A 57671-nucleotide genomic window follows, 5' to 3' on the forward strand; every position below is an offset into this window, starting at 1 on the left:
ATCAGGGGGCGGGCGAGGAGCTCTTCGAGGGTGTACGTGCGGGGGCGGGTGACGCCGCGGCCGCGGATCCGCAGCCGCCAGGTGCCCGCGTCGACCCGGGGGACGACGAGCGCGGTGTCGACCCGGTAGAAGTCCCGGTTGGGCGTGGTGAACGGGCTGATCCCCGGCACCCGCAGCTGCGCACCTGCCGGGACGGGCGGGGCGGGTGAGGCGGGGGCGGGCAGGACGAGCGCTGCGCGGGAGGCGAACGCCCCCTCGGCGCGCTGCCCGGTGAGCACCCGCCCCAGCGCCCCCGCGGTGGCGGCCGCCGCGGCGGTCACGGAGGCCGCGTTGAGGAACCGGCGCCTGCTCAGGCCGGCGGCCCGCGCGGATCCCCGTCCGCCGTCCCCCGCCCTGCTGCCCTCGGGCCCGGGGGCAGGGACGGCGACCGGAGCGGCCCGGCCGGCCAGCACGTACAGCGCCGCGGCCCCCGCCACCGCCCCGGCCAGCGAGGGCAGTACGTCGCCCGCCCCCGCGCTGTCGGGCCGCCCCAGCGCCGCGGCGGCGCCGACGGCCCCGAACAGCAGCACCCCGGCCGCCGCCGTCCGCCGCAGCCTCAGCGCCAGTACGCCCAGCAGGACCGAGAACAGCCCGAGGAGGACGAGGATCCCGACCTGGAGCGCGAGCTTGTCCTGCTCCCCGAACGTACGGATCGCGAAGTCCTTCACGGCGGCGGGCGTACGGTCGACCACCGCGCCCCCGACCACCGTCACGGGACCCGCGGCGGGCCGGACCACGGCGGCGGCCAGCTCGGCCGCGGCCAGCGCGGCGAACCCGGCCAGCAGGCCGGACAGGGCGCCGGGCCAGAGGCGGGAGCTCGTAGTGCGGAAGCTGCTCACACCCGCCATTCGGCGGCGCCCGCCCGGCGGATGGGTCCTTCACCCGTACGAGTGAAGGCGGCCGATCCGCGGGCGGCTTGCGGAGCCGGTACGCAACCGGTCCAGACAGGTAGGGAGGGGGTACGGGGGCGGTACGGGGGCACCCGCCGCCGCACCAGCACCTCCGCAGTCCCCGCGTCACCCGTTCGAGACAAGCCGCACGCATCCGCCGGTGCGTCCGCTACGAAGACCTGTATGGAAGGACACACGTACGACACCGCACCCGCCCCGACTGCGACACCCCGCCCCACTGCCCTGCCCCGCCCGCCCGACGAAGGACCCGTATGCGATGGACGCCCCGCTCCCGGCCGGACGCCCCGGACCGCCCCTCCGACTGGTCTCCCGGGCGGGGGACGGCCCGGTGAACCGCCACGGCCGCCTTCCCTCCGACGCCCCGGGGCCCGCGCAGGGCCCCGGCGCCGGTCCCGTTACGGGCCGTCCGGACCTGGCCCCGCTCGTGGAGCAGGTCGCGCAGGGGGACAAGGAGTCCTTCTCCGCCCTCTACGACGCGCTGTCCCCGATGGTCTTCGGGATCGCCCTGAAGGTCGTGCGCGACCGGGCGCAGTCCGAGGAGGTGGCGCAGGAGGTGATGGTCGACCTGTGGCGGCAGGCCGCCCGCTACCGGCCCGAGGCCGGTTCCGTCCGTACCTGGGCGGCCACCATCGCGCACCGGCGGGCCGTGGACCGCGTACGGTCCGCGCAGGCCGCCGCCGACCGTGAGCAGGCGCAGGCGGCCCGCGAGCACACCACCGCCTTCGACGAGGTGGCCGAACAGGTCGAGACGCGTCTGGAGTCCGAGCAGGTGCGCCGGTGCCTGCGCGGGCTGACCGAGCTCCAGCGCCAGGCCGTGACCCTGGCCTACTACCGCGGACTCACCTACCGTGAAGTCGCCGAGGCCCTGCGCACACCGCTTCCCACCATCAAGACACGCATGAGCGACGGGCTCATCCGGCTCCGCGACTGCATGGGGGTGACCACGTGACACACCGCGGATCCGACGACCGCGACGCCGCCGCCGGCCCGTACGCGAGCGAAGACCTGCACGCCCTCGCGGCCGGGTACGCCCTCCACGCCCTGGAACCCGCCGAGGAGGAGGCCTTCGCCGCGCACCTGGACCGGTGCGCGAGCTGCCCGGCCGAGCTGGCCGGGTTCCGGGCCGCCGCGGCCCGGCTGGCCGCCGCCGAGGCGCAGGCGCCGCCCGCGGCGCTCAAGGCGCGGACGATGGCGGCCGTCGACGGGGTGCGCCAGCTCCCGCCCGCGGTGCCGCCGCCCGCACCGGGGCCGCCGCCCGCGCGGGAACCGGAGCGCGGGTCGAGGTCCGGGCCGGGGACCTCCGCCGTACGGGCAGCCGTGCCGCACGTACGGCCCGCCGGGGTGCTGCGCCGCAAGGCCGTCCCGCTCGCCCTAGCCGCCTGCCTGGCCGCCGCGGCGGGTTTCGCGGGCCTGGCCGCCTGGCAGCGGGGAGAGAGCGAGGACCTGCGGCAGCAGGCCCGGCAGGCCGAGCAGCGCCTCGACGCCATCAGCTCCGTCCTGGCCGCGCCCGATGCCCGCACCGTCCACGGCAGGACCGCGAACGGCGCCCTCACCACGGTCGTCGCCTCCGGGGCCCGCGACCGGGCCGTCTTCACCGCGGCCGGTCTCCCGGCCCCGGGCGCGGGCCGGACGTACCAGCTGTGGCTGGACCACGACGGCACCATGCGGCCGGCCGGGTTCATCGACGCCGACGGGACGGTGCTCGTCGAGGGCTCGCCCGCCGACGCCACCGCAATCGGCCTCACCGTCGAACCCCGCGGCGGCTCCCCGGCCCCGACCTCGGCCCCGCTCCTCCTCCTGCCCCTGCAAGCCTGATCTGTCCCCGCGGGCCCCGTCCTGTCCCCGCGGGCCTGATCCTGCCCCTGCGGGCCTGGTCCGGCCGCACCCCGGCCGCCGCGGCTACCCGGGCGGCTCTCACACGTGTGGAGCGGGGCCGACGGGGCAGGAGCGCGCAGAGCTGCTGCCGGGGCCGGCTGCCGTCCCGGCAGCCGGCTCGCGGCGGCCCGCAGGAGACAGGGGAGCGCCCGCGATGGACGACAACGACCTCACCCGGCACCGGATAGTGGCGAACGGCCTGGTGGTGACGGTGCACAGCCCGGTCGGGCCGGACCGGCGCGCCGCGCTGACCCGCGAGATCGACATGCTGCTCGCCGCGCACCGGCCCGAGCACCTGGTCATCGAGCTGAGCCGGCCCGCGGCCACGGCGGCCGCCGTCTCGGCCGTCCTGCGCCTGCACCGCCACTGCGCCGAGCTGGGCGTTCCCCTCTCTGTCGCCACCCCCTCGGCCGGGGCCCGCCACCTCCTGCGCGCCGACACCACCGCCCCCGGCGGCCGCCCCGGCCTTCCCCGGCTGCCCGTCCACGAGCGGGTCGCCGACGCCCTGCGGGCGACGGCCCGAGCAGGTCGGCAGGGCGGCGTCCGCAGGGTCCCGGAGTCCGCGGGCGCTGCCGGATGAACGGGCGCAGGCGGCTGAACGGGCGCGGGTAGGCCGCCCCGGGGTTCAGTCCCGCGGTCCGGTCAGGGCGCCCGCCAGGACGGAGGCGGTCAGGGCGACGAGCTCGTTGTCCGCCGGGGCGTCCCGGGCCGGTTTGGTGGTCATGACGGCCAGGACCAGCGGGGCGCGCTGCGGGGGCCAGGCGATCCCGGCGTCGTTGTTCGTCCCGTACGAGCCGCCGCCGGTCTTGTCCCCGATCCGCCAGTGCGGCGGCAGGCCCTTGCGGAAGCGGTCGCCGCTGGTGGTGTTGGCCAGCAGCCAGCCGGTGAGCAGGGCCCGGTCGCGCTGGTCGAGGGCGTTGCCGAGGACGAGCCGGGCGTAGGTGTGGGCGATGGCGCGCGGGGTGGTGGTGTCGCCGACCCGGTCCGGCTCGGCACTGTTGAGCTCGGGCTCCCAGCGGTCCAGGCGGGTGGTGCGGTCACCGAGGGAGCGGGCGAAGGCGGTGACGGCCCGGGGGCCGCCGAGCTCGTGCAGCAGGAGGTTCGCGGCGGTGTTGTCGCTGTGGGTGAGGGAGACCTCGCAGAGCTCGGCGACCGTCATGCCCGTGGCCACGTGGTCCCTGGTCACCGGGGCGTGGCCGGAGCGCTCCACGTCCGCCTGCGTGTAGCGGATGCGGCGGGCGAGGAAGGAGCCGTCGTGGTCGAGGTCCCGCAGGACGGCCGCGGAGGCCAGCGTCTTGAACAACGAGCACATCGGGAAGCGCTCGTCCGCGCGGTGGGCGAAGGCGCGCCCGGTCGCCGGGTCGTAGCCGAAGGCGCCGATGCGGGCACCGTGCTCGCGCTCCAGGGCGGTGAGGGCACGGCGGATGCCGCCCCGCGGCTCCGCGGGACCCGGTGGGGCCGCCGTGGCTGCTGTGGCTGCTGTGGCTGCTGAGGAGGACAGGACGAGGCCGGTTCCGGCGGCGAGGCCGGCGGCGAGCAGGGTGCGGCGGCGGGCGGGGCTGTCGTGGTCCACGGGTGCGCTCTCTCGTTCGCCGGGTTCGTTATCGATCATGACGATGGGGGGCGGTGCGCCGGTTCCACCGGGTTTGGCGATCTTTCATGGACTGTGGTCGGAGATGATCTCCGGCCCCCCCCGGGAATACGTCGTACGGGCCACCCGTTCACCGGTATAGTTGAAACATCAACAATCTTGGTGGCGTCGCCCGCGCCCCAAGGGGAATGGGAGAGGGAGCCATGCAGTTCGGGATCTTCACCGTCGGTGACGTCACGGCCGACCCGACGACCGGCCGGACGCCCGGCGAGCACGAGCGCATCAAGGCCATGGTCGCCATCGCGCAGAAGGCCGAGGAGGTCGGCCTCGACGTCTTCGCCACCGGCGAGCACCACAACCCGCCCTTCGTCCCCTCCTCGCCGACCACCATGCTCGGATACATCGCCGCCCGCACCGAGAAGCTGGTCCTGTCCACCTCCACGACGCTCATCACCACCAACGACCCGGTGAAGATCGCCGAGGACTTCGCGATGCTCCAGCACCTCGCCGACGGCCGCGTCGACCTGATGCTGGGCCGGGGCAACACCGGCCCCGTCTACCCCTGGTTCGGCAAGGACATCCGCGACGGCATCGACCTCGCCATCGAGAACTACGCCCTGCTGCGCCGCCTCTGGGACGAGGAAACCGTCACCTGGAAGGGCAAGTTCCGCACCCCCCTCCAGTCCTTCACCGCCACCCCCCGCCCCCTCGACGGGGTCGCCCCCTTCGTCTGGCACGGCTCCATCCGCTCCCCCGAGATCGCCGAGCAGGCCGCGTACTACGGCGACGGCTTCTTCCACAACAACATCTTCTGGCCCGCCACCCACACCCGGCAGATGGTCGAGCTCTACCGGCAGCGCTACGCCCACTACGGCCACGGCACCCCCGAACAGGCCATCGTCGGCCTCGGCGGCCAGGTCTTCATGCGGAAGAACTCGCAGGACGCCGTACGGGAGTTCCGCCCCTACTTCGACAACGCCCCCGTCTACGGCCACGGCCCCTCCCTGGAGGAGTTCACCCGCGAGACCCCGCTCACCGTCGGCTCCCCGCAGCAGGTCATCGAACGGACCCTGTCCTTCCGCGACTACGCCGGCGACTACCAGCGCCAGCTGTTCCTGATGGACCACGCGGGACTGCCCCTCAAGACCGTCCTCGAACAGCTCGACATCCTCGGCGAGGAGGTCGTCCCGGTCCTGCGCAAGGAGTTCGCCGCCCTGCGCCCGGCCGGAGTCCCGGACGCCCCCACCCACCCCGCCCGCGTCGCCGCCGCCCGTGCCACCTCGAAGGAGACGACCACCGCATGAAACTCGTCGTCGTGTCCGCCGGACTGAGCACCCCCTCCTCCACCCGCCTGCTCGCCGACCGCCTCACGGCCGCGACCCTCCGGCACACGGAGGCCGGACCCGGGGCGGCCGGGGCGGCCGAGGTGATCGAGCTGCGCGAACTCGCCACCGACATCGCCCGGCACTTCACCACCGGCTTCCCGCCCCCGCGGCTGGCCGCAGCCCTCGACGCGGTGGCGGCCGCGGACGGCCTGATCGCGGTGACCCCGGTCTTCGCGGGCTCGTACAGCGGACTGTTCAAATCCTTCTTCGACCTCATCGACAAGGACGCCCTCACCGGCACACCGGTGCTCCTCGGCGCCACGGGCGGCACCGCCCGCCACTCCCTGGTCACCGAACACGCCCTGCGCCCCCTCTTCTCCTACCTGCGCGCCCTCACCCTGCCCACCGCGGTGTACGCCGCCTCGGAGGACTGGGGCGGGGACGGCCTGTCCCACCGCATCACCCGCGCAGGCACCGAACTCGCCCGCGCGATGCAACCGGCCGCCCCGGACCACGCCCGGGAGCCGGGGACCCCGGACGTGGACACCGCCGCGGCCATCGCCCCCCGCTCCCTCACCGGCGCGATCACCTCGGTCGACCCGGCGGACGGCTTCGGGTTCGTCCCCTTCGCGGAGCGGCTGGCGGCACTGAGCGCCGAGTAGCCCGCACCGGCGCACCAGCGGCGACGGGCCGCCGTACCGGGATCCGGTACGGCGGCCCTGGCGTGCGTGGTGCGGGGCTGCGGCGGGCTCAGAACCCGCAGTGCGAGGTGGAGCCGTTGCCCGGCAGCAGGTGGTCGCTCACCCAGCCGTACTTGCCGTCCGTGGAGTTGTAGAGGTACGTCCAGCTCGCCGTGGGGGTGGCCCAGGTGTAGCAGTAGTAGACGAGGGTGTCCTGGTTGTCGGCCCAGCCCTTCACCGCGCAGCCGGTGTTGGAACCGCTGCGGATGTTCGCGGCCACGCCGGCCGTCATCCGCACCGTCCGCCCGTCCTTGTACACCCCCTCCTTCCCGCAGGGCGCGGCCGCGGCCGCCGTCCCGGCCGTGCCGACCAGGGCCGCCGGGACGGCGAGTGCGGTCAGGGCCGCGGTCACGAGCCCGTACTTCGCCAGGGTGGTCTTGAGGTTGCTGATCACGATTCCTCCTGTGTTGAGGGGGGTCGGAACTGCCACGGCGAAGCTCGCAGCGGGCCCCGCCGTCTAGCAAGGAATCCGCCCCCGGTGGGATGCTGGGACGCCGCAACGCCCGCTTCCAGGAGCTCAGTTGACCTGCTGGGACACCGCTGGGACGGGCGTCGGCGCACCGTCTCGGCAGGGGAGCCGGGGCACTGGGGGAGCAGGGGAGGCCATGGCTTCGCAGCCGAGGGAGTTCGAGGAGTTCGCCGCGTGCCTGCGGGCGCTCAAGGAGCGGTCGGGGCTCAGTTACGGGGCGCTGGCCCGCAGGTCCGGGATCAGCAGCTCCAGCCTGCACCGGTACTGCTCGGGTTCGTACGTCCCCCAGGACTACGGGTCCGCGCACCGGTTCGCCGCCGCCTGCGGGGCATCGCCCGAGGAACTGCGCCGCCTGCACCGGCTCTGGGCCCTGGCGGACACGTGCCGGGACCCGGGCCGGGAACAGCTCCGGGACCCCGGCGGCGAGCGCGCGCCCGAGCCCGCATCCGGGCCGGGCCCGGCCCCCGGTCCCGCGCCTGCGCCCGCGCATGCTTCCGGCCCCCCGCCCCAGCCGGGCCCGTTACCGGCACCCGAGTTGCGTGCCGAGGCCCCGCCCACCCGCCCCGGCACGGGAACCGGCCCCGGCACCGAACCCGGCCGTGACCCCCGTACCTCCCCCCGGCACCGCCGAAGAGCCGTGGCCGTCGGCGCCGCCGTCCTCGCGCTCGTGATGGGTGCCACGGCGTGGATGGTGGCCGCCTCCGACGCGGAGACCGCCTCCGGCGGCGCCCGCGGCAGCGGTTCGCCCGGGTCGGGGGCGGGCGGCCGCCTGCTGTTCACGGCCGCCTGCACCGAGCCCGTGAACATGGGCCAGCACGACGCCTGCGTGAGCGAGGTCCAGCGGCTCCTGGTCCGGGCCGGCGGGAAACTCGACGTGGACGGGGACTTCGGCCCGCAGACCCTGCGCCGCGTGACGGCCTTCCAGGTGCTGTCCGGCATCGTCCCCAACGGGGTCGTCGCCGACGAGACGAAGAAGGCCCTCCACGGGCCCGCGACCCGCGGGCGGATGGTCACCTGGACCCCGGAGAAGGTACGGCACCGCGTCCGCGAGGTGTTCCACGAGGCCCCGGACCGGGCCGCCGCCATCGCGGACTGCCAGTCCTTCCTCGACCCGCTGCACATCCTGCCGAACACCAACGGCAGCCGGAACTGGGGCGTCTTCCAGATCTCCGACGGCCGGCTGCGCGAACTGGGCGGCACACCGCGCCAGGCCCTGGACCCGGAGTGGAACATCCGCGCCGCCCACCGGCTGTGGAGCCGGACCCGCACCTTCGCCGACTGGCCGAACTGCGACCGCGGCTACGGCAGTCCCCAGCCGGTCCCGACCCCCGCCCCGCCCACCCCTTAGCCCGTCCAGGAGGCGGCCCGGGGTTCGGCCAGGGGGTGAACCAGGGGTTTGTCAGGGGCGGGGCTGGTAGTGGTCCGGGCCGTCGGCCGCGAGGCTGGGGGCATGGTCGCCGCCCCGCCCCGCCGCCCCCTCCGGTCCGCCCGCGCCCTCCTGGCCCCCGCGGTCTGGGCCGTGGCGGGGCTGGCCGCGTTCGCCGCGCTGTGGTCCCCGACCGACACCGATCCGGGGCTCAGCCCCTACTCCCTGACCGTCAGCGATTTCGCCGCGCTGGACCGAGGCGGGCCGATCGAGACGGGCATGGCCCTGCTGGGCGCGGTCTCGCTGGTGCTGCTGGTCGCGGCGGCGCGGGCGAGACCCGCCCTGGTCCGGGGTCTGCCCGCCGTCCTGCTGTCGGTCTGGGGGCTGGGGCTGCTCACGGCCGCCGCCGTACCCACGGACCCGCTGGTCAGCGAGGGCCTGAGCGCGGGCGCGTACGTGCACCGCTACGCCTCCGTCGCGGCCTTCGCCGCGCTCCCCGCCGCCGGGCTCCTCCTGTCCCGCCGCATCCGCCGCCCGGGCGCCGACCCCGGCGGGGGCGCCGCGGCCCGTCGGCTCCGGCTCCTCGCCTGGGCCTCCCTGGCCGCGGCCGCGGCCATGGCCTGTGCGGCGGGGCCGGGCGGCCGCGATCTGATCGGCCTGGCCGAAAGGCTCCTCCTCGGGTTCGAAGTGGCGCTCGTCTGCGTCCTCGGCGGCTACGTCCACCGCCTGGGCCCGCCGTCCGTCAGTGGTGGCCGGCCGGGACCGGGGTGAGGGCGGCCGCCGGTTCGCCGAGGCGGGCCGCCGCCGTGCGCCAGGCCGCCGTCACGGCCTCGTGGGCGCGGGCCGTGCGGTCCGCGTGAGCGCCCGTCAGGACCACCGGGGTGCCTGCGTGGACGTGCAGGCCGGGGCGGCGGAGGGGAGCGGTGGCCGCGCCCGCGATCTGCTTGGCGCGGCTGCCGGAGGTGATGCGGCGCGCGCCCGCCTGGCCCAGCGGGACCACCGGGGCGCCGGTGCGTTCCACGAGCCGGGACAGGCCGCTGCGGAAGGCCTCCGGGGGCGCCTCGCCGGGGCAGCGGCGCAGCGGCAGGCGGCCCTCGCCGTAGATCAGGACGAGCCGGCCGCGCGCCAGGGCCTCCGCCGCGTGGTCCAGGGCCTCGGCGGCCCGGCGGTCGCCGCGGTGCACGGGGATGTGGCCCTCCCGGGCGAGCGCCCGGCCCAGCACGGGTACGCGCCACAGCCCGGCCGTGGCCATGACCACCGGCTCGACACCGAGCCGGCGCAGGCCCGCGAGCACCACCAGCGGATCGGCCAGCGAGGTGTGGTTGGCGGCGATGACGCTGCCCGGGGCGAACTCCGCGCCGGGGTCGGCGGTGACCGTGAGGCGCCCCAGGGCGGGTACGGCGGCGTGGGCGAGTCGGCTGAGCATGAGCGGGTCCCCCGGTCCGGTGCGGTGGCGATGGTGGCTGCGGCGGTGCCTGCTGCTGCGGCGGGCAGCGCCGTGATGATCCTCATCGTGGCCTGAAGACGACGACCGGGCTTGAGTAGCGGTACTCAGCCGGGGCGCGCGGACGTACCTGCGCACGTGCGTACCTGCGCGCACCGGCTGCGCCTGTACCCGCCCTCCCCGCCCGACCGCCGGGCCGCGGAGGGGAGTCCGCTCGAACGGGTGATGCGGGGGACGATCCGGCAACAGCCCCCGGCGATTGCCGCCGACACTGGCCCGGACCGGCGGCCGAACGCGGCGCACGGGACGACCGAAGGAGGAGCATCGTGGTTGCGCACGGCGGCGACCGGGGCCGCGGGGCGGGGAACCCGGCCGAGGAGGCGGCGGTCCTGGTGGCCGGCCTCGCCGACCTCGCGCTCAGCGGACTCGGCAGGGCGCTGAACGGCGCCTCCGGCCTGCTGCGCCGGGCCGACCTCGGCGAACTCCTGGCCGACGGGCACGAGGAGGTCATGGCCCGCGGGCGGCTGCTCCTCGACCGGCACGGGACCACGGCACCCGCCCACCTCGAAGTCCTCGCCCGCGCCGCGGCCGCCGCCCGCGCCGGAGCCGGTGGCGGGGCCGCTGGCGAAGGGGGGAGCGGCGGCCGTGCGTGAGGTGCAGGGAGAGGGCGGGGCGCCGGGGCAGGGGCAGGGGGAGGACCCGGGGGAGGAGGAGCGGGAAGGGCACCGCGCCCTCAAGGAGCGGATCGACCTCGTCCTCGGGGAGTTCGTCGCCGCCGAGGCCCGGGAACTGGCCGCTCTGGACCCCGCCCTCGGGCCGGTGGCGGACCGGCTGCCCGCCGCCACCGGGCACGGCAAGCGGCTGCGCGCGGCCTTCTGCTACTGGGGCTGGCGGGGCAGCGGCCAGCCCGACAGCGAAGCGCTCGTACGGGCCGCCGCCGCGATCGAGCTCGTCCACGCGGCCGCGGTCGTCCACGACGACCTGATCGACCGCAGCGAGCTCCGGCACGGCCGCCCCACCGCCCACGCGGCCCTGCGCGACTGCCGCCCCGGCCCCACCGGCCCCACCGGCCCCTCCAGTCCTGCCACCCCGACCACCCCGGCCACCCCCTTCCCCGAGGAATCGGCCCGCGCCCTCGCCCTCCTGGTCGGGAACCTCCTCATGTCCATGGCCGGCCAGCTGTTCACCACCTCCGGGCTCCCCACCGCCTTCCTCGGCCGCGCCCGCCCCCTGTGGGCCGTCCTCGCCCGGGAACTGGTCGCCGGGGAGTGCCTGGAGATCCTGCGCACCGGCTCCGAGCCGGACGCCGGGGCCTCGGTGAAGGTGATCCGGTACAAGACGGCCAAGTACACCGTGGAGCACCCGTTGCGCATCGGCGGGCTCCTCGCCGGGGCGCCGGCCCGGCTCCTCGACGCGTACACCGGGTACGGACTGCCGCTCGGCGAGGCCTTCCAGCTGCGCGACGACCTGCTGGGCCTGTTCGGTGATCCCGCGCGCACCGGCAAGGACCCCGCCGACGACCTGGCCGGCAACCGCCCCACCGTGCTCATGGCCCACGCCCTCGGCGCCGCGGCCCCCGCCGAACGCGCCGAGCTGCGCCGCATCCTGGGCCTCGGCCGCGCGGGCCTCGGGGCCGAACAGGTCGAACGGGCCAGGGAGATCGTCCGCGGCACCGGGGCCCCGGCCCGGGTCGAGGACATGATCGCCGTACGGCAGCGCGAGGCGCACGAGGCGCTGGCCGCCGCGGACCTCACGGGCGGGGCCCGCCGCGCCCTGACCGCGCTCGCCACGTACGCGGCCGACCGCACCCACTGAACCCTGCCGCACCCGCCGCATCCGCCACCCACGGCATACGGAACCCGCCGTACCCACTGCATGTGGACCCCACCGTCCCGCCCCCTCCCGCAGGAGCAGCACGATGACGACCTACACCCCGGCAGCCCTGGACGCCCTGCGCACCCAGGGCGACGCCCTCGCCGACGCAACCGTCGCGACCCTTTTCGAGCGCGGGGAAATCGGGAAGTTCAACTCCCTGATGCGCTACGTCTCCACGGTCGGACAGGAACTCCCGGAAGGCCTCCCGGAAGTGGCGCGCGAATACCTGCACGCCACCGGGAGCCCGCCCGACTGGGTGGACTGGGACGAAATGGAGAAGGCCCGGCTCTTCTTCATCGACAACAACGTGCACATCTCCACGGCGCTGTCCTTCGCCTCGATGCCGGCCTGTTACGTCGTACCCCACGTGGCCCGGCTGCTTTCCGCGACCCATTCGCTGAAATACCCTGCCAAACGCATGGCCGAGACGGGTCAGTTCACCGTCTACCTGATGCAGCCCGATGCCTTCGAGGCCGGCAGCCGGTTCATCCCGGCGGCCCAGAAGGTCCGGCTCCTGCACGCCTCGATCCGCCACCACCTCCGGCGCGAGGACCGCTGGGACACCGCGGCCCTCGGCCTGCCGATCTGCCAGGAGGACATGATCGGCGGCCAGATGATGTTCTCCATCCAGGTGCTGGACGCCCTCCACCGCCTCGGCATCCACATGAGCAACGAGGGCGCGGACGCGTACTTCTACGCCTGGCGGGTGGTCGGGGCCATCCTCGGGATCGACCAGGAGCACGCCCCGCGCGACCTCCGGCAGGCCCGCGCCTTCTCGGACCTCTACATGACCCGGCACATGGGCCCCAGCGAGGAGGGCGCGCACCTCACCCGGCAGCTCATCGACCTGTACGAGGAGGTCGTGCCCGGCACCCTGCTCGACCCCGTGGTCCCCGCCCTGATCCGCTACCTGATCGGCGACACCTGCGCCGACTGGCTCGGCGTCCCCCGCAGCGCCTCCTGGGACACCCTGGTCAAGGCGGCCCCCGCGCTGCTCGGGGTGCTGGAGGGCATGGAGGACCGCTCGCCGCTGGCCGCCTGGGCCCTGGACCGGCTCGGACACCTCACCACGGTCCTCGAACTGTCCTCGCTCACCCGGGGCCGCGTCATGCACTACGCCGTCCCCGACCGCCTCAAGGCCGACTTCGGTGTCAGTACTGCCATCCGGCCCACGGCCCGCTGGACCCCGCCGCCGGCCACCGTCAACCACCGCCCTTGAGTCACGTCCCCGCGGATACCTGCCGGTAGTTGTGGCTTCAACGCCTTTGGCGCGGTGCAGCTCAGCACGCTGATCCCCGTTCCGCCCGCCGCGCGGATCACATTCCGTCACTGGTCGGCGACGTGGCGCAATCGGATTCTTTACTGCGGGCCGTGCGGAAGGAAGGCTGTACCCCGTACGGCGGGGCCGGGTAGCGTCCGGTCCGGCATCGGGAGCGAGGTCCGATTCCGTACGGCCGGATATTGGGAGTTCCGAATATCCGATCTCCGATATCCGCATACCCGGGCGTCCGTAAGACCATTGCGCCGGGTGGTCCGCAGCGCATTCCCCCGGGAATGTGGACCGCCCGTTCCGGCGGCCCGGAATTCCCGGCCGCTCCAGCACCGGAAGCCCCGCGCGCCTCCCTTCACCACCCCGCGCTTCCCCGCCGCGCCGGTGGAAGTCATCAGGCGGCGCAACGACACCGTGCGCCCGTTCCGGCAACTGACGGCTGCCGGGGGCACGTTGTAAGTTCTTCATACCGAAGGCATATTCCACCAGCGGCTTCCACCGTTGAGAGGAACGCGCATGACGAGCCATGCAACCGAAGCCGATCGCGAAGGCGATCCCGAAGGCGGATCCGGGGCAGCGCCCGGTGCCGGCCCCCAGGCCGGCGCCGCAGCCGCCCCGGGCACCGCATCCGGCACCGACCTCGAAGGGCAGCTCCGCCGGGCCCTGGACGCCACGGGCACCGGCAAGCGCTGGACCTCCGGCGCGGACGGGATGTGGCGCCACCTCACCCCCGTCTCCGCCGTCCGGCGCGAGCAGGGCTGGAAGCTCCACGTGTCGGCGACGGCCGCCTCCGCGCCCGCCGTCCTCGCCAGAGCCCTCGACGTACTGCTGCGGGAGGACTCCGCCTTCAAGTTCGCCCGCTCCCTCGACCAGGTGAGCGCGCTCAACTCCCGCGCCACACCCCGGGGCAGCTCCGGCAAGTTCCTCACCGTGTACCCCCGCTCCGACGAGGCCGCGGCCCGCCTCGCGGGGGCACTGCACCGGGCCACCGCCGGACTCCCCGGCCCGCGCATCCTCTCCGACCAGCCCTACGCCGCCCAGAGCCTGGTCCACTACCGCTACGGCGCCTTCGTCGGCCGCCGGCGGCTGTCGGACGAGGGCCTGCTCGTGTGGACCATCAAGGACCCCGACGGCAACCCCGTCGAGGACAAGCGCACCGGCCGGTACGAGCCCCCGCCCTGGGCCGTCAGCCCCTTCCCCGCCTCCGTCCCCGCGCCCCCGCCCCCGGAGCGCGCGGCGGCCCGCCCCGTCCTGCTCGGCGGCCGCTTCGCGGTCCGCGAGGCGATCCGGCACACCAACAAGGGCGGCGTCTACCGCGGTACGGACACCACCACCGGCGCCCCCGTGGTCATCAAGGAGGCCCGGCCGCACGTCGAGGCGGACACCTCCGGGAACGACGTACGCGACTGGCTGCGCGCCGAGGCCCGCACCCTGGAGAGACTGTCCGGCACCGGCCTGGCACCCGAGCCGCTCGCCGTCTTCGAGCACGGCGGGCACCTCTTCCTCGCCCAGGAGGAGATACCCGGCGTCCCCCTGCGCACCTGGGTCGCCGAGCAGTTCCGCGACGCAGGCTGCGAGGACTACCGCGCCGACGCCCTCGCCCAGGCCGCCCGCCTGGTGGAGCTGATGGCGGCGGCCCACGACCGCGGCTGCGTCCTGCGGGACTTCACCCCCGCCAACGTGATGGTCCGCCCCGACGGCGGGCTGCGCCTGATCGACCTGGAACTCGCCGCCTTCGAGGACGGGGAGGCCCTGCCCACCCGCGTCGGCACCCCCGGCTTCAGCGCCCCCGAACGCCTCGCGGACGCCCCCGTCTCCCGGACCGGCGACTACTACAGCCTCGGCGCGGGCCTGTGCTTCGTCCTCACGGGCAAGGTCCCCCAACTCCTGTCCGAGGAAGCGGCCGGGGAAGGGGAGAGGGCGGGGGAGGGGGCCGGCGGGAGGACCGGGGACCCGGCAGGGCAGCCGCCCAGGCCCGACGAGCAGCGGCTCGCCGAGTGGATGGCCGCCTGCACCGCCGTCCTGCCCCTCCCGGAGGGCCTGCCCGAGACCATCCTCGGCCTGATGAGGGACGACCCGGCCGCACGCCTCGACCCGGCAGCGGCGCGCGCCGCGCTCCGCCGGACCGGACCCGCCGTGCCCGCCGCACCCGCCGTGCGTCCGGGCCCCGCCCCGGCCGCGTACGTCCCCGCGCAGGACGCGGTCGAGACCGCCGCCGCCGGGATCGTGGACCACCTCCTCGACGAGATGACCCCCGGGGACGAGCGGCGCCTGTGGCCCGTCTCCACCCGGGCGGGGGAGACCGACCCCTGTACGGTCCAGCAGGGCGCGGCCGGGGTCCTGGCCGCCCTGACCCGGTACTACGAGCTCACCGGAGACCCCCGCCTGCCGGCGGCCCTGTCCGCCGCGGGCCACTGGATCAGGGCCCGTACGGACCTCCGGTCGGCCCGCCCCGGCCTGCACTTCGGCGCCGGGGGCACCGCCTGGGCCCTGTACGAGGCCGGGGCCGTCCTGGACGATCCGGTGCTCACGGGACACGCCGTGAGCCTCGCCCTCGCCCCCCAGGAGCCGACGGCCTGCCACGACATCACCCACGGGCACGCCGGCAGCGGCCTGGCCGCCGCCCACCTGTGGCACCGCACGGGCGACGAGCGCTTCGCCGACCGGGTCGCCGAGGCCGCCGACCGGCTGGCGGCCGCCGCCCGGCCGGAGGAGCACGGACTCAGCTGGCCCGTCCCCGCCGAGACCCTCGCCGCCGAGGCGGCCGCCCCCGGGGCGGACCCCCCGGGAGAGGCCGGGAAACGGTACCTGGGCTTCGCCCACGGCACCGCCGGCGTCGGCTGCTTCCTCCTGGCCGCCGCCGGGGTCACGAAACGCACCGACCACCTCGACCTCGCCCTCGGGGCCGGGGAGCTGCTGGCGGCCCAGGCCGTCACCGTCGGCGGGGCGGCCCAGTGGCCCTCCCAGGCCGGGGACGTGCCCACGGCGCCGTACTGGTGCCACGGTTCGGCGGGCATCGGCTCCTTCCTCGTGCGGCTGTGGCAGGAGACCGGCGACGAGCGCTTCGGCGCGCTCGCCCGGGCAGCCGTCCCGGCCGTCGTCGAGCGGGCCTCCCGCGCCCCCCTGACCCAGTGCCACGGCCTGGCGGGCAACGGGGACTTCCTCCTCGACATGGCCGAGGCCACCGGGGACCCCCGCCACCGCGCCGCCGCCGAGGACCTGGCCCGCCTCCTCGTCGCCGAACGCGCCCACCGCAACGGCCACGTCGTCTTCCCCAACGAGTACGGGGAGGTCTCGACGGGCTGGAGCGACGGATCCGCAGGAATCCTCGCCTTCCTCCTGCGGACCCGACACACGGACTCCCGGCTCTGGACCATCCGGCAGCCGGGCTGAGCGGCAGGGAAACCTGCCGCCGAACCCAAGAAGAGCACCTCGCAGAGAAGGAGAAAGTCATGGAGAACCGCGACCTCGAACTGCTGGCTCACCTGCACGCCCTTCCGGAGACCGACCCGGTCGGCATCGACGCCCCCTTCGGCGGCACGTGCGAGTGCGTCGGCCTGCTGACGCTCCTCAACACCGTCTGTATCGGCATCAGCTGCGCCTGATCGCCGACCGACCAGGCCCTCCCGCCCCGACCCCGGCGGTGAGGGGGCAACCGGGCGCCCCCTCGCCGGCCCGGCCGGGACGGTGCCGGAGGGCCGTATGACCTCCGGCCGGCGGCTGCCCCCGCGGCGCCGCCGGCCGGAGCAGTCCCGACCGGGGTCCGGATCCGTCCGGGCCCCGGTTCTCCGGTTTCCGGTCCCGGGTCTCCGCGCCACGGCGGGCGGCGAGCGTCGCCAGCCCGTACGTCCGTGGACCCGTAGACCCGTACGCCGACAGGTACGCAGCACCCGCGCACCGCGCACCACCCCGCCCGCCCCGCGAGATGAGGACCCGCCCATGCAGCCACCCGCCGGTCCGGCGTACGCCATCAGCACCCGCGGCCTGGTCAAGAGCTACCCCGGCCCGGACGGCACGGCCACCCACGCCATCCAGGGCCTGGACCTGGACGTCCGCCAGGGCGAGGCCTTCGCCTTCCTCGGCCCCAACGGGGCCGGCAAGTCCACCACCATCTCCCTGCTCTGCGCCCTGGCCCGCCCCACCGCCGGACACGCCACCGTCGCCGGAGCCGACGTACTCGCCCAGCCCGACCGGGTGCGCCGCAGCGTCGGGATGCTCTTCCAGCACAGCTCGCTCGACGCGGACCTGACGGTCGAACAGAACCTGGCCATCCACGCCCGCCTCTACGGCATGAGCCGCCGCGACGCCCGCCGCCGCACCGGCGAGACCCTGGAGGCCGTGGACCTGGCCGACCGGCGCCGCTCCCCGGTGCGCGCCCTGTCCGGCGGGATGCGGCGGCGCCTCGAACTGGCCCGCGGCCTGCTGCACGAGCCCCGCATCCTCTTCCTCGACGAGCCGACCACCGGACTCGACCCCCACGCCCGCGCCCAGGTCTGGGGGCACCTGCGCGAACTGCGCGAACGGCACGGCTGCACCCTCTTCGTCACCACCCACTACCTGGAGGAGGCGGAGCACTGCGACCGCCTCGCCGTCATCGACCGCGGCCGGCTCGTGGCCCGCGGCACCCCCACCGCCCTCAAGGCCGCCATCGGCGACGACCGCGTGGTGCTGAGCACCGGCGACGACGAGGCCGCCCACCGGGTCGTACGGGAGAGCACCCCGCCGGGCACCCGGACCGCCCGCGACGGCGAGGGAATCAGCCTGCGCCTGCCCGACGGCAGCTCCTGGATCCCCCGGCTGTGCGCGGAGCTCCAGGCCCACGGCATCCCCGTGCACGCCGCCTCCGCCACCCCGCCCACCCTCGACGACGTCTTCTTCCACCACACCGGCCGCAGCATCCACGCCGCAGCGGCCCGCCCGCCGGCCGCGGCGCAGGCCGCCGAGGAGGACGCATGACCGCGCCAGCAGACCAGGCCGCGGCCGCGGCGGCAGCGGACCCCGGTGCCGGCACCGGCCCAGGGGGCGGGCAGCCTGCGGGCCGCCGCCTCGTCCGCGAACTGCGCGCGGTGCACGCCCTCATCCACCGCGACCTGCTGAGGCTGTCCGCGCAGCCCGCCCACACGGCCCTGATGCTGCTCCAGCCGGTGCTGTACCTCTTCGTGCTCGGCGGCGGCCTGGCCGCCCTGATCCCACGGTCCACGCTCGGCACCGGCTACCAGACGTACCTGTTCCCCGGCATGCTGATGATGACCGTCCAGACCCCCGCCGTCATGGTCGGCATCCGGCTGATCACCGACCGGCAGAGCGGTTACCTGCGCGAACTGCTCATGGCCCCGGTCAGCCGCTCCTCGCTGCTGCTGGGCAGCTGCGCGGGCGGCACGGCCGTCGCCGCGGTCCAGGGCACCCTGCTGCTCGCCCTCGCCGGTACGGTCGGCCTGCCCTACGACCCGCTGCTCATGCTGATGCTCCTCGGCGGCATGGTCCTGGCCTCCTTCACCCTCACCGCCCTCTCCCTCGCCCTGGCCGTGACGCTCAGCCGGCCCGAGCTCTTCCACATGCTGCTCGGCCTGGTGATGATGCCGCTGCTGTTCCTCTCCGGCGGCTTCTTCCCCACCTCAGGCCTCCCCGGCTGGGCCGCGGCCGCAGCCGCCGCCAACCCCCTCGCCCACGCCGTGGACCTGCTGCGCCGCTGCATCTCGCTGCGCGTACCGGACCAGGCGGCCGCCCCGGGCATCGAGTGGTTCGGCAGCCCGCCCCCGCTGCTCCTCGAAGCGGGCATCCTCCTGGCCACCGGCACCGCGGCCCTGCTGTGGGCCGCCCACCGCTTCGGCCGCCCCGAGTAGCGGCCGGACGAGCGGCCCCGGGCCAGCCGCAGCGGGGGCTGCCGGAGCTGCGCGGAGGAGGGGTCCGGGGCGCACGGCGTCAACCGGGCTCCCTCCCGTCATCCCATGCCGCGCGCACTCCCCGTCCCCGCCCTCCCGGGGCCGGGAATCCGTGTCCCGGCAGGCGCACGGCGACCGGCGGGCCCGCCGAATGCGCCGGAGCGGGCGCCCCGGCGCACCGGCGGGGCCGCCGCGCGATGCCACGATGCGTCGCGGACGACCGGCCACACGACGGAAGGGCGAAACGTGACGCCTCAGGCGACCGGCGGGAACGCCGCGCGGCAACTCCCCCAGCGGCAGCGGAAGAACGCCCCCGAGGACCCGGAAGCGGGTGCGGCGGGCACCGGCGCCGCCACGGCCGTGGCGGACCTGCCGGGCGGGGACCCCGCCGGAGCGGAGGCGGGGGAGGGTACGGCGGCCAGGGATGCCGGTGCCGTTCCCACGGTGGCCCGTACGGCCGCTGCCGGTTCCGCTGACTGCGCCGCGGGAGCGCCCGTTCGCGCCGCGCGAGCCTCCGTACCCGCCGCCGGTCCGGAATCCGCCGCGCGCACCCTCCCGCCGCGGGCCGCACCCGTCCCCGTACCGGCGCCCGCACCCCCGCCGCCGTCCGCAGCCACCAGCCTCACCCCCGCCGGGGCCCCGGCACCCGGGCCCGCCGGACCCGCCCCCGGGCGGCCGGAGGCCGAACTGCTCGTCGCCGCCTCCGTCCTGCTCGCCGACGCCGCCCTCGCCGCCAAGCAGGCCGGCGCCGGACTCACCGGGGCCCTGACCGAGCGGTCCTTCGCGCTGCGCGCCCTGCGCCGGCCCGCCTGGGCTATCGGCGCCGCCCTGTCCTGCGCCCGCGCCCTGACCGGCAGCGGCGGACTCGGCTTCGGGGCCAACGGCGGCGCCCTCGGCGAACTCGCCCGCGTCGCCGGCAACCTCACCTACCGGCGCCCCGCCGCGGTCGCCATGGCCGTGGACGCCTTCGCCCTGCGCATCGAGGCGGCCGCCGTCACCCACCCCAACCTGGACTCCCCCCACGCCCGCCGGCTCACCGCAGCCCTCGTCGCCGGAAACCGCTGGGCGGCCCTGCGCGCCCTGCACGCCCTCGTCGAGCTGCTCGGCGTCACCCGCGCCCTCACCACCATCAGCCCCGTGCTGATGGAACTCCTCGCGCTCACCGGCCTGCTGGACGAGAACCCCGTCAACGACGGCTTCTCCTGGGTGACCCTCGCGGGCGGAGTGCCCACCACGGACCCCTTCCTGGGCCTGCCGAGCTCCGTGCTCAAGTACCTCAACCCCGGACCCGGCCGCGCCGAGCGCGCCGAACCCGACCCGATCCTCGCCAAGATCCTGCGCACCTCCCGCAACGACATCGTCAGCTACATCAACGACATCGCCGCCCTCGGCAACCACGGCCTGGTCCTCTTACGCCGTATCGCCTGCGCCGACGGAGCAGAACGGCACGTCCTCCTCCTCCCCGGCACCAGCTTCGGCCTCCTCAGCAACAGCACCCCGCAGGATCTGGTCGGCGCCTTCGACGGCTGCCTGCGCACCGACACCACCTACACCCGCGCGGCCCGCAAACTCCTCCAGCGGGCGGGCGTACCCGCCGGATCGGAGCTGATGCTCGTCGGGCACAGCCTCGGCGGCCTCACCGCCATGAACCTGGCCGCGGACGCGGACCTGTCCTCCGACTACCGCGTCACCCACGTCATCACCCTCGGCTCCCCGATCGACAACAAGCGGCCCGCCGACCACACCACGAGCGTCGTCAGCCTCGTCAACGAGCACGACGTCATCCCCACCCTCGACGGCCGCGGCCCGGCCTCGCCCCACGACCTCCCCGGCCACTGGGTGGAGCTCTCCTGGCTGGACGAGACGTACGACTACCCGCTCTCGCACGCCCCGCAGGCCTACTCCGACAGCCTGCGCGGCGAACTGGCGGCACACCGCGACCGGGTCAACGCGCTGATCACCCGCTACGACGGCGAGATCACCGGCAACCAGCCGTACATGCTCCGCGACAGGTAGCCGGGCGGCGGGGGCCCGGAGCCGGATTCCCCCCGACCGCCACGGCCCGGCTCCGGGAAACCGGCTCCGGGCCGCCGCGGTCCGGTGCGCGTCCCGGTCTGGACTGGTCTGGTCGGGTCTGGTCCGCGTCCCGGTCCGGTGCGGTCTGGTCCGCGTCCCGGTCCGGTCCCGGTGCGTGGTGATGCCGGCCCGTCCGGTCCGGTTCGTGATGGGCCCGTCGGGGCGATCCGTCGCCCCGTCCCGCGCCGGCCGGTCCCGCGCCGGGTGGTCCCGTGCCAGCCGGTCCCGTTCCGGGCGCGCCCTGCCTGCCTCGGGCGCCCTGCGCGTCCCGCCCGCTCCGTGTGTCCCGCCCGCCCCGCGCGTCCTGTGTCGCCCCGCCCCGCCCCGTACCGCTCCGTCCCAGGAGGACTGCCCGTATGACCACCCCCGCCCCCGCCCGGCCGCTGGAGAACGCCGTGTTCGGCGCGGCCCTGCTCGCCCGCCGGCTCGGCTGGGCCGACGCCCCCGCCCGCGCCCTCGGCATCGAAGCCCTCACCGCCGAGGGGGCCGCGCGCAGCGTCCTCGCCCACCTGCGCGGGCGCCGCGGCGGACCGGTCCGGCTGCGCACGCCCTTCGGGTCCTTCCTCGTCCCCCTCACCCCGTCCGACACCGCCGGGCTGCTCGGCGCGGGCAGCGCGGCAGGGGCGCTCGCACCGGCGGTACGACTGGACACGGCCGGCCGTCGGCACGGCCTTCACCCCCACGCCCCCCTCGGCCCGGCCGGCCCGGCCAGCCCGAGCCGTACGACCGGCCCGACCGGCTCCTCGGCGGCGGACGGCGACCCCTACCCGGTGCCCTCCGCCGCCGCGCTCGCCGCCCCGCTCGCGGAGGAGCTGCGCGCGCTGGCCGCGGAATGCCGGGAGGAGCGCGCCCTCACCTGGGAGCTCTGGCAGCCCGCCCTGCTGCGCGCGGCCCGCCGGGTGGTGCTGGGCGCGGCGGCCGCCGACGACACCCTGCTGACCGAGGTGCTGCACCGGACGGCCGCCCGGGCCGGGACCCCTGACGGCGAGTCCCGCGCGGCGGCGCTGGAGCGCAGGATCACCCCCTACCTCACCGACCCCGATCCCGGTTCGGCGCTCGCGGCCCTGCCCGGGCCGGTGTCCGCAGCCGCGGCCGCCCACCTCCTCGCCGTGACCGGCGAGGCGGCCGCCGCCACGGTCTTCCAGGCGCTGGCCCTGGCCGCCGCCCGGGTGCCGGGGGCGTGCGGGGGACCCGGTGGCGCGGTGGCCGAGGCCCTCGACCGGTTCCCGCCCGTGGCCGCGGCCGTGCACACGGTGCGCACCCCCTTCGCGTGGGGCGCCGTCTCCGTGGGCGCCGGTACGGAGATCCTGGCCGCCCCCGGCTGGCTCCGGGAGCCCGACCACTTCCGGGACCCCGAGGACCTCCGGGACTCCGCGGCCGGCGGCCCGGACGGGGGGCGGACCGGCGGCCCCTCACCCCTGTGCGGGTCACCGACCGGCTGCCCTGCCGCCGCCTTCGCCGTCGGGTTCGCCGAGGAGGTCTTCCGCTTCTTCACGAGCACCGCCCGCCCGGCCCTGCTCGCCCCGGTCCTCGCCCCCGACCGGCCGCCGCTCGCCCTCGACCCGCGCACCGTGCTGCTCGCCCTGCCCGCCCCGGGCCTTGCGCCGCCGCCCGCTCGGGCGGCAACCCCCGGCTCGTACGCGGCGGCCGCGCGGGCCGACGCCGACCGGCTCGACGGGCACGCCCGCGCCCTCGCGGACTGCGCCGCAGACCCCGGCTGGAACGGCAGCGAGACCGGCGAACGCTTCCGGATGCAGCTCCTCCAGCACGCCGACCGGTGCACGCGCGCAGCCACCGAAGTCCGCTCCGCGGCCCGCCGCCTGGGCGACTGACCCGCCCGGCCGCCACCGCTACCGAGCCGGCCCGGTCCGGTCCGGGCCGAGGCGGTCCGGCCGGGCCCGGCCTGGCTCCCGCCGAGCCCGGCTGCCGCCGACACCCCTGCGCCCGGCCGCCGCCGACCCCCGTCCACACCGGGCCCGCGCCCGGCGGCGGGCAGCCGGTCCGTACAAGGGCAGCCTTCGGCGCCCCCGCTCACCCCACCAGCGCGTCCCGCCGCTCCCTTTCCCGCTCGACCAGCCCCTGCATCCGCTCCTGCACCGCGCCGCACAGTTCCCGGGCGGCCGCCGAGCGGGCGCCGTAGCCCGCCGGGCGGGCGGGTGGGAGGACCGGTTCGCCGATGGTGATCAGCCATTTGCCGGGCAGCGGGAAGGGCGAGGTCAGCGGGAAGTACGGGAGGTCCAGTACCTTCGCCAGCGCCGGCACCTCGCCCATCTTCGGCGAGGCCTCCTCCGCCCCGATCACGGCCACCGGCACGACCGGCGCCCCCGTCTGCACGGCGGCCACCGCGAAACCCGGGTTGAACGGGCGCAGCCGGTACCGCTCGCGGAACGGCTTCTCCAGCCCCGAGACCCCCTCCGGGAAGATCGCGACCAGCCCCCCGTCGTCCAGCCGCTCCATCGCCGCCCGCGGCCCGATCGGCAGCGCGCCCTTCCGTGCCGCGTACGGGCCCAGGACGGGCATCCGGAACACGAACGGCGCGGCGAGGATCGGCAGCGGGCGCCGCAGGGACCGGCTCATGGCCTTCTGCAGGACGAACGCGTCCAGCCCCCAGGCCCCGGAATGGTTGGCCACGAGCACCGCCGGACCCTCGGCGGGAATGTTCTCCCAGCCCGTCACGTCCAGTTGGAACCACTCGTCGACCAGCCATTCCAGCAGCCGCTCCCACGCGTTCTCCCCGGCGTCGCCGAGGAGCCGGCGCAGGACGCGCAGCTCGCCCCCCGCCAACGAGAGGACCTCCGCCAAGCTCTGGGTCACGAACGTTTCCCCTTCCGCCGTCCGGATGCGCCGTCAGGTCACAGGCGCCACACGCTTCACTCGGACAACGCCCGTACCCCCGGTCGGATCACGAGAGCCGCCCCGATCCCGCAATCGGCTCTTCGTTCGCCCCTTCCCCGCGGTCCGGGCGGGAAGGCGGCGGGGGTGGCTGGCCGGTGGCCGCGGAGGGCCGAGGGGCTGAATTCGATCACCCATTAGTCATAAATGATCACTATTCAGGAGCGGCCCCGGGCGCCCGCGTGCAGAACTGATCCCATGCATCCCCATCGGCGAGCGAGGTCGGCCGCGGTCCGCACGGCCGCCCGTGCGGCGGCCTGCGCGATCGCGGCGTCCGCGGTCCTCTGCACGGCCCCTGCCGCGGCCCGGGGCCCCGGGGCCCCGGACCCCGTCGGCACCGCGTCCGGCACCCCGTCCGGCCCGGCCGCCCCCTCCGCCTCCGGCGCCCCCTCGCCCGGGCGGGCCCCGCAGCCGTCCGCGAGCCTCCTCCCCGCCCCGGCGGACTCCGGCCCGGCGGAGCAGGCCCCGGCGGAGCCCGCCGCGCCGCAGGACCGTACCGCCCGCGCCGACCTGGCCCTCGCCTCCTCGGTACGCCCCGCCGCGCCCGAGCGCGGGGCCGCGCCGCTGGCGGCACCGGAGACGTACGAGTACGTCCTCACCGCGAAGAACCACGGACCCTCGACGGCCCGTCAGGTCACGGTCACCGACCGGCTCCCGGCCGCCCTGGAGTTCGTCTCCTCGCGCGACGGGTGCGCGCTGAGCGCCGGGCAGGTGGTGTGCGGCCCGCTCGCCGAGCTCGCGGTGGGGCGCACCCACACCTGGGTGATCACCGTACGGCTGGCCCCCGGCTACCGGGGCGAGGGCCACGACATCGTCAACGAGGCCGTGGTCGGCGCCGAGACGGCCGATCCGGACCCGGCCAACAACACCGACACCCAGACCGGCCTGGTGATCCCGCCGAGCGCCCGGCTCGCGGACCTGGCCCTGCGCAAGACGGCCCTCCTCCCGGCCACCGGCGCGCAAGGCGGCACAACGGGCGGCAGGGACGGGTCGCAGAGCGGGAAGGGCGAGGGCAAGGACGGGAAGGACGGCGGAAGCGGCGGCGGCAAGGAGCGGGGCAAGGGCGGCATCGCGGGGGTGCGCCCCGGCGACAAGTTCACGTACGTCATCTCGGTGCTCAACCGGGGTCCCGCCACCGCCCGCGGGATCGTCGTCACCGACCCCCTCCCCGACTCCCTCACCCTCCTCTCCTCGCCCGACGACTGCACCCTGTCCAAGGACCCCGGCCACCCGGTCGTCTGCCCCGCCCGCGACCGGCTGGCCCCGGGGGAGACGGCCGAGTACCGGCTCACGGTCCGCGTGGCCCCCCGCCAGCGCACGGGCACCACCCCGCACGGCACCTGCACCCCGCTGGAGAACATCGCCCGCGTGACCTCCGCGAGCGAGGACCCCGACCTCTCCGACAACGCCAACCCGCCCGGCACCACCGGCCCCGGCGGCGGCCGCCTGTGCCTGCTGCCCGACGCGGGCAGGGAAGGCGACGGCAGCCACGGCGGAGAGAAGGACCAGCACGGTCAAGGCGGGCAGCACGGCCAGGGCGGCCACCACGGCCGCGGCGACCTCGCCGAGAGCGGGGCGGGCGTACCCGGCTGGCTGCCCTGGACCGCGGGTTCGCTGTTCGCGGCGGGCGGCGCCGCCCTCCTGCTCGCCGCGCGAACCCGTTCCCGGGCCAGGGCCCGCTCGCACGGCTGACGGCCCGGCCGCCACCCCCGTACGCACCCGACGAGACGACGACGAGGACCGCACGCCCCATGACTTCGCGCCGGAGCACCCGCTGGTGGCGGGCCGCCCTCCCCCTGCTGTGCACCGCCCTCCTGACGGCCCCGCTCGCCGCCCCGTCCCAGGCCTCCCCGGACCCCTCCCCGGCCCGCCTCGCCGCCCCCCGCGCCCTGGCCTTCCCCGTCAAGGAGCCCTTCGACAGCTCCACCAACCTCGGCACCGCCTACGGCAACGCGAGCTACCCCACCGGCGGCGGCTGGCTGCGCCTGACCTCCGCGAGCGCGAACCAGGCCGGCACCTGGAAGATGAAGGACTCCTTCTCCTCCAGCCTCGGGATCATCGCCGAGTTCGGGTACGCGGCCTACGGGGGCACTGCTTTCGAGGGCAAGCGCGGCGACGGCCTGTCCTTCTACCTCACCGACGGCAGCGCCGCCGACTCCGTCGGCCCCTCCGGCGGCAGCCTCGGCTACGCCTGCTCCGGCGCCGCCTCCCGCTGCCTGACCAGCGGCGTACCGGGCGCCTACCTCGGCGTGGGCCTCGACACCTTCGGCAACTTCTCCTCCGCCGGCGTGGGCAACGGCGGCCCCGGCGCCCAGCCCCAGAAGATCGTGGTCCGCGGCGGCGGCAGCGGGACGACCGGCTACCGCTACGCCACCGCGGCCGACGGGCCCGGCTCGACCGTCGAGACCGGCAGCCGCGACAAGACCCGCCGGATCCGGATCTCCCTGCTGCCGAGCGGCACCAGGATGCTGCTGTCGGTCTGGTCGGACAGCGGCCCCGGCACCACCATGAACCAGCTGGTCACCGACTACGACGTCAAGACCATCACCGGCCAGCCCGCGCTGCCCGCCACCCTCAAGGTCGGCTTCTCCGCCGGTACCGGCGGGGCCACCAACATCCACGAGATCGACGACCTCCAGATCAACGTGCCCGCCGACCTCAGCATCACCAAGTCCGGCTCCCCGACGACCGTCCCCGCGGGCGGCGGACCCGTGACGTACACCCTCACCGTCTCCAACAGCGAGGCCAACGAGGTCACGGGAGCCACCGTCCGCGACACCGTCCCCGGGCTCACCGGGGTGACCTGGACCTGCACGGCGAACACCGGCGGCACCTGCGGCAAGAGCTCCGGCAGCGGCAGCACCATCGAGACCACCGCCGACTTCAAACGCGGCGGCTCCGTCACCTACACCGTCACCGGCACCGCCCCCGCCCAGCCCACCTCCCTGCGCAACACCGCGACCGTCACCGCCCCGGCCGACCGCACGGACACCAACCCGGCCGACAACTCCGCCACCGCCGCGGACATCACGGTCACCGCCCGCGCCGACATCGCCGCCGAGAAGACGGCCCTGGGCACCGGACCCGTCGCCCCCGGCGAGGAGTTCGACTACCGGATCACCGCCCGCAACCTGGGCCCCTCCCACACCAGCATCGTGCTGATGTCGGACACCCTGCCCGCCCCGCTGGCCTTCGTGTCCTCGCCCGACGGCTGCACGGCCACCGACCAGAAGCTGTCCTGCCCCGCCCGGGGCCCCCTCAACGCCGGTACGAGCACCTCGTGGACGGTACGGGTGCGGCTGGACCCCGGATACCAGGGCGACGGCACGGACCTGGGCAACACGGCCTCCGTACGCAATCCCGTCCCCGACCCGCAGCCGGACAACAACACCGCCGGGCCCGCCGGACCGCCCGGCGGACTCGCGCCGGCGCGCGCCGACCTCGCCCTGACCAAAACGGCCCAGGACCGCGCGCCCGTCGTGCCCGGCCAGAGCTTCACGTACACGGTGACCGTCCGCAACGCCGGACCGTCCACGGCCCGGCAGGTCTCGGTCACCGACCCGCTGCCCCCCGAACTGTCCTTCGTGTCCGGCGCCGAGGGCTGCACCGCCGCCGGGCGGGACGGGCGGGAGGTCACCTGCGGCACCGAGGCGGCCCTCGCCGTCGGGGCGAGCCGCTCGTGGACCTTCACCGTCCTGCTCGACCCCGCGTACGCCGCCGACGGCACCGCCCTGCGCAACACCGCCACCGCCCGCGCTGCCACCGCCGACCCGAAGCCCGCCGACAACACCGCCACGGCGGGCCCCCCGGGCGGCCGGGTCGGCCCCCCGACAGCCGATGTGGAACTCGCCAAGCAGGCCTCGGCCGGCTGACGGCACCCGGTCCCGACACCCCGAAACCCGCACCCACCCCCTCCCCACCGCACGAAACGGAACGATGCGCGATGAGAACGACTCCAGGCCGGTGGCCGGCGGTCGGGGCCCTGGCCCCGCTGCTGTGCACGGCTGCCCTGTGGGCCTCCCCGGCGCAGGCGGCCGCCGTCCCCGCCGCGGCCCCCGCGGCCGTCTCCCGGACCGGCGGCACGGTGGAGGTGACGCTCGCGCCGGACGCGGCCCGGGCCCCGGGTGAGCCGATCACGTACACCCTCACCGCCCGCAACAAGGGCCCGTCGGTGGCCCGGAACGTCACCGCCACCGACAAGCTGCCGGCCGGCATGACCTTCGTACGCTCCTCCGACGGCTGCACCGCCGTCGAGCAGACCGTCACCTGCGGGCCCGAGCCGCAGCTCGCGGTCGGCCAGAGCAAGAGCTGGCACTTCCAGGCCCTGCTGAGCCCCTCCTACCAGGGCGACGGCTCCGACCTGGGCAACAGCGCCACCGGCACCTCGGACGCCACCGACCCCGACCCCGGCAACAACAAGCCGGACCCGGTGCTGCCCCCCGGCCCCTTCGACCCGGTGTCCGACCTGGCCACCGTCAAGACCCCGCTCGGGTCCGGGCCCACCGTCCCCGGCCAGGAGTACGAGTACGAGGTCCGCACGGTCAACAAGGGCCCGTCCGACGCGCGCAACGTCACCGTCACCGACACCCTGCCCGACCCGCTGACCTTCGTCTCCTCCGCCGACCCGTGCACCGCGTCCGGCCGCAAGGTCACCTGCGGCCCGCAGGCCCGCCTCGTACCCGGCGGCGAGGTCGTGTGGACCTTCAAGGTCAAGCTGGACCCGGCCTACTCCGGCGACGGCTCCGACCTGCGCAACACGGCCACCTCCAGCTCCGCCTCCAAGGACCCCGAGCCCGCCGACAACACCTCGCAGCCGGTGCTCCCGCCGGGCGGGGTGACGGTCCCGCAGGCCGACGTGTGGGCCGCGAAGCGCACCGCCGACGACACGGTGATCGCCCCCGGCCAGACCTTCGAGTACGTGGTCACCGCCACCAACGACGGCCCCTCCCGGGCCGTGGACACCACCGTCACGGACAAGCTCCCCGCCCAGCTCGCCTTCGTGTCCTCGCGCGACGGCTGCACCGCCGCCGACGGCACGGTCAGCTGCGGGCCGGTGGCCGTGCTCGACCCGGGCGCCTCCCGGACCTGGCGGTTCACCGTACGGCTGGACAGCAACTACACCGGCGACGGCTCCGACATCCGCAACACCGCCACCGCCACCTCGACGACCAAGGACCCCAGGCCCGAGAACAACACCAGCAGCCCCGCGGGCCTGCCGGGCAGCAAGGTCAACAAGCCGACCGCGGACCTCGCCGTCACCAAGGAGGCCGTGGGCACCACCCCGCCGGTGCCGGGCCAGAACTTCGACTACCGCATCCGCATCACCAACAACGGCCCCTCCGCGGACGCCTTCAACGTCAAGCTCACCGACAACCTCCCCGAGGGCCTGTCGTACGTGGCCTCCTCGCCCGCCGGCTGCACCGTCGCCGGACACCTGGTGTCCTGCCGCCGCACCGCGCCCCTCAAGGTCGGCGAGACCGTCGAGTACCTGCTGACCGTCAAGGTCGACCCGGCGTACAAGGGGGACGGCAGCGACCTCAAGAACACCGCCGAGGTCACGGCCGACAACATCGACCCCGCGAGCGAGAACGACAAGAACACCGCGACCGTCCCCGGCGGGCACGTCGCCGAACCGGCCGCCGACCTCGCCCTCACGAAGAAGCCCGTGCAGACCGCGCCCGTGGCCCCCGGCGAGACCTTCGACTACTCCCTCACCGTGGTCAACAACGGCCCCTCCCAGGCCGACCAGGTCACCGTCACCGACACCCTGCCGACCGCGCTGACCTTCGTATCCGGCGACCCGACCTGCACCTCGGGCCGCACGGTCACCTGCGGCCCGCTGCCCCGCCTGGCCCCCGGCGCCTCCATGACCTGGGTCATCAAGGTCAAACTGGACCCGGCCTACACCGGCGACGGCTCCGACATCCGCAACACCGCCACCGTGTCCTCGCTGACCGCCGACCCGCGCCCCGCCAACAACACGAGCGCGGCCGCCGGCCCGCCGGGAGGCACGGTCAAGGACCCGACGGCGGACTTGGAGGTCGGCAAGACCACCCCGTAGCCGCCCACGCGGGCGGGACCGCCCCCGACCAGGCCGGCCGCCGGAGCCCGAGCTCCGGCGGCCGGCCGCTTCACCACCGCCCGTACGCCGCGAAGGCGCTGGAGCCGCCCGATCCGGCGAACAGGAGCCGCCCCCAAGTACCCTGTGCCGGGCCGTACTTGTGCGGGGCCTCCCGGTGCCCGTGCAGGCGGGTGGTGGGGAACTCGGGGGAGTGGGGGAGCAGGCATGTGGGGACGGGGCACGGTGCTCGGGGACCGGTACGCGCTCGGTGAGCGGGTCGGCGGCGGGGGGATGGGCGAGGTCTGGAGCGCCGACGACCGGGTGCTCGGGCGCCGGGTCGCGGTGAAGGTCCTGCTGCCCGCCCTCCTCGACGCCCCGGGATTCGCCGCCCGCTTCCGCCGCGAGGCCACCGTCCTCGCCTCGCTCAGCCACCCCGGCATCGTGGACGTCCACGACTACGGCGAGACCGTGCTGCCCTCCGGCGAACGGGTCGCGTACATCGTCATGGAGTTCGTCGAGGGCCGCACCCTCGGCGAGCTGCGCACCCGTACCGGCCCGCTGCCGCCCGCGCAGGCCCTCGACATCGCGGCCCAGGCCCTCGACGCCCTGCACACCGCGCACCTGGGCGGGGTCACCCACCGCGACATCAAGCCCTCGAACCTGATGGTGGCCGAGGACGGCCGGGTGACCGTCACCGACTTCGGCATCGCCCGCTCCAGCGCGGCCGCCACCAGCATCACCGACTCCCGCGCCATCCTCGGCACGGCCCTGTACATGGCCCCCGAGCAGGCGGAGGGCCACGGCGCCGTCACCGCCTCCGACCTCTACGCCATGGGCGTGGTCTGCTACGAACTCCTCACCGGGGAGCCGCCGTTCACCGGCGACTCGGTGATCGAGATCGCGCTGAAGCACGTACGGGACCCCGCCCCCGCCCTCCCCGCCGGATTCCCCGGACCGGTACGGGAGTTCGTCGCCCGCGCCCTGGCGAAGGACCCCGGGGAGCGGTACGCCGACGCCTCGGTCATGGCCGCCGCGGCCCGCCGGGCGGCGTCCGGCCGCGACCTGCTGGACGAGCCCGGGGCGGGGGCACAGGCACGGGGCGGTGCGGGTGCGGGGGTGGAGGCGGATGCAGGTGGCGCGGGTGGTGCCGGGGGAGCCGCGGCCGGTCCGGTCGTGGTCATGAGCCCGGGACAGGTGCCGGGGGAGGGGCAGGGGCTGCCCGGGTCGGGTGGCTCCGGGCCCGCTGCCGTACCCGCACCTGAGCCCGCCGCCGTCCCCGTCGCTGAGCCCGCCGCCGTCCCCGCCGCGCCGGGCCGGTGGCGGCGGCTGCGGGGGCGGATACCGAAGGGGGCCCTCGTCCCCGTCGCCGTGTCCGTCTCCGTCACGGTGTCGGTGACCGTCACGGTCACCGTCCTCCAGGTCGCGCCCTGGGCCAAGGACGCCGACGCACAGGGGGCGGGGGCGCAGCCGCCGGCCTCGGTGGCTCCGCTGACCCCCGGCGGCGCGGCGCCCCCCGCCACCGCCCCGACCGGCGGCACCGCAGCCGTTTCCCCCGGCTCGTCCACCTCACCCGGCTCTTCCGTCCCGCCCGCCGCGCAGAACCCCGCCGGCGGCCAGGACGGGGGTACGGGCTCCGCCCCCGGCGGCCCCGGGGGCGGAGCCGGCAGTTCCGGCGCCTCGGGCGGAGCGACCGCCGGCCCGGCGCCGAGCAGCTCACCCGCCGAACCCCCGGGCGACGGCGGCAGCCCCTCCGGCGGCGCGGGCGGCGGCTCCGGACCCGCCGCCGGGCCGCCGAAGGGCTGCGGCGGAGCCGTCTGGGGCGCGATCACGAACGTGGGGGACGGCCTCAAGGTCGGCCTCGGCTCCACGAGCCGGGACCCGGGCACCAAGGTGGTCATGGGCGGCACCACCGCCTTCGGCTGGGTGTACGAGCGCGGCAGCTACGAGTCCTTCCGCGTCTGCTCGGCGGGCGGCGAACCCCTCGCCCGCGCCCTCACGCACTTCGGCGACACGACGCGCGTCGAACTCGGCGGCGCGGGCGGCGGCCTGTGGTGGAACCTGGAGCGGGTCGCGTCCTCGAAGGCGTACTACATCAAGGACATCGCCTTCCAGGGCGGCTGCCTCACCGCCAACGGCGCCGGCCGCCAACTGACCGTCGTGCCCTGCGAGTCCGGCAACAGGGCCCAGCAGTGGCGGATCCCGTAGCCGGGGCCGCAGCGCCGGGCAGCCGCCGCCCGCGGGGCCGGGCGGCGATCGTTTTCCGTCTTCTTTCGGTATTCCGCACCCATCCGTGGCTGCGCTCAATAGCTTGGGCCCACAGCACAGAACAGCGGAACAAGGGAGTGGACAGCATGGCGAACGTGGAAGTCTCCTTGAAGGAGGCCATGACCTCGATCGAGGGCACCCTGGGGGTCGCGCTGGTGGACTACACCAGCGGGATGGCCCTCGGCACCCTCGGCGGCGGCAAGGACCTCGACTTGTCCGTGGCCGCGGCCGGCAACACCGACGTGATCAGGGCCAAGGTCCGCACGATGGAGATGCTCGGCATGCGGGACGACATCGAGGACCTGCTGATCACCCTCGGCACCCAGTACCACCTGATCCGGCTGCTGCGCGGCAGCACCGGAGCGGGCCTGTTCCTGTACCTCGTCCTGGACAAGGAGCGGTCCAACCTGGCCATGGCCCGCCACCAGCTGCGGCGCATCGAGTCCTCGCTGGAGGTCTGACGGCGGTTCGCACGGGGCCGCGCATGCCCATGAATTGAAGAATTCTTCAATTCGGCAGATCCAAATCTGGCCAACTGCGGGCATGCGTGGTCCGGCGGGACGCGACGATGGGGGAAAGACCGAGGACCGGCCCGGCGTACGCCCGGTCCCGGTCGCGACCCGGCAGACAGCAGGAGCACACGTGGGCATGCAGGTACCGCTGTACCAGGCCAAGGCGGAGTTCTTCCGCATGCTCGGGCACCCGGTCCGCATCCGGGTCCTGGAGCTGCTGCAGGCCGGTCCCATGCCCGTGCGCGACCTCCTCGCCGAGATCGACGTCGAGGCCTCGAACCTCTCCCAGCAGCTCGCCGTCCTCCGCCGCTCGGGCATCGTGGTCTCCACCCGCGAGGGCTCCACGGTCAGCTACGCCCTCGCCGGCGGCGACGTGGCCGACCTGCTGCGCGCGGCCCGCCGCATCCTGACCGAGATGCTGGCCGGCCGCACCGAGCTGCTCGCCGAGCTCCGGCAGTCCGACGCCCCCGAGGACCACCACCACCCGTACCCGGTGGACCCCCCGGCCCCGGCGGCCGGAGCCGCCCCGGTCCCGGCCAGAGCCGCCGCGGTCCCGGCGCACAGGATCCCCTGAGGCCGCGCCGCGTACGCGCCGGGTCAGGCCCGGCCGGCCACCTCCGCCAGCGCGTCCCTGACCTCCTGGACCACGCGGGCCGCGTCCTCGGGGTTGTTCACGACGTCGGTGTTGTTCATGTCCACGACCAGGACCTCGCTGGCCGAGTAGTGCTTGTGCACCCAGTCGTCGTAGCCGGACCACAGGGTCCGGTAGTACTCGACCAGGCCCTCGTCCTGCTCGAAGTCCCGGCCGCGCAGGCCGATGCGGTGCAGCACCGTCTCGAAGTCCGCCTTCAGGTAGACCATCAGGTCGGGCGCCTTGCGGTACGGAAGGCCGTCGATCTCGCGCATCATCTCGTCGAGCAGGCCCTCGTACACCTGCATCTCCAGGGAGCTGATGCGGCCCAGGTCGTGGTTGACCTTGGCGAAGTACCAGTCCTCGTAGATGGAGCGGTCGAGGACGTTGTCGCCCTTCTTGTACGCCTCCTTGATCGAGGCGAACCGCGTCTGCAGGAAGTACAGCTGGAGCAGGAAGGGGTAGCGCTTGGCCTGGATCTCCTCGGGGCTCGCCGTGTAGAAGAGCGGGAGGATGGGGTTGTCGTCCACGCTCTCGTAGAAGACCTCGCTGCCCAGCTCCGCGGCGATCAGCTCGGCCACGCTCGTCTTGCCGATGCCGATCATGCCTCCGACGCAGATCACTGGCATACCTCTCTTCTCCCTGGGGGTCTTCTGTTCGTGTGCGGGTCTGCCGGGCATCCCGCACACGAAGACGCACGCCGGTGGTCGGGCGACTCCCCGGGATCTCCATGATCAGCGTCCTGCGGTCGCGGCCGGACCGGGGTCCCCGCACGCGCCGCTCTTCTCCCGAGCGGCGGCCCGTGCGGCCGGTGGCCGGCCGTTGCGCAGTCTCGGCCGGGAGCGGTGCTCCGCTGCTCGTCACAGCGTCCGCAGCCCCTCCGGCCGACAAGAATCCTAAATGACGATGCACCCTCCGCCGCCCGGGCCGGGCGGCGCACACCCGCCCGGCCCGGACCGCACCTCAGCGGCGTTTCGCGCGCAGCAGCTCCAGGGCCTCCGCCGTCCGCGCGAAGAAGGCCGCGCAGGCCGCCGCACTGCACGGCACCTCCGGGTTCCAGGCCTCGACGGGTGCCCGGTCCGCGAGGGCGCGCCAGCCCGCCGCCCCCGCGAGATCGTGCGGCTGCGCGGCACTGGCCCGGCAGTCGGCCAGGACGAGATCGGGGCCGAGCGCGGCCGCCTCCTCCCAGCCCGCCGAGGCCCAGTTCACCCCGCCGCCCGCGGGCGGCTCGACGAACCGCACCCCGAGCTCCGCCAGCCGGTGCAGGTCCGGCCAGGTGGCGGGCCGGGCCAGGTACGCCAGGTCCGGCCCGGCCGGGGACAGCGCCAGCACCCGCAGCGGCTCCGCCCCGGCCGCCGCCGCCCGCACGGCGGCCTCGGCCCCGGCCAGCACACCGGAGCGGGAGCCGGTACCGGTACGGGGGCCCGCATCCGCATCCGGATCCCCACCCGTACCCGTACGGACACCAGGGTCCGCGTCCCCACCCGCGCCCGGCTCCCCGGCGCCCAGTGCGGCGGCGAGCCCCGCGAACCGGTCGAGGATCGAGGCGAGCGGCTGCCCGCCGCCGACGGACAGCGCCACCACCGGTACGCCGAGCCGCTCCGCCGCGCCCTCCGGCAGCGCGTACGGCCGCGCGCCGTCGTACGTCACGTCCACGACCAGATCCGGCCGCGCACCGCGCAGCACCTCCTCCGCCAGGGCCTCCCCGGCCCCGGCGTACGGGATCCCGGCGGCGGCGAGCCCGCCCGCCTTGGCCGGGTCCAGCCCGGCCCCGTCGTGCCCCGACCCGTAGACCGCGACCGGGCGCACGCCCAGGTCCCACAGTGCGGCCCCCGCCCTCACATAGGCCGCCACCCGCAGCGGCCCGCGGCCCGCCACCGTCGCGCCGACACCCCGGTCGTCCGTGAACCGCCATGCTCCAGCAGCTGTCATAAGACCCGCCCCCTCGCCAGGCTCCAGGCTCTCCGGACCCCGTCCGGATTTCCGCCCCCACCTTGAATCCGCGGCGCGGCCCGCGCAAGGGCCCCTCCCCCTCCCCGTCTTCGGCGCGGAGGCACGCGGCGAAGACGATCTCGCCGAGCTCCAGGCCCCCGGCCAGCCGCCCGGCACCGAGGCACGGCACGCGGCCTCGTACAGGTCGACCAGGTCAGCCGCATCCCGGGCCCGGAGAACGTGCCGGCGTCGGCCAGGGCGACGAGCGCCGTACCCATCCATCCCCCGGACCAGGTCCTCGAAGTGCAGCCCCTACCCATAGCTCTCTTCGCAGCTCACGATAGGTTTACGGTCGTTAGCCGAGCCGCCGGCCAGGGCGGAGCGGCCCGTTCACGGGGGTGTGCGTTGTTTCCTGGGGGAGAGACGTTCGGGGTGGTCTTCGGTTCGCTGGGGGCCCTCTTCGCGTGCGTCGGCGTCGTGATGATCGTCGTCATGGGACTCAGGCTGGCCGAGCGCCGGCGGACCCTGCGGGAGGGGCTGCTCGCCGAGGGCCGCTGCCTGGAGACCTTCATGGTCCACCGCAGTTCCTCGGACGGTCGCAGCGAGAGCAGCCGCTACCAGATCGTGGGCTTCGAGACCGCCGACGGCCGCGAGGTCCGGGCCCGCATGGCCGCGGGGCGGCTCAGCGTGGTGGGGGACTTCGTACCGGTGCGCTACCTGCCGGGGCGCCCCGAGCGGGCCGTGCCGGCGGACGCCTCGCCCGGCCCGGCGCCGGCGGACGGCCTGGCCGTCGTGGCGCTGGTGGTCTTCACCTGCGTCGGAGTCTTCTTCGCCGCCTCGGGATTCGGAGCGGCCGGCTCCGTCACCCCGGACTTCCCGGACGAGCCGGGCTGGACCGTCCCCGCCGGGGAGTTTCCCGCCGGGGAGTTTCCCACCGGACCGTAGCCCGCCCGGGGCCGGGCGGGCTCACGCGTCCCGGTGGGCCGCGGGGCCACCGGCGCCGCGGCCCCGCTCCCCGCCTCCCGGCCCGGCCGCGACGGCCCGGTGCACCCACCACGCGACGGTGTACAGCGCCACCGCCGCGAGGGCGGCCGCGCCCGCGCCCTTGGCCGCGTCCGACAGCAGGCCCTCCGCGACCTGCCCGCCGGACAGCCCCTCGGCGGCGCCGTACCAGCGCAGGGCGTTGGCCGTACCGCCGGCCGCGACGAGGAGCGCACCGCAGCCCAGCGCCGTACGCCGCAGCCGGGTGCCGCCGGCCGGGGCCGTGTGTGCCGTCCGTGCCGTCCGCCGCGTCCGCGCAGAGCCGCCGCGGCGCCGCCAGAAGTGGACGGCGAGGGCCGCCAGCCCGGCCGCCGTGCTCAGGTGCTGGAGCACCCGGGCCCAGGTCAGGCTGCCCACCGCCGTGGCGCCGAGCCAGGACACCTGCGAGACGACGTACCCGTCCCCGTGCGTGAAGGAGTCCCATACGAGATGGGTCGCCGCCCCGAGCACCAGCGAGACGAGCACCCACCAGACCCGGACCGCCCGCGTCCCCGTACGGCCCTGCGCGCCCGCACCGTCCCGCCCGTCCGGTGCGGACACCCCCGGGAAGGCCGCCGCCAGCGGCCGGCGGGCCGCGCACCACAAGGCGAACAGGGCGAGTCCGTACGGCAGGTCGACGGTGAGGACACCGAGGGGGGAGTGGGAGGTCGTCGCGTTCAGGAACGGCTCGTACCAGGACTGCGCCGTGACCGTCAGGGGGAGGGCGCTGCCCGCGAAGTACGGCAGGTCGGGCGCGAGCGCGCCGGCGGTGAGGGCGGCCGCGTTGAACGGCCGGCGCATCAGGGGGAGGACCGCGGCGGGGTGGGACAGGGTGAACGGCATGGCTCGCTGGGGCTCGCTTCTCGCTCAGGCGACCGGGCGCTGTACTTCGTGGGGCGTGCGTCGCAGCACAGCATATGCCGGTCACCTGACTATCGGAAGTCGATGATGCCGCCGGTCTGTCCGTGCACGGGTACGGGTACGTCGTACCGGACCGCACCCCGGCCGCAGCACCCGGACCCCCGCAGCCCCCGAACCCCCGCCCCGCCGCGCCCGTGTCAGCCGCGCCCCGCCCGGAGCCGGACGGACAGCATCCGGGCCGCTGCCGCGGCGGGGAGGGCCAGGGCGAAGGCCGCGGCCGCGACGGCGGGCCGGCCCGCGACCGCGGCGGCATGGGCGAGCGGCAGCGGGCAGGCCAGGGCCAGAGCCGCCAACCCGGGTGCGCCGGAGTCCCGCTGACGCAGGGCGAGGACGGCGGCCGTCAGGGCGGTGACGCAGGCGGGCCAGAGGCCGTAGTCGGTGGTGACGGCGGGCAGGGAGTGCGTGTACACGGCCGTCAGCGGCAGCCACAGCGCCGCCGCCATGATCCGCGCCGCGGCCGCGGTCCGGGACCCGCGGGCCGGCCTCAGGTCCGGCGGGCAGGCGAGGACGACCAGGGCCGTCAGCAGGCAGGCCGCGGGGGTGACCACCGGGTCCGCGAAGGCCGGTCCGCTGGCCGCGGCGGACACCCCGTACCCCACCAGCCCCGCCGCCGCGGCCCGCGCGCCCCACCGCCACCACCCCGACAGCGCTGCGACCGCGGCGCAGCACACCAGGAGCGCGCACAGCAGCAGCCCCGCCCAGGCGTCCGCCTCCAGCGGCCACGGCCCGGGGGACGAGGCCCATCCCACCCACCAGCGCGTCGCGTACAGCCCGCACACGGCCGCCGCGGCGCCCAGCGCGAGCGGTGCCGCGGCGGCCGCGGTCCGCCCGCCCCGCGAGGCGGAGGTCAGCCCCAACCGGACCCGCACCGCGTGGGCGGCGATATCGGCCCCCTCCCGCACCCGCTCGGCCAGCGGCGCCCCCGCCGTCGCCTCCTCGTACCCCTGCCGGATCTCCTCGCCGAACTCCCGCCGGTAGCGGCCGGGGTAGAGCGCCAGCACCCGTTCGATCACAACCCGTTCCCCCGTCGCGCCGCACACGTAGTCGTACCGGCAACATAGGTCGACCACCGCCCCGGGCAAAACCCGCAGCGACCGGCTGGGGGAGGGCGCACATGGACGGCGGCACGGACGGCGGGGGCCCGGAAGCCGCCGTCCCCCTCGAACCCTCCGCATCCGAAGCGCACGTACGGGCCTGCCCGGACCGCTACTTCGGGGTCGGCCGCGACCACCCCGCCCTCCCCACCGAGGTGCTCCAGCGGGTCGTGCGGGACGCCCTGCACCACGCCGACGGCAGGCACGGGTGGGTCGGTGTGGAGATCGCCGCCGACCTCGTCCTCACGGTGGAGGACGACCGCCCGCGCAGCACCGACCCGCAGGGCGCGCCGTGAAATCCATACGCACCGCCGCGGAATCCGCGGCGTGGCCGGGTGGCGGCGCCGTCCGGCCGCCCTCGACCAGAAGAACATCTAAAACAAGCCATCCCAGGGGGTGTTCTTCCGGCCAGGCCCGGCGTAGCGTGATCACACCACCAAGAGGGGGCCGGCCGGCGCCCCCACCCGCTCTCCCCTGTGCCGGCCACTGAAGGGTCCGCCGCCCGCCCCCGCGCGGCGGGCCCTTCGCCTTTCCGCAGCGCCGTCAGCCCGTCAGCCCGTTCGTCCTCCCGTCCGTTCGTCCGTCGGAAGGTCAGGGACCCGGCGGCCGACCGGTACGTACGACCGGCTGCTCGCCGTGCGGGCCGAAGAGGTGCAGGATCTCCACCGCCCCCGGTCCCGCCGGACCGGACCAGTGGGGCTCGGCCGTGTCGAACTCCGCCACCCCGCCCGGCCGCAGGACGCTCTCCCGCTCGCCCAGGATCAGCCGGAGCTCACCGGCGAGCACGTACAGCCACTCGTACCCGGCAGGGGTGACCAGCCGCGGTTCCCGGTGCGCCAGCACCTGCTTGAAGCAACCGGTCCGGGTACTGCGTGAGCGGGACGACCACGCTCCCGCGCTCCCGCGGCGGGGGGCGAGGTGGACCCGCGGATCGCCGGTGGCCGGAGCGGCCACGAGCTGGTCCAGGGCGACGCGGTGGAGGCGGGCGAGGGGGATGAGCAGTTCGAGGGCGGGGCGGCGCAGGCCCGATTGCAGACGGGACAGCTTGCTCACGGAGATGCCGGTGTCCGCGGCCACCGCCTCCAGCGTCAGCCCGCGCCCGCGCCGCAGCTCGCGCAGGCGGGGGCCGATGCCGGCGAGGAGCTCCGCGAGCTCCTCGTCCGTGCCTGCATCCGCGTGGCGGCCTGCCGCCGTCCCGCGCCGGGGTCGCGGGCGCCATCACCTCCACGGCCCGCCAGGTGGGCGCCGCCCTCGGTGCGGCCCTGGCCGGCGGCCTCCTGGCGGACGCCGCCCCCGCCGGGCTGGCCGCTGCCGCCAGACCGGGCTCGCTCGTGGTCGCCGCCTGCGGCCTCACCCTCCTCCTGACCGCCCGGACCTCCCCCCGACCGCACCCCCGGCCGAACCCCGGCAAGCCGAACCCCGCCTGACCGGCAGCCGCCGTACCGCCCTCAGCAGCCCCGCGGCCGGGCCCGCGCCCTCACCCCGCTCCCCCGGCAGCGGGCCCGGACGCCGTCGCGGGTCCGAAGGCCGTGGCGCCCCCGTCCTCCTGTACGGACTCCACGCCCGGCATCGACCGCAGGGCCGCGACCTGGGCGGGGGTGAGGCGGGCGGAGAAGCCGTGCAGGACGGTGTGGAAGACGTGCTCCGGGGTGGCGCCCACGCGGGCGGCCACGGCGGCCGGGTCGAGGTCCCGGTGCACGGTGACGATGTACGCGGGGCTGTCCGGCCGGTCGGTGGCTGAGCGGGCCGAGTCCAGGGCCGAACCGGCCGCGGACGCCGGGGGCGGCTGCGCCGGTGCGGCTGCTGCCCCGGCCGGGCCGGCGGCCGCACACAGGGAGAACGCGGCGGCTGCGCACACCAGTGCAGCGGCGGCAGCAGAGAAGGGGGAGGCGGCGGGGGCGGCCGGGGCCGGTGTGTCGTGGGGCATGGGGGGAGGCCACCACGTGCCGCACGGCCCGTCAACGACGTACGGGGGTGAGGCGGGAGCACGCCCGCCCCGCCCGCCGCGCGCCCCCTGAGACGGCGGCAGACCATACGGGTGGAATCGGGCCGCCCCGTCCGGCCGTACGGGACGCGGCGCAGGCCCCGCCGCCCGGGAGGCGAATCCTTTCCGCGGTCCGCCGCGCCCGCCGCACCGGCGGGCCCGCGGGCCGATCCGCCGGGCGGGGGCCGCGGTTCAAGCAGGGCCGCCGGGGCGCCCGATGCAAGGGAGGGCCGTACGCGTCGGGTTCCGTCCCGCGCCGGCGGCCTGCTCCGCACCACCCGACCCTCCCTCCCCAGGAGCCTTTCCGTGCACCTGCTCGCCCGTCTTGCCGCAGCCACCCTCCTCACGGTCACCCCGGTCGCCGCCGGCACGGCTGCCGCCGACACCCCCGAGCCGCCGCCCGCCCCGCTGCACACCTCGGCGAACGCCATCCCCGGCAGCTACATCGTCACGCTCGCCGACTCCGCCGACCCCGGCCGCGTCGCCCGCTCCGCGGACGTCAAGCCGAAGTTCACGTACGGGGCCACGCTCAACGGCTTCGCCGCCACCCTCACCGAGAAGCAGCTCAAGGCCGTTCGCCACGCCCACGGGGTGCTGTCCGTGACCCAGGACGCGCAGGTCACCGGCCCGCCGGCGCCCGCGAGCGGGATCGCGACCAAGGCGCCCGCCGCCTCCTGGGGGCTGGACCGGATCGACCAGCGGCTGCTGCCGCTCGACAACGCCTTCAGCCCGAACACCAGCGGGCAGGGCGTGACGGCGTACATCCTCGACAGCGGGATCGACTACGCGCACCCCGAGTTCGGCGGCCGCGCCACCTTCGGCTTCGACGCCATCGGCGACGGCCGGAACGGCCAGGACTGCCACGGCCACGGGACGCACGTCGCGGGCACGGTCGGCGGGACGAACACCGGCGTGGCGCACAAGGTGAGCCTCGTCAGCGTCCGCGTGCTCGGCTGCGACAACCGGGGCTCCTGGGCCGGGATCATCGCGGGCCTGGACTGGGTGGCCGCCAACGCCCGCCAGCCCGCCGTCCTGAACGCCTCCGTAGGCGGCGACCGCTTCGAGCCGGTGAACACCGCCACCGCCGCGCTGTACGACCGCGGGGTGCTGCCGGTGGTCGCGGCGGGCAACGAGAACCGGGACGCCCGCCTCGTCTCGCCCGCCTCCACCCCCAACGCCGTGACCGTCGGCGCGACCAACCGCTTCGACCAGGAGACCGACTTCTCCAACTGGGGCACGCTGCTCGACCTCTACGCCCCCGGCCAGGACATCATCTCCGCCCGCCTGGGCGGCGGCACGATCGCCCTGGACGGCACCTCCATGGCCGCCCCGCACGTCGCCGGCACGGCCGCCCTCTACAAGGCCGCCCACCCCAACGCCCGCCCGGCCGAGGTCGCGAACTTCCTGCGCAACGAGGCCACCGAGGACGTGGTCCAGAACCTCAGCGACAACGGCCCCGACAAGCTCCTCTTCACCAGCGGCCTCTGACCGCCCCGCCCCCCCTGCCCCGCCCCTTGCCGCGGCACCCGGTCCGGTCCGGTCCGGTCCGACCGATCCGACCGGACCGGTCCGCGGCGATCGGGCGGGGCCCGGGCCTCCCCTGCCAGGGTGGGAGCCGAAAGGAGGCGGCCCCATGATCTCGGCACTCAACCGGCTGGTCGACCTCGTCGAGGAGGACCTCGCCGGGGAACCCGACGTCACCGCCCTGGCAACCGCGCTCGGCACCACCGGGTACCACCTGCGGCGGATGTTCTCGTCCCTCGCGGGCATGCCGCTCTCGGAGTACGTGCGGCGACGGCGGATGACCGTCGCCGCCGCCGAGGTGGTCCGCGGCGAGCGGGACCTGCTCGGCATCGCGGTCCGGCACGGGTACGGGTCCACGGAGGCGTTCGGCAGGGCGTTCCGGGCGGTCCACGGGGCCGGACCCGGTGACGTGCGCCGCGACGGGGGCCCCTTGCGCACACAGACCCGGCTCAGGTTCCGCCTGACCGTCGAAGGGAGCACCCCCATGGACACCCGACTCGTCAACCGGCCCGCGTTCCGCCTGGTCGGCCACGCCGCCCGCGTCCCGCTCGTCCACGAAGGAGTCAACCCGCACATCCAGCAGCACATCGCCGCCCTGCCGCCCGGGGAGCACCAGCGCCTCAAGGACCTCGGCGCCGCCGCCGCACCCGGGGGCGCCGCGCCCGCGGGCCTGCTCCAGGTCAGCGACGACCTCGACCCCGACGCTGCGGAGGGCAGCGAGCTGACGTACCTCCACGGCGTGGCCGTGGACCCCGGTGCGCCCGCCCCGGCCGACCTCGACGCCATCGAGGTCCCTGAGGGCACGTGGGCGGTCTTCCGCACCAGCGGCCCCCACCCGCAGACCCTCCAGACCACCTGGGCGGCCACCGCCACGGACTGGTTCCCCTCGAACCCGTGGCGCCTGCGCCCGGGCCCCTCGATAGTCGCCGTCCTCGACCGCACCCCGGACTTCACCACGGCCACCTGCGAACTCTGGCTCCCGGTAGAACCCTCCTGACCCACCCCCACCCCCCTCCCGGCCGCCCGCCCACCACCGGGCGGCCGCCCGCACGAGTGCACCCTCCTTGGGGGTGATGGCGTAACCGCCACTTTCGAAGTAGTTTCAAACTCATGGCAGGTACCGAGCATGCAGCCGTGAACTTCTCCGAGCTGGTGAACAAGAACAAGCAGACGCTGGCGCGCCTGAAGGAGTCGCCACGACTGCTCCTGCACCGCAGGGACGGCGAGGACCTGGTCCTCACCACTGCGGCGCGTGCCGAGCAGGACCAGACCGTCGTCTCGGCGGCCACCCGGATGCTGGCCGCGATGGCGCGCCGTGAGCCCGGCAGCACCGAACTGCTCCTCGGCATACTGCCGGACGCCTTCCCGTGGGTCCGGTTCCTGCCCGAGCCGGACCTCCACGCCTTCGCCGTCGAACTCGTCGACACCATGAGGGCCGCCGACTCCTTCGGCAACAGTGCCTCCGTGGCCCAGCTGCTCATCGCCTGGCAGCACACGGCCGAGGTCTACTCCGACCCGGATCTGCTGGCCGCCCTGACGCATGACCACGGCGAGGACTACGGACAGGTACCCGACCCCCGGACCCTCGCATGACCGCGGGCCGCGGCGACCGCGCTGCACCACCTGCTCCCGAAGGTCATTGGGAGGTCCGTTTCGCGGACGCGGCCGCAGCCAAGGGGTGGGACAGCCTCGCGCAGCAGGTGCGGGAGAACACCTACCGTGCTTGGACCACCATGCGCACCGACCCGAGGCCCGCTGTGGAGACGTCTCGACACCACCGCCTCAAGGGCGCTCTGGCGCACGGAACCCATCGCGGGCGCACCTGCGAGCAATGGCAGATCGAGGTGACCGGAGCCGGCCGCATCTGGTACCTCCTCGACACTGCTCGCGACACCTGCTGGATCACCTTCGCGGGTACGGGGCATCCCCGCGCTACAGACCGTCGCTGAGCATGGCGGTGCGCACTGACCGCGGCGCTTCCCGTGGCTCTGCTTCCCGCCTGCCGCACCCCCTCAGCGCGATGCCCGCCACGCCTCCGTGAAGAGTTCGTGGGCGGGGACCGGGGGGAGGAGGCGGAGGAAGGGGAGGGACGGGTCGGTGCGGGTGAGGGTGGTGGTGTGGGGGGTGAGCTTGCGGGTTTCCAGGGGGAGGTGGGGGGCCTTCAGCTCGGTCCAGGGGCCGGGGACGAAGGCCGTGCGGCCCGCGCGGGGGCGGCGGCCCGCTTCGACGGCGCCCGCCGCTTCCAGCTCCGCCTGGGCCGCCTTGTGCCGGGCCGGGGTCCAGCCGTTCCAGCGGCGGACGTTGCGGTCCGTGGGGCGGGCCAGGGACAGGAGCTGGAGGTACAGGGCGGCGGCGTCGGGGCCCGTGCCGAGGGCGGCGGCGGCCTCCGCGACCAGGTCCGGGACGCTGAGGGCCGGGTTCAGCTCGTAGCCGCCCGGCGGGACCGGGGAGGCCGAGGCCCGGGCCAGCATCCGGACGAGCCCCTCGCCGCGGACCGCCTGCACGCGCCGCACCGCGGCCAGCAGGCCGGGCAGGTCCAGCGCCGCGCACAGCTGCTCGGCCCGCTGGGCCATGGCGGGCTCGGCGAGGGCCGCCGGCCGCACGAACACGTCGCGGCCCGGCACCGTCACCACGAACAGCCCGTCGTCGTGCACCGTCGAGACCACCGTGTCCTCGCGGTACAGCGGCCGCGGGCAGGGCAGCACCGCGCCCGCGTACGGGCGGAAGGCCGGGTCCCCGGCCACGGCCGCGCCCAGGGCCGGGTACCAGCCGACCGGGACCAGGGTCCGCGGGTCGTCCATCCGGTCCCGCAGCGCCGCGTGCACCGCGGCGGCGCCGGCCGCGGCCGGATGCCCGGCGGGGAGCTCGGTCAGCGCCCACGACACCACCGAGGCCGCCGCCGCGTACACCGGGTGGTGCGCGAAGACCTGGCGGCCCGGAGTGCCGTCCTCCCCGACCGGGTGGAGGGCGACCCCGCCGCCCGGGGTGCCGACCAGGACCCCGCCGGCCTGCGGCACGTACCGGTCCGCGTCCTGCGGGTCGCCGGTCAGGACGCGGGCCCAGTCGGCGGCCAGCCCCAGATCGGCCTCCAGGGCGGCGGCGAGCTCCTCGTCCACGTACTCCGCGGCGCCGAGCAGCCCGGTCCAGACCTCCGCCATCCGCTCCGCGGCCGCGGTCGCCCCGCCGGGCTCCCACAGGTCCGCCGGGTCCTCCGGGACGCCCGCGGCGAGCACCGCGCGGCGGCCGGAGTCCCCGAGGCGGTGGCACAGCCCGTCGTACTCCCGCGCCATCGTCCGGTCCGCCTTGTACGGGGCGGCCCGCAGCGCCTTCAGGTGCGCATCCTGGCCCTCGCGCTGCGGGAAGCCGCCGAGCACCAGCGTGGCGATCGCCCGCCGTACGCCCGTACGCCGCGCGAAGGCCTTCACCGCCCCGGCCGGCGGCAGGGGCAGCGGCCCGCGCCGGGCCACCAGCTCCAGCAGCCGCGGCAGCCGCGCCGCATCGTCCCTGCGGACGGTACGGACCGGACCATCCGGTTCCGATGCCGGTCGCCGCACGCAGGGCACACGCCCTTCGGAACCGGTCTGCCACGTGCTGCCGCGCACGGCGAACGGCTGCCCCGCCCAGGTCTCCAGCAGGGCCGCCAGGGCCGCGCGGTCCTCCCCGGAGGTGGTGCCCGCCGCGGCCCGCCACGCCACCGCGTCGATGGAGCCGACCAGCGCCGCCCAGGGCGCCGGGTCCGCCGGCAGGGCCAGCCGCCGGGTCTCGTCGTCGATCTCCCCGCGCAGGTGCCGCCCCTCCGCCGCGACGGCGGTCAGCGTCGCCGGATGCGCCCCCGGCACGTACGCACCGTGGGCGCGCTGCCGCGGGAGCAGTCCGGCCAGCGCGGGGGTGAGCGCGGTGTCCGGGACGGGGGAGGGCAGCGCGACCACCGGGCCGGCGCGCATGACGGCGACCCGGCGCGACAGCTCCTGGCGGCGGCGCAGCACCTGCGCGGCGAGCAGCGCGGCCCGCACGACGCCGTCGCGCACGCGCGGTTCGGACACCCCCGGCAGCAGCCCGGCGACCCGCTCGCGAAGCGCCTCCCGGTCCCGGTCGACGCCTTCCCGGCCGATGCGGTTCGCGGGGCCGCCGCTTCCGTCGGCCGTGCCCTCGTCGGCCCTTCCCCCGTCGGCACGGTCCCCACCGGTCCCGTCCGCGTCGCCCCGCGCACCGCCGTGCTCGACGGCCGCGTCCAGCAGCGCGCGCACGGTGTCCGCGCCGACCGCGCGCAGCGCCGCCGAGGAGTCCGCGTCCCGCGGGGCGAGGAAGTGCCAGAACGCGGGCGGCGGGTACGGGCCCACGCCGTGCCCCGCCGGGCGGCCGCGCCGGGTGTGGTCCGGGCCGGGGAACCCGTGCGCCTCCCACAGCAGGGAGTTGTCCTCCGCGGCGTGGCAGCGGATGGTCGTCTCGCCCGCCAGCACGGCGTCCTCGCCGCCCTCCGGCAGGCGCAGCACGCCCCAGGGGCGGCGGCCCGGGCGCCGCGAGCGGTAGCGGGCGCGCCGCCCGTCGACGCCCTCGAGGAGGAACTCGGTGGGAGAGGGGCCCGCGTACGGAGTGCGGTGGAACACGCGGAAGCCGGTGAGCGCCCCGTCCTGCCCCAGGGGGGACGCGGGCGCGTCCGCGGGGAGCGCGGCGAGGGTCTGCTGGTCCCCGAACCAGTCCGTGCCGGGCGGCGGTTCGGCGGCCGCGTGGAAGGCGGGCAGGGTGTGCCCGGCCGCGCGCACGCCCGTCCCCGGGTCCACCTCGGCCCAGCCCTTCAGCCCGCCGAAGACCTTGGAGCTCCACACGCGGCTGCCGTCGCCCATCTGGAAGTCGTGGTGGTCGACGCCCTCGCGGCCGCCGGGGCGCAGCACCCGCTCCCCGTCGTGCCGCCCGCTCCCGTCCGGGGTCTCGAACTGGTAGCCCAGCCCGCCCTGGATGCTGCTCGCGTACGGGCGCAGGCCGAAGCTCCGCTCGGGGCTGAAGACCTCCCCGGGGCTGCCGGACCAGAAGGCCAGGTCGCAGAAGGAGCTCTTGGGGTCGGCGGTCCAGCTGACCAGGAACTGCCCGCCCGCGTAGTGCACGACGTGCCGCACGGCGTCCTCGGGCAGGGCGAACCCGTACACCCCGCGCACGGAGCCCGGCGCGACGGCCACGGCCTTCGTGCGCCCGTACACCGTCAGCACCGGCCAGGTGCACGTCACCCCCGAGACCTCCTCGGGCGCCAGCACGGCCAGGGCCTCCTCCAGGGCCGGCCAGCCCAGCTCCTCGGGCAGGCCCGCGCGCAGGGCCCGGGCCAGCGGGCCGGTCCCGTCGAGCGCGGCGAGGGCCTCCCCGATGCCGTCCAGGGCGGTGGCCGTGGGCCGGTCCAGCAGCCCGGCCAGCTCCTTCATCGCCTCGTCGGCGGCCGCCAGCCCGCCGCCCGCCAGCGCCGCGAGCAGGCTTTCGACGCGCGTGTGCACCTCGGCGGCGATGCCCGGGTTCTCCGGGAGGCGTGTGATGGCCGTACCCCCGCCGCGCAGGCCCGCGTGCACCGTGCCCTCCAGGCGGGGCCCGAACACCGGGTCTGCGGCGAGGGCCTTCAGATCGCGGCGCGAGCGGTCGCCCCAGAAGTTCAGCCGGATGCCCTCGCCCGGATCGACGACGCCGAAGCCCTCGGCGAGGCACAGGTCGAGCAGATCGGCGTCCAGCCCGGGCCAGCGCCACCGGTCCTCGTGCAGGACGACCGGCTCCCCGGCGGCGCGCAGCCGCGGCGCGAACCGCGAGACCAGCCCGAACAGCTCCTGCGGCATGGGCTGCCGCGACACGCCCCCGTACGCCACCCGCCGGTGCGAGTAGGCGCACGTGTACCGGCCGAGCCAGGCGGCGAGCCCGCCCTCCGGCGTGATCCGGCCCGCGGCGACCGCGTCCGCCGCGCCCGAGCGCAGCAGCAGGCGCAGCCACGCGGCGGCGTCGTTCTTCGATTCGGGGAACACGTCGAGCAGGCAGGCGAGGACGGCGTCCTCCTGCGGATGCGCCTCCAGGAGGACGGCGACGGCGTCGAGCAGCGTGACCGGTACGGCCTTGCCGCGCGAGGAGCCGACCGCGCCCGCCAGCACCCGCGCCTCCTCCGCCCCGTCCAGCCCGGCGGCGCGCGCCGAGGCGCGGACCCGCCGGGCCAGGTCGGCGGGGAGCTCACCGGCGGAGCGGGCCCAGGCCTCCAGGACCCGGACGAACTCCCCGTGCGCCTGCTCCGGATCCAGCTCGGCCGCCAGCCAGGCCTGGTGTCCGCTCAGCTCCTTGACCGGCAGGGCGCCGGCGCGGGCCAGGAGCAGCACGTTCCCCCGCCGCCAGGCGGGGTCCACCGGGAGGTCGTGCTCCCGCTCCGCGGCGCGGGCCCGTGTGTACGCCCGCCCGGCGGCGCGCGCGTCCCAGGAGGAGAACCGGTGCGCCACCGTGTCCCAGTACCAGGGCAGATGGGCCGCGGGCAGTCCCCGCGCGGGCGCGGCCAGCTGCTCCAGGGCCCGGCCGGCCTTCGGGTACGCCGCCGAGATCCGGTCCCGGACCCCGGCGAGCACGGCGCGCGCGGCGGACTCCGCCGCCGCCCCGTGCGAACGGGCCCAGTCCGCATAGGACTCGGAGCGGCTGGGATCCACCGGGAGCGGCACGACGAAGTTCATGATCCGATCCTGACACGCCCCACCGACAGGCCCCCACCCCTGTGGACAACCCCGGCGGCAGCCCCGCCCCGGCCGCGGCCGCCCCCCTCCCGGCCCCGACCCCTCTCCGCCCGGGCCCCCGGCCCCGCCCCCTCCCCGCCCGGGTCCCCGCCTCAGGCCCGCCTGCTGTCCGGAGCCCGCGCCGCTGCCCGGCGGGCGAAGGCGAGGGCGATCGGGCGGGCCGAGACCCCGTGGAGGAGGACGCTCAGCAGGACCGTCGTGCACATGGCCGTGACCACGAAATCGGCCTGTTCGTCGGGTAGTTGTCCGGCCGCCAGGGTGGCGAAGACGATCGAGGTGACGCCCCGGGAGCCGAGCCACCCCACGGCCGCGCGCTCGGTGCCGGTGAGGACCGTGCCGGTCAGGGCGAGCAGGACGGGCAGGAAGCGGGCCACGGTCAGGGCGAGGAGGGCGTAGCCGACCTGGGCGGCCGTGATCCCGTCGGAGGTCAGGTCCACGGCCAGGCCGCCGAGCACGAACCACACCGCGAAGCCGAGGACCTGCCCGACGTGGTGCACGAGGGACAGGTGGGAGTGGCCGAGGGCGCGGGCGGCCGGGGCGTAGCAGACCCCCGCGACGAAGGCCGCGACGAAGCCGTTGCCGTGGGCGAGGACGGCCGCCGCGTACGTGAGGAAGGGCAGGGCGAGCGCGGCCAGCCGCAGGCTCTCCGCAGTGGCCCACTCCGCCTTGAGGGCGCGCCGGACCAGCCAGGCGGCGCCCAGGCCGAGCACGCAGCCGACGAGGACGGCGGTCGCGGACTCCCGTACCACCCGCCACACCAGCGCCCCCAGGCTGCTGTCGCCCGCCGCGGTGAGGTGGGCGACGGCGAAGACGAACAGGGGGGAGATCAGGCCGTCGTTCAGGCCGCCCTCCACGTTGAGGGCGGCGCGGACCCGCAGCGGGATGCGTTCGTCGGCGAGGAGGGTCGAGATCGGGGCGAGGTCGATCGGCATGACCACCAGCGCGGTCACCAGCAGCAGCCACCAGCCCGTCCCCGGGAACATGAGGGCCCCGAGGAGGGTGGCCGCGCCGACCGTGAGCGGCAGGGCGAGGCCGAGCAGGCGCCATTCGCCGACCGTGGTCTTCAGCCGGTGGTACTCGGTGGACTCGCACGCGTCGAGGAAGAGCAGCAGGGCCAGGACCAGTTCCACGGCCCGCTGGAAGCCGTGCCCGCTCAGGTTCTCGGCCACCCACGGATCCTCGCCGCTGTTCAGGAACGCGCCCGCGAAGGCGAACGCCAGCGGGGCCGTCACGCTCCAGCGTGCGAACCGCTCGGCGGTCACGGCCCACGCGAACAGCAGGAACGACACGATGAGGAACGCCGTCATGGACACCCGCAGAGGAGAAGAGCGGACGCACCCGCGGCCCGCCCGGAACCCGATCCGGCCACGGCGGCCGTCCGCGTCCGGCAGGGCCGCCCGTACCCGGCGGAGCCCGTCCGGCGCCCCGGCACGCACCCCCGGCCCCGGGAGGCCCGTGCACGCGGACCGTAGTCCACCCGCCGCGCCCCGGCCCGGCCCCCGCGCCGGTCTCCGGCGGGCCGCCGCGCCGATTACCCCGATCGGCGGCGGCCCGTACCCGGCGGCGTACCGGCGCCCGACCGCGCCCGGGCGGCCGGTGCGCTCAGCCCTTGCGGGTCAGCGGCTGCTCAGCGAAGGCCACGCCCGCCAGGCCGTGGGCGATGAGGTTGCGGATGTTGGCGTGGTCGGTGCCCTCCGGGGTCGCCAGCACGCTCCGGTAGTGCTCGCCGAAGGCCTGCAGCGCCTCCTGGTCGCTCAGCCCCTCCAGCACGGCCAGGCCCAGCGTCTTGCAGGAGCCCTCGTTCTCGCCCGCGGCGTTCTCCACGTCCCCGTTGCGGAACGCCTGCGGCCGGTAGTCGTAGTGCGCGGAGACGAAGGCCAGCGTGTCGGCGAACGCGTGCCCGCCCGAAGCGAGGCTCGCGCGCAGCGGGTTCAGATCAGTCATGTGGTTCCTGGCTCCTGGATCGCTCTGTGGCGGCCGTACGGCCCGGTCGGCCGTACGACCCGCACGAAGATACTCCCGCCCCCCGGAGCCCCCCGGCTGCGTCCGCGATCCGGGCACTCCGTTGCGCCTCCACCGCCGGCGCGTACTCTGGCCGGGCAGCTGGTTCGCCCCGTCCGCCAGGCGGGATGCGTCGCAAGAGGGAACCCGGTGGGAATCCGGGACTGCCCCGCAGCGGTGAGTGGGAACGACCGCCGTCATACGCACTGGGACCGGACAACGGTCCTGGGAAGCGACGGCCAGTAGGAGCCAGCCTCGACAGAGGCCCGGCGTGCCCGCGAGTCCGAAGACCTGCCCGTTGCCCGCACGCGGACCGTTCCGCGTACGGATTTCCCGGTGACCTCGTGGGCGGGTCGGCGTGCTCCAGGCGGGTTCTCCCGTCGCGTACCCGTGTGGTGTGCGCGACCGGGCGGCCGCCCTGCTGCTGCACCCTTCGCGCCCCCGGCCGGCACCGGGCTCATGGAGACATGCTCGCGAAGGAGAGTTCCGTGACCACCGAGTCCGCAACCGCGGCAGCCCGCGCCACCGTTTACGGCTACCCCCGACAGGGTGCCGACCGCCAGCTGAAGAAGGCCGTCGAGGGCTACTGGAAGGGCCGGGTCACCGCCGGTGACCTGCGCCGGACCGCGGCCGGTCTGCGCCGCGCGAACTGGCAGGAGCTGGCCGCCGCCGGCATCACCGAGGTACCGACCGGCGACTTCTCGTACTACGACCACGTCCTCGACACCACCGTCATGGTCGGCGCCGTGCCCGCCCGGCACCGCGAGGCGGTCGCCGCCGACGCCCTCGACGGGTACTTCGCGATGGCGCGCGGCACGCAGGAGGTGGCGCCGCTGGAGATGACGAAGTGGTTCGACACCAACTACCACTACCTCGTCCCCGAACTCGGCCCGGACACCGTCTTCACCGCCGACCCGGCCAAGCAGGTCGCGGAACTCGCCGAGGCCCTCGCCCTGGGCCACACGGCCCGCCCGGTCCTGGTCGGCCCGGTCACCTACCTCCTGCTGGCCAAGCCCGCCCCCGGTGCCGACCCGGGCTTCCAGCCGCTGACCCTCCTCGACCGGCTCCTGCCCGTCTACGCCGAGGTGCTCACCGCCCTGCGCGCCGCGGGCGCCGACTGGGTACAGCTCGACGAGCCCGCCCTCGTCCAGGACCGCACCCCGGCCGACCTGAACGCCGCCGCCCGCGCCTACCGCGACCTCGGCGCCCTGACCGACCGTCCGAAACTGCTCGTCGCCTCCTACTTCGACCGGCTCGGCGAGGCCCTGCCCGTCCTCGCCAAGGCCCCCGTCGAAGGCCTCGCCCTCGACTTCACCGGCCGCGGCGCCGCCAACCTCGCCGACCTCGCGGCGGCGGGCGGCCTGCCCGGCAAGCGCCTGGTCGCGGGCGTCGTCGACGGCCGCAACATCTGGATCAACGACCACCAGAAGTCCCTGACCACCCTCGGCACCCTCCTCGGCCTCGCCGACCGCGTCGACGTCGCCGCCTCCTGCTCCCTCCTGCACGTCCCCCTCGACGCCGCCGCCGAGAAGGACGTGGACCCGCAGATCCTGCGCTGGCTCGCCTTCGCCCGCCAGAAGACCGCCGAGATCGCCACCCTCGCCAGGGGGCTGACCGCAGGTCCCGCGACCGTGGCCGGCGAACTGTCCGCCAACCGGGCCGCCCTCGCCTCCCGCGCCGCCTCCCCCCTCACCCGCGACCCGGCCGTCCGCGCCCGCACCGCCGCCGTCACCGCGGCCGACACCCGGCGCGCCCAGCCCTACCCCGAACGCGCCGCCGCCCAGCGCGCCCACCTCGCCCTGCCGCTCCTCCCGACCACCACCATCGGATCGTTCCCGCAGACCGCCGAACTGCGCGCGGCCCGCGCCGACCTGCGCGCCGGCCGCCTCGACACCGCGGGCTACGAGGAGCGCATCGGCCACGAGATCCGCGAGGTGGTCTCCTTCCAGGAGAAGACCGGCGTCGACGTCCTCGTCCACGGCGAACCCGAACGCAACGACATGGTCCAGTACTTCGCCGAACAGCTCACCGGCTACCTCGCCACCCGGCACGGCTGGGTCCAGTCCTACGGCACCCGCTACGTCCGCCCGCCCGTCCTCGCCGGCGACATCTCCCGCCCCGACCCGATGACCGTCCGCTGGACCTCGTACGCCCAGTCCCTGACCGCGAAGCCGGTCAAGGGCATGCTCACCGGGCCCGTCACCATGCTGGCCTGGTCCTTCGTCCGCGACGACCAGCCCCTGGCCGAAACCGCCCGGCAGGTCGCCCTCGCCCTGCGCGACGAGGTCCGCGACCTCGAAGCCGCCGGGACCTCCGTCATCCAGGTCGACGAACCGGCCCTGCGCGAAACCCTCCCGCTGCGCGCCGCCGACCACCCCGACTACCTCGCCTGGGCCACCGAATCGTTCCGCCTGACCACCAGCGGGGTCCGGCCGGACACCCAGATCCACACCCACATGTGCTACGCCGAGTTCGGGGACGTCGTCCAGGCCATCGACGACCTCGACGCCGACGTCATCAGCCTGGAAGCGGCCCGCTCCCACATGCAGGTCGCCCGCGAACTCGCCGCCCACGGCTACCCCCGCGAAGCCGGACCCGGCGTCTGGGACATCCACTCCCCCCGCGTCCCGAGCGCCGCCGAAGCGGCCCGCCTCCTGCGCACGGGCCTCGAAGCCATCCCCGCCGAACGCCTCTGGGTCAACCCCGACTGCGGCCTGAAGACCCGCGGCTGGCCCGAGACCCGCACCTCCCTCGAACACCTCGTCGCCGCGGCCCACGAGGTCCGCGCGGAACTCACGGCCGCTGAGGGCCACTGACGGCGGCTGAGGTCCGCTGACGGGTCCCGACCTACCCCGCACCGGCCCCGGGGAGGGCACCCGGCCCGCCCGCCCCGGGGCCGGTGCCCGCCCCTCGGGCATCCAAGTCCATTGCAGTACAAGGCAGTTCGGTACGAAAGGTGCGATACGTGGGTGGTGGGGCCCCAACTCCCCCTTCAATACTGGAAGAAGTTGTTTAATTCCTCTACCTTGCACCCCGTGTTCCGACCTGAAGCCCCACCCCGCCCCGGGGACGGCACCCGGCCCCTCGTGAGCGCACCCGCCGAAACGGCCGTCCTCGCCCTGCTCCTCGCCGAGGGCCCCCTCAGCCGGGTGGAGCTCGCGCGCCGCACCGGGCTCTCCCCGACCGCCGTCACCAAGGCCGCCCGGCCCCTCATCGACGACGGCTACCTGTACGAACTCCCGCCTGAGCGCACCGCACCCGGCGCGGGCCGGCCCGTCAACCCCCTCGCCGTCGCCCCCGACCGCGAGTACTTCCTCGGGCTCAAGATCGGCGCCGACCGGATCCACGGCGTCGTCTGCGACCTGCGCGCCCGGATCCGCGCCACCGGCACCCGCGGGGTGGACGCCTGCACCCCGGAGGCCGTGGCCGGGCTGGCGGGCGGGCTGGTCGAGGAACTGCTCGCCGCCGAACCGGCCTTCCGGGACCGCACCCGCCACCTCGGGGTCGCCGTCAACGGGGACGTGGACCGCGACGGCGGGCTCCTGCGCCGCTCCGGGCTGCTCGGCTGGCGCGACGTCCCCCTCGCCCGCCTCCTCGCCGGGGCCACCGGCCTCGCCGTCACCGTGGAGAACGACGTCAGGGCGCTGGCCGTCGCCGAGCACTGGTTCGGCGAGGGCATCGGCACCGGCTACTTCGCCCTGGTCACCATCGGCTCCGGCATCGGCTCCGCCCTGGTCCTCGACGGCCGCCTGCTGCGCGGGGCGTACGGGGTCGCCGGGGAGGTCGGCCACCTCTGCGCGGACCCGGCCGGGCCGCCGTGCCGCTGCGGGGCCCGCGGCTGCGTCGAGGCCGTCGGCTCGACCGACGTGATCGTCGCGACGGTCCGCGAGGCCGCCGGGGACCCGCACCTCACCTTCGAGGAGGTCGCCGCCATGGCCCGCGCGGGCAGCCCCGCGGCCGCCGCGGCCTTCGCCCGGGCCGGCCGCGCCATCGGCACCGGCATCGCCGCCCTCGTCAACCTCGTCGGCCCGGAGCGGGTGGTCGTCAGCGGCGAGGGCGTGGACGCGTACGACCTGTTCAGCCGCTCCATCCAGGAGGCGTACGCCGCCCACGCCTTCGGGGCCGCCGCCCGGTGCCCGCTGCTGCTGCGCCCCCTCCCCTGGGAGGCCTGGGCGCGGGGCGGGGCAGCCGTGGCCGTCCAGGCCCTCTTCCCGCAGCCGGGCTGAGAGCCCACCCGACTCCCCGGACCTCCCGTCCGGGGCCGCACCACCGGTACCAGCACGGCACCAAGGCAACCACGTGCACCACAGGCGCCACCACCAGCACCACCCGTACTCCCTCACCCCACTCTCCGGAGGGACACCTCATGCGATTAGCACCAGCCCGACCCGCGCGGGCCCTGCTCGCCACCGCAGCGCTCCTCGCCGTAGCCGTACCGGGAGCCGCGGCCACCCCCACCACCACCCCCGCCTCAGCTCCCTCCACCACCGCGACAGCCCTCCCCGCCCCCCAGACCGCCGAACAGCTCGCCGCCTCCTGGACGGCCCCCCTCTCCACCCGCGGCCGCTACGTGGTCGACGCCGAGAACAAGCGCTTCAAGCTCAAGTCCGGCAACTGGGCCGGTGCCCAGGGCACCTGGGAGGGCAGCGGAGACGTCAACGACCCCGCGAACCACCAGGCCGACCAGAACGCCAACCGCATCCCCCTCGGCCTGGACCGCAAGCCCGTCGACCGGATCCTCGCCGACTTCCACGCCCTCGGCCTGAACAGCATCCGGCTGCCCTTCGCCAACGCGCTCGTGCACGACACCGCCCCCGTGCCCGACTCCGCCGTGGCCGCCAATCCGGCGCTGCGCGGCAAGACCCCGCTCCAGGTCCTCGACGCCGTCGTGCAGGAGCTCACCGAGGACGGTTTCGCGGTCATCCTCAACAACCACACCACCAGCTACCGCTTCTGCTGCGGACTGGACGGGAACGAGCGCTGGAACAGCGGCCAGTCCACCCGCCAGTGGATCGACGACTGGGTCCTCCTCGCCAAGCGCTACCAGCACAACAAGCGCGTCGTCGGCGCCGACCTGCGCAACGAGGTCCGCCGCGACGTCTGGGACGACCCCAACTGGGGCTGGGGCAACGACCACGACCTCAACAAGGCCCTCGAAGAGGCCGGCAACGAGGTGCTGAAGGCCGTACCCGACCTCCTGATCGTCATGGAGGGCATCAACTGGCAGGGCATCCCCACCGACATCACCAGCCACGGCCGCCCCACCCTCACCCCCGTCGCCACCCTCTCCAACACCCTGATCCGCTCCGACAAACTGGTCTACGCCGCCCACTTCTACGGGTACACCGGACCGCGCCACACCGGAGCCACCGGAACGGGCGAGACCAGCGACCCGCGCTACCGCGACCTCAGCCCGGAGGAACTCGTCAGGACCGTCCACGACCAGGCCCTCTTCGTCACCGGCGCGGGCCAGCACTTCACCGCACCCGTGTGGATCAGCGAGTTCGGCGTGGGCGGGCGCGGCGAGACGAACGCCAAGGAGCGCGACTGGTTCCGCCGCTTCACCGACATCCTGGCCGCCAACGACACCGACTTCGCCATCTGGCCGCTCGTCGGCTGGACCGGCGCGAACGGCAGCCCCCAGGACACCTGGGCCATGGTCAGCTACGCCGCCGACGGCACCCGCCTCGGCGTCATGGACCCGGGCGACTGGCGCGCCGCCGACTGGGCCAAGCTCGTCGGCGCCCCCGCCCGCACCGGCACGGTCGCCCCCGCCCCGCGCTGGAACATGCTCAACCTCGACTACGCCGACTACAACGTCTCCGCCGCCATGCTGGCCCGGCCCGACTGGTCGGCGGGCAACCGCAAGGGCAACTGCCCCGACACCCAGCGCCTCGCCGGCCTCGGCCGCGGCAGCAGCCGGGGCCTGTGCACCGACGCCGGCCAGCCGGCGAAGTCGGGCGGCGCCTGGACCACCGTCACCGACGAGCGGTACGTGACCGGCGGGGACTGGGCGGGCGGCTACAACAAGCTCCAGTGCCCCGACCGCACCTTCGCCGTGGGCTACAGCGTCAACGGCAACTCCATGGCCGCCCTCCTGTGCGCCCCCGCGGCCTCCGCGCTGCCCACCACGGGCCGCGTGCTCTGGTTCGACCGCGGCGACAACCGGCCCGCCACCGGCGGCTCGAACGCCAGCGACTGGGCCCCCGGCAACTACAAGGGTCAGTGCGGGGACCACGAGTACGTCGCCGGGGTCGCCTACACCTGGAAGTGGCTGCACTACGGAGTCCCGGACGCCCTTCTGTGCCGCCCCCTGGCCTGATCCGCCCCCCCCTTCACCTGACCCGGGCCGGCCCTGGTCCCGGCCCTGGTCCCGGGCCGGGGCCGGCCCCGGGGGATTGCGCCGGGCGGGGGTATCGGGGCGCGCCGTGCGCTCATCGGCCCGTATGACCAGCCGATGATCATCGGGCACAGGCGCAAGCCCGACCGAAAGGCCCACACCCATGTCCTTCGCCTCCTGGGCGGACCTCGCTGCGACCCGGCGGCACGTGACCGCGGGCGCGGTCACCCTCGGCCTCACCGTGGCCCTGGTCCTCCCCGCCTCCGCGCAGTCGGCCGCTGGCCCCTTCGGCGGGAGCGGCGGCCGCATCGAGGGCCAGGTGGTCTCGAAGACCGCCCAGCCCGTCCACGCGGACCCGACCCGGCAGGCGAAGAAGACCGGCCACCGCAAGGCGGGCGCGCACGTGGGCCTCAAGTGCAAGAAGCGCGGCGAGAAGGTCGACGGCAACGACCTCTGGTACCGGCTCGCGGACGGCGACGGCTGGATTGCGGCCCGGTACGTGAAGAACCACCACACGGTCCCGTGGTGCCCGGTCAAGCCCCCGGTGAAGGGCGAGAAGGGGGACAGGGGTGAGCGGGGTGAGCGGGGCGAGCAGGGGGAGAAGGGCGACCGCGGTGAGCCGGGCCCGGCGGGCGCCAAGGGCGACCCCGGCGCTCCCGGCGCACCCGGCGAGAAGGGAGACCGTGGTGACGCAGGCCCGGCGGGCGAGAAGGGCGACACCGGCCAGCCCGGCCCCGCGGGGCCGAAGGGCGACCGGGGCGAGCCGGGAGCTGCGGGGCCGAAGGGCGACCGCGGTGAGCCGGGTCCGGCGGGTGCCAGGGGTGACGCGGGTGTTCCCGGTGAGAAGGGCGACCGGGGGGAGCCGGGGGTTGAGGGGCCGAAGGGTGACCGCGG

The 57671-nt window shown here is 75.7% G+C and carries 46 protein-coding genes and 1 riboswitch (1 of these 47 running past the window's edge); of the genes, 32 read left to right on the forward strand and 14 right to left on the reverse strand.

Features of this window, described 5'->3' with window-relative positions; genetic code table 11:
• The coding region (locus ACZ7JZ_RS18605) for a twin-arginine translocation signal domain-containing protein (RefSeq protein WP_470940280.1) at positions 1-887 on the reverse strand (887 nt) is incomplete at its 3' end.
• A gap of 319 nt (positions 888-1206) precedes the next feature.
• On the opposite strand from ACZ7JZ_RS18605, the gene sigK reads away from it, so the two are divergent.
• The 3 genes from sigK to ACZ7JZ_RS18620 all read left to right on the forward strand — a co-directional run bounded on the left by sigK (position 1207) and on the right by ACZ7JZ_RS18620 (position 3405).
• On the forward strand, positions 1207-1899 hold the full coding sequence (gene sigK, locus ACZ7JZ_RS18610; RefSeq protein WP_470940283.1) for an ECF RNA polymerase sigma factor SigK: 693 nt from the start codon (positions 1207-1209) through the stop codon (positions 1897-1899).
• A complete protein-coding gene (locus tag ACZ7JZ_RS18615; RefSeq protein WP_470940286.1) occupies positions 1896-2765 on the forward strand; it encodes an anti-sigma factor in 870 nt (289 codons plus the stop codon). Before sigK ends, ACZ7JZ_RS18615 begins: the two co-directional genes overlap by 4 nt.
• A 214-nt stretch (positions 2766-2979) precedes the next feature.
• The gene (locus ACZ7JZ_RS18620) at positions 2980-3405 is read left to right on the forward strand and encodes a hypothetical protein (protein ID WP_470940289.1); all 426 of its coding nucleotides are present in this window, start codon (positions 2980-2982) and stop codon (positions 3403-3405) included.
• Positions 3406-3450: 45 nt separating this feature from the next.
• On the opposite strand, the gene bla is transcribed toward ACZ7JZ_RS18620, so the two are convergent.
• A complete protein-coding gene (bla, locus tag ACZ7JZ_RS18625) occupies positions 3451-4437 on the reverse strand; it encodes a class A beta-lactamase (RefSeq protein ID WP_470940292.1) in 987 nt (328 codons plus the stop codon).
• Between the two features lie 182 nt (positions 4438-4619).
• Between bla and ACZ7JZ_RS18630 the strand changes: the two genes are divergently transcribed.
• Together ACZ7JZ_RS18630 and ACZ7JZ_RS18635 are read left to right on the forward strand one after the other, a co-directional pair.
• On the forward strand, positions 4620-5720 hold the full coding sequence (locus ACZ7JZ_RS18630) for an LLM class flavin-dependent oxidoreductase (RefSeq protein ID WP_470940295.1): 1101 nt from the start codon (positions 4620-4622) through the stop codon (positions 5718-5720).
• Positions 5717-6403: a CE1759 family FMN reductase gene (locus ACZ7JZ_RS18635; protein ID WP_470940298.1), complete on the forward strand. Its 687-nt coding sequence runs from the start codon at positions 5717-5719 to the stop codon at positions 6401-6403. The genes ACZ7JZ_RS18630 and ACZ7JZ_RS18635 overlap by 4 nt, the downstream gene beginning before the upstream one ends.
• Positions 6404-6491: 88 nt before the next feature.
• Here ACZ7JZ_RS18635 and ACZ7JZ_RS18640 read toward each other — a convergent pair whose 3' ends face one another.
• Complete coding sequence (locus tag ACZ7JZ_RS18640; RefSeq protein WP_470940301.1) at positions 6492-6875, reverse strand: SH3 domain-containing protein; 384 nt, start codon at positions 6873-6875, stop codon at positions 6492-6494.
• Positions 6876-7086: 211 nt separating this feature from the next.
• Between ACZ7JZ_RS18640 and ACZ7JZ_RS18645 the strand changes: the two genes are divergently transcribed.
• Positions 7087-8298, forward strand: coding sequence for a helix-turn-helix domain-containing protein (locus ACZ7JZ_RS18645; protein ID WP_470940304.1), 1212 nt, complete (start codon positions 7087-7089; stop codon positions 8296-8298).
• 102 nt (positions 8299-8400) lie between these two features.
• Positions 8401-9087: a DUF998 domain-containing protein gene (locus tag ACZ7JZ_RS18650; protein ID WP_470940307.1), complete on the forward strand. Its 687-nt coding sequence runs from the start codon at positions 8401-8403 to the stop codon at positions 9085-9087.
• On the opposite strand, the gene ACZ7JZ_RS18655 is transcribed toward ACZ7JZ_RS18650, so the two are convergent.
• Positions 9059-9742 (reverse strand): lysophospholipid acyltransferase family protein, encoded by a 684-nt coding sequence (locus ACZ7JZ_RS18655; RefSeq protein ID WP_470940309.1) that lies wholly within the window; start codon positions 9740-9742, stop codon positions 9059-9061. The two genes, ACZ7JZ_RS18650 and ACZ7JZ_RS18655, sit on opposite strands and share 29 nt — an antisense overlap.
• 344 nt (positions 9743-10086) lie before the next feature.
• On the opposite strand from ACZ7JZ_RS18655, the gene ACZ7JZ_RS18660 reads away from it, so the two are divergent.
• From ACZ7JZ_RS18660 to ACZ7JZ_RS18700, 9 genes are all read left to right on the forward strand, one after another.
• A complete protein-coding gene (locus tag ACZ7JZ_RS18660) occupies positions 10087-10413 on the forward strand; it encodes a hypothetical protein (protein ID WP_470940312.1) in 327 nt (108 codons plus the stop codon).
• Between the two features lie 91 nt (positions 10414-10504).
• Positions 10505-11575, forward strand: coding sequence for a polyprenyl synthetase family protein (locus ACZ7JZ_RS18665; protein WP_470940658.1), 1071 nt, complete (start codon positions 10505-10507; stop codon positions 11573-11575).
• A 103-nt stretch (positions 11576-11678) separates the two neighbouring features.
• Positions 11679-12854, forward strand: a complete 1176-nt coding sequence (locus ACZ7JZ_RS18670; RefSeq protein WP_470940315.1) for an oxygenase MpaB family protein — start codon at positions 11679-11681, stop codon at positions 12852-12854.
• 567 nt (positions 12855-13421) lie between these two features.
• A complete protein-coding gene (gene lanL, locus ACZ7JZ_RS18675; protein ID WP_470940318.1) occupies positions 13422-16298 on the forward strand; it encodes a class IV lanthionine synthetase LanL in 2877 nt (958 codons plus the stop codon).
• 59 nt (positions 16299-16357) lie between these two features.
• Positions 16358-16510: a VenA family class IV lanthipeptide gene (locus tag ACZ7JZ_RS18680; RefSeq protein ID WP_470940321.1), complete on the forward strand. Its 153-nt coding sequence runs from the start codon at positions 16358-16360 to the stop codon at positions 16508-16510.
• Between the two features lie 334 nt (positions 16511-16844).
• Entirely contained in the window at positions 16845-17861 is a 1017-nt protein-coding gene (locus ACZ7JZ_RS18685) for an ABC transporter ATP-binding protein (protein ID WP_470940324.1), read from the forward strand.
• Complete coding sequence (locus ACZ7JZ_RS18690; RefSeq protein WP_470940327.1) at positions 17858-18748, forward strand: ABC transporter permease; 891 nt, start codon at positions 17858-17860, stop codon at positions 18746-18748. Before ACZ7JZ_RS18685 ends, ACZ7JZ_RS18690 begins: the two co-directional genes overlap by 4 nt.
• A 285-nt stretch (positions 18749-19033) precedes the next feature.
• Entirely contained in the window at positions 19034-20803 is a 1770-nt protein-coding gene (locus ACZ7JZ_RS18695; protein ID WP_470940330.1) for a lipase family protein, read from the forward strand.
• Between the two features lie 416 nt (positions 20804-21219).
• Entirely contained in the window at positions 21220-22695 is a 1476-nt protein-coding gene (locus tag ACZ7JZ_RS18700) for a cytochrome P450 family protein (RefSeq protein ID WP_470940333.1), read from the forward strand.
• 199 nt (positions 22696-22894) lie between these two features.
• Here the strand turns inward: ACZ7JZ_RS18700 and ACZ7JZ_RS18705 are convergent, their stop codons facing one another.
• Positions 22895-23677 carry a lysophospholipid acyltransferase family protein gene (locus ACZ7JZ_RS18705; protein ID WP_470940336.1) on the reverse strand — a complete coding sequence of 261 codons (783 nt, stop codon included), beginning with the start codon at positions 23675-23677 and terminating at the stop codon, positions 22895-22897.
• 276 nt (positions 23678-23953) lie between these two features.
• Between ACZ7JZ_RS18705 and ACZ7JZ_RS18710 the strand changes: the two genes are divergently transcribed.
• From ACZ7JZ_RS18710 to ACZ7JZ_RS18735, 6 genes are all read left to right on the forward strand, one after another.
• Positions 23954-25447 carry a DUF11 domain-containing protein gene (locus tag ACZ7JZ_RS18710; RefSeq protein WP_470940339.1) on the forward strand — a complete coding sequence of 498 codons (1494 nt, stop codon included), beginning with the start codon at positions 23954-23956 and terminating at the stop codon, positions 25445-25447.
• A 59-nt stretch (positions 25448-25506) separates the two neighbouring features.
• Complete coding sequence (locus ACZ7JZ_RS18715; protein WP_470940342.1) at positions 25507-27627, forward strand: hypothetical protein; 2121 nt, start codon at positions 25507-25509, stop codon at positions 27625-27627.
• A 71-nt stretch (positions 27628-27698) separates the two neighbouring features.
• Entirely contained in the window at positions 27699-29816 is a 2118-nt protein-coding gene (locus ACZ7JZ_RS18720) for a DUF11 domain-containing protein (protein WP_470940345.1), read from the forward strand.
• Between the two features lie 225 nt (positions 29817-30041).
• Complete coding sequence (locus tag ACZ7JZ_RS18725) at positions 30042-32021, forward strand: protein kinase domain-containing protein (protein WP_470940348.1); 1980 nt, start codon at positions 30042-30044, stop codon at positions 32019-32021.
• Positions 32022-32167: 146 nt separating this feature from the next.
• Positions 32168-32542, forward strand: a complete 375-nt coding sequence (locus ACZ7JZ_RS18730) for a hypothetical protein (protein ID WP_470940351.1) — start codon at positions 32168-32170, stop codon at positions 32540-32542.
• 187 nt (positions 32543-32729) lie between these two features.
• Complete coding sequence (locus ACZ7JZ_RS18735) at positions 32730-33167, forward strand: ArsR/SmtB family transcription factor (RefSeq protein WP_470940661.1); 438 nt, start codon at positions 32730-32732, stop codon at positions 33165-33167.
• A gap of 23 nt (positions 33168-33190) precedes the next feature.
• Here ACZ7JZ_RS18735 and ACZ7JZ_RS18740 read toward each other — a convergent pair whose 3' ends face one another.
• Positions 33191-33853: a deoxynucleoside kinase gene (locus ACZ7JZ_RS18740; protein WP_470940354.1), complete on the reverse strand. Its 663-nt coding sequence runs from the start codon at positions 33851-33853 to the stop codon at positions 33191-33193.
• Between the two features lie 334 nt (positions 33854-34187).
• Positions 34188-35156, reverse strand: a complete 969-nt coding sequence (locus tag ACZ7JZ_RS18745) for an ABC transporter substrate-binding protein (RefSeq protein WP_470940357.1) — start codon at positions 35154-35156, stop codon at positions 34188-34190.
• Positions 35157-35588: 432 nt separating this feature from the next.
• Here ACZ7JZ_RS18745 and ACZ7JZ_RS18750 point away from each other — a divergent pair, with 432 nt between their 5' ends.
• Positions 35589-36101, forward strand: coding sequence for a hypothetical protein (locus tag ACZ7JZ_RS18750; RefSeq protein ID WP_470940360.1), 513 nt, complete (start codon positions 35589-35591; stop codon positions 36099-36101).
• Between the two features lie 21 nt (positions 36102-36122).
• Here the strand turns inward: ACZ7JZ_RS18750 and ACZ7JZ_RS18755 are convergent, their stop codons facing one another.
• Positions 36123-37019 carry a DUF4184 family protein gene (locus ACZ7JZ_RS18755; protein WP_470940363.1) on the reverse strand — a complete coding sequence of 299 codons (897 nt, stop codon included), beginning with the start codon at positions 37017-37019 and terminating at the stop codon, positions 36123-36125.
• Positions 37020-37234: 215 nt separating this feature from the next.
• Positions 37235-38110, reverse strand: a complete 876-nt coding sequence (locus ACZ7JZ_RS18760) for a hypothetical protein (RefSeq protein ID WP_470940366.1) — start codon at positions 38108-38110, stop codon at positions 37235-37237.
• Between the two features lie 101 nt (positions 38111-38211).
• Here ACZ7JZ_RS18760 and ACZ7JZ_RS18765 point away from each other — a divergent pair, with 101 nt between their 5' ends.
• Entirely contained in the window at positions 38212-38487 is a 276-nt protein-coding gene (locus ACZ7JZ_RS18765) for a hypothetical protein (protein WP_470940370.1), read from the forward strand.
• A gap of 295 nt (positions 38488-38782) precedes the next feature.
• Here the strand turns inward: ACZ7JZ_RS18765 and ACZ7JZ_RS18770 are convergent, their stop codons facing one another.
• Entirely contained in the window at positions 38783-39268 is a 486-nt protein-coding gene (locus tag ACZ7JZ_RS18770) for a helix-turn-helix domain-containing protein (protein ID WP_470940373.1), read from the reverse strand.
• Between the two features lie 161 nt (positions 39269-39429).
• On the opposite strand from ACZ7JZ_RS18770, the gene ACZ7JZ_RS18775 reads away from it, so the two are divergent.
• On the forward strand, positions 39430-39618 hold the full coding sequence (locus tag ACZ7JZ_RS18775; protein ID WP_470940376.1) for a hypothetical protein: 189 nt from the start codon (positions 39430-39432) through the stop codon (positions 39616-39618).
• Between the two features lie 50 nt (positions 39619-39668).
• On the opposite strand, the gene ACZ7JZ_RS18780 is transcribed toward ACZ7JZ_RS18775, so the two are convergent.
• Positions 39669-40118, reverse strand: a complete 450-nt coding sequence (locus ACZ7JZ_RS18780; RefSeq protein ID WP_470940379.1) for a protease inhibitor I9 family protein — start codon at positions 40116-40118, stop codon at positions 39669-39671.
• Positions 40119-40481: 363 nt separating this feature from the next.
• On the opposite strand from ACZ7JZ_RS18780, the gene ACZ7JZ_RS18785 reads away from it, so the two are divergent.
• The 3 genes from ACZ7JZ_RS18785 to ACZ7JZ_RS18795 all read left to right on the forward strand — a co-directional run bounded on the left by ACZ7JZ_RS18785 (position 40482) and on the right by ACZ7JZ_RS18795 (position 43292).
• The gene (locus tag ACZ7JZ_RS18785; RefSeq protein ID WP_470940382.1) at positions 40482-41663 is read left to right on the forward strand and encodes a S8 family peptidase; all 1182 of its coding nucleotides are present in this window, start codon (positions 40482-40484) and stop codon (positions 41661-41663) included.
• Between the two features lie 145 nt (positions 41664-41808).
• Positions 41809-42696, forward strand: coding sequence for an AraC family transcriptional regulator (locus ACZ7JZ_RS18790; protein ID WP_470940385.1), 888 nt, complete (start codon positions 41809-41811; stop codon positions 42694-42696).
• A gap of 113 nt (positions 42697-42809) precedes the next feature.
• Positions 42810-43292, forward strand: coding sequence for a hypothetical protein (locus ACZ7JZ_RS18795; protein WP_470940388.1), 483 nt, complete (start codon positions 42810-42812; stop codon positions 43290-43292).
• A 419-nt stretch (positions 43293-43711) separates the two neighbouring features.
• Here ACZ7JZ_RS18795 and ACZ7JZ_RS18800 read toward each other — a convergent pair whose 3' ends face one another.
• The 3 genes from ACZ7JZ_RS18800 to ACZ7JZ_RS18810 form a co-directional block, all read right to left on the reverse strand.
• A complete protein-coding gene (locus tag ACZ7JZ_RS18800; RefSeq protein ID WP_470940391.1) occupies positions 43712-48376 on the reverse strand; it encodes a hypothetical protein in 4665 nt (1554 codons plus the stop codon).
• 152 nt (positions 48377-48528) lie between these two features.
• Positions 48529-49743, reverse strand: coding sequence for a cation:proton antiporter domain-containing protein (locus ACZ7JZ_RS18805; protein WP_470940664.1), 1215 nt, complete (start codon positions 49741-49743; stop codon positions 48529-48531).
• A gap of 295 nt (positions 49744-50038) precedes the next feature.
• Positions 50039-50380 (reverse strand): HopJ type III effector protein, encoded by a 342-nt coding sequence (locus ACZ7JZ_RS18810; RefSeq protein WP_470940394.1) that lies wholly within the window; start codon positions 50378-50380, stop codon positions 50039-50041.
• 143 nt (positions 50381-50523) lie between these two features.
• Positions 50524-50750: riboswitch (cobalamin riboswitch) on the forward strand.
• 175 nt (positions 50751-50925) lie between these two features.
• On the opposite strand from ACZ7JZ_RS18810, the gene metE reads away from it, so the two are divergent.
• From metE to ACZ7JZ_RS18830, 4 genes are all read left to right on the forward strand, one after another.
• On the forward strand, positions 50926-53253 hold the full coding sequence (metE, locus tag ACZ7JZ_RS18815; RefSeq protein WP_470940397.1) for a 5-methyltetrahydropteroyltriglutamate--homocysteine S-methyltransferase: 2328 nt from the start codon (positions 50926-50928) through the stop codon (positions 53251-53253).
• Between the two features lie 219 nt (positions 53254-53472).
• Entirely contained in the window at positions 53473-54663 is a 1191-nt protein-coding gene (locus ACZ7JZ_RS18820; protein ID WP_470940400.1) for an ROK family transcriptional regulator, read from the forward strand.
• Between the two features lie 140 nt (positions 54664-54803).
• Positions 54804-56759 (forward strand): glycoside hydrolase family 5 protein, encoded by a 1956-nt coding sequence (locus ACZ7JZ_RS18825; RefSeq protein ID WP_470940403.1) that lies wholly within the window; start codon positions 54804-54806, stop codon positions 56757-56759.
• A 181-nt stretch (positions 56760-56940) separates the two neighbouring features.
• Positions 56941-57671, forward strand: partial view of a collagen-like domain-containing protein gene (locus ACZ7JZ_RS18830; RefSeq protein ID WP_470940406.1) — the 5' end (the start) only. It continues 1669 nt past the right edge of the window; 731 of the gene's 2400 nt are visible here — the first part of the coding sequence; the start codon lies at positions 56941-56943; the stop codon falls past the right edge of the window.

It is taken from the genome of Streptomyces sp. NPDC038213, from assembly GCF_055600495.1.

Bases quoted from the DNA above. Each gene is read 5' to 3' on its own strand.
- ACZ7JZ_RS18790 (WP_470940385.1), top strand. From the start codon at position 41,809: ATGATCTCGGCACTCAACCGGCTGGTCGACCTCGTCGAGGAGGACCTC.
- ACZ7JZ_RS18680 (WP_470940321.1), top strand. From the start codon at position 16,358: ATGGAGAACCGCGACCTCGAACTGCTGGCTCACCTGCACGCCCTTCCG.
- ACZ7JZ_RS18800 (WP_470940391.1), bottom strand. From the start codon at position 48,376: ATGAACTTCGTCGTGCCGCTCCCGGTGGATCCCAGCCGCTCCGAGTCC.
- ACZ7JZ_RS18690 (WP_470940327.1), top strand. From the start codon at position 17,858: ATGACCGCGCCAGCAGACCAGGCCGCGGCCGCGGCGGCAGCGGACCCC.
- ACZ7JZ_RS18780 (WP_470940379.1), bottom strand. From the start codon at position 40,118: ATGCCCCACGACACACCGGCCCCGGCCGCCCCCGCCGCCTCCCCCTTC.
- ACZ7JZ_RS18650 (WP_470940307.1), top strand. From the start codon at position 8,401: ATGGTCGCCGCCCCGCCCCGCCGCCCCCTCCGGTCCGCCCGCGCCCTC.
- ACZ7JZ_RS18795 (WP_470940388.1), top strand. From the start codon at position 42,810: ATGGCAGGTACCGAGCATGCAGCCGTGAACTTCTCCGAGCTGGTGAAC.
- lanL (WP_470940318.1), top strand. From the start codon at position 13,422: ATGACGAGCCATGCAACCGAAGCCGATCGCGAAGGCGATCCCGAAGGC.
- ACZ7JZ_RS18630 (WP_470940295.1), top strand. From the start codon at position 4,620: ATGCAGTTCGGGATCTTCACCGTCGGTGACGTCACGGCCGACCCGACG.
- ACZ7JZ_RS18620 (WP_470940289.1), top strand. From the start codon at position 2,980: ATGGACGACAACGACCTCACCCGGCACCGGATAGTGGCGAACGGCCTG.
- ACZ7JZ_RS18765 (WP_470940370.1), top strand. From the start codon at position 38,212: ATGGACGGCGGCACGGACGGCGGGGGCCCGGAAGCCGCCGTCCCCCTC.
- ACZ7JZ_RS18635 (WP_470940298.1), top strand. From the start codon at position 5,717: ATGAAACTCGTCGTCGTGTCCGCCGGACTGAGCACCCCCTCCTCCACC.
- ACZ7JZ_RS18740 (WP_470940354.1), bottom strand. From the start codon at position 33,853: ATGCCAGTGATCTGCGTCGGAGGCATGATCGGCATCGGCAAGACGAGC.
- ACZ7JZ_RS18725 (WP_470940348.1), top strand. From the start codon at position 30,042: ATGTGGGGACGGGGCACGGTGCTCGGGGACCGGTACGCGCTCGGTGAG.
- bla (WP_470940292.1), bottom strand. From the start codon at position 4,437: ATGATCGATAACGAACCCGGCGAACGAGAGAGCGCACCCGTGGACCAC.
- ACZ7JZ_RS18720 (WP_470940345.1), top strand. From the start codon at position 27,699: ATGAGAACGACTCCAGGCCGGTGGCCGGCGGTCGGGGCCCTGGCCCCG.
- ACZ7JZ_RS18755 (WP_470940363.1), bottom strand. From the start codon at position 37,019: ATGCCGTTCACCCTGTCCCACCCCGCCGCGGTCCTCCCCCTGATGCGC.
- sigK (WP_470940283.1), top strand. From the start codon at position 1,207: ATGGACGCCCCGCTCCCGGCCGGACGCCCCGGACCGCCCCTCCGACTG.
- ACZ7JZ_RS18700 (WP_470940333.1), top strand. From the start codon at position 21,220: ATGACCACCCCCGCCCCCGCCCGGCCGCTGGAGAACGCCGTGTTCGGC.
- ACZ7JZ_RS18730 (WP_470940351.1), top strand. From the start codon at position 32,168: ATGGCGAACGTGGAAGTCTCCTTGAAGGAGGCCATGACCTCGATCGAG.
- ACZ7JZ_RS18810 (WP_470940394.1), bottom strand. From the start codon at position 50,380: ATGACTGATCTGAACCCGCTGCGCGCGAGCCTCGCTTCGGGCGGGCAC.
- ACZ7JZ_RS18655 (WP_470940309.1), bottom strand. From the start codon at position 9,742: ATGCTCAGCCGACTCGCCCACGCCGCCGTACCCGCCCTGGGGCGCCTC.
- ACZ7JZ_RS18805 (WP_470940664.1), bottom strand. From the start codon at position 49,743: ATGACGGCGTTCCTCATCGTGTCGTTCCTGCTGTTCGCGTGGGCCGTG.
- ACZ7JZ_RS18685 (WP_470940324.1), top strand. From the start codon at position 16,845: ATGCAGCCACCCGCCGGTCCGGCGTACGCCATCAGCACCCGCGGCCTG.
- ACZ7JZ_RS18735 (WP_470940661.1), top strand. From the start codon at position 32,730: ATGCAGGTACCGCTGTACCAGGCCAAGGCGGAGTTCTTCCGCATGCTC.
- ACZ7JZ_RS18710 (WP_470940339.1), top strand. From the start codon at position 23,954: ATGCATCCCCATCGGCGAGCGAGGTCGGCCGCGGTCCGCACGGCCGCC.
- ACZ7JZ_RS18715 (WP_470940342.1), top strand. From the start codon at position 25,507: ATGACTTCGCGCCGGAGCACCCGCTGGTGGCGGGCCGCCCTCCCCCTG.
- ACZ7JZ_RS18670 (WP_470940315.1), top strand. From the start codon at position 11,679: ATGACGACCTACACCCCGGCAGCCCTGGACGCCCTGCGCACCCAGGGC.
- ACZ7JZ_RS18825 (WP_470940403.1), top strand. From the start codon at position 54,804: ATGCGATTAGCACCAGCCCGACCCGCGCGGGCCCTGCTCGCCACCGCA.
- ACZ7JZ_RS18745 (WP_470940357.1), bottom strand. From the start codon at position 35,156: ATGACAGCTGCTGGAGCATGGCGGTTCACGGACGACCGGGGTGTCGGC.
- ACZ7JZ_RS18645 (WP_470940304.1), top strand. From the start codon at position 7,087: ATGGCTTCGCAGCCGAGGGAGTTCGAGGAGTTCGCCGCGTGCCTGCGG.